Genomic DNA, 50,878 nt, shown 5'->3' with positions numbered 1-50,878 from the left:
TTGCCGACGCCTACAGAGCATTCACCCCTGCCGAATGCGCCAACTACTTCACGGCAGCAGGATACAGTTCAACTTGATCGGAATCTGCTCTAGCCATTGCCAAACTACGCGCTCGCTGACGATCGCCCGATCGATACTAGTCTTGCACCTCGAGCACCAGCTCCATGGTCATCAGCACGGGATTGTCGCCACGGACCAGGCGGCCCTCCGCAATGCCTCCGGTGTAGTCGATCAGCGCGACGTCGAGCACCGCTTCCGGCGCGCCGGTCGAACCGGGGGCGATCGTCCCAGCCGTGATCGCCAGCTCGGTGGCAAACGGCTCGGTGACGCCGCCATGGGTGAAACGCGCGCCGATGGTCGAGCCGACGCCGCCGTGAATTTTCGCGCTGCCAATGCCGTGCACGCGACAGAACTCTTCGAGACAGAAAGCAAAATCTTGGTTGGGCCGCAGCCGCAGCGCGAAGGCGCCGCTCGTCGTGCGCGCGCCGGTGCGCGCGGCCGCCGCCGGTCCGAACAGCTTGAAATTGGTCTCCGGATCGGGTTCGGCGGTGAACATCGCGCCGTCGATGCCGAACGCCTCGACCTCGAAGGGCTCGGCCACGACGGTCTCGTCCGGCAGCATGTGGCCACCGCCTGCCTTGCCGTCGGCCTCGGTCCAGAGCCCATGGCAATGAAAGAACGGCGCACCGTCCCGCACGCCCAGCGTCATGCTGCCAAGCTTCGTGCGCGTCACGCCTTCGGGCCGATATGTCTCGCTGTAGAACGCCGCGTTCTCGCCGGTCTTCGACAGCGCCGGCATGACATAGGCGAACGGTTCGAGCGCACCGCGGCCGAAATTCAGTACGCCGCCGGCAAAGCCCTCCGCGGCAAAGCCGCGCCGCGCAGCCTCCAGCAGCGGCACACCCGCCTGAAGCGTGAACGTGAAAGCACGCCCCCTCGCCTCCACCCATTGAATGCGTTCGGCGGCGGGCGGGCCCGGCTGCTTGATACTCCGCATCACCTGCGCTCAGCCCGCCTTGGTCTTGTCGAGATCGAGCAGCCCGCGCGCCTCGAGTTCGTCACGCACCATCCGCTTCGGCACCTTGCCGTAGCCGGATTTCGGCAAGGCCTCCCAGAAGAAGAACCGCTTCGGCATCTTGTAGCGCGGCACTTTTGGCGAGAGGAACGCCGCCATCTCCGCTTCGCTCACCGGCTTCGCGCCTTCGCGCGCAACGCAGACAGCTATTCCGACCTCGCCCCAGGTCGCATCGGGCACGCCGAGCACGGCGACCTCGCCGACCGCGGGATGCGTCAGGATCTTCTCCTCGATCTCGCGCGGATAGATGTTGGAGCCGCCGGAGATGTACATGTCGGAGGCACGTCCCGTGATGTAGACGAATCCCTCCTCGTCCATGTGGCCGAGATCGCCGGTACGGAACCAGCCGTTACGAAACGCCTTCGCATTGGCTTCGGGGTTGTCGTAATAGCCGGCGAACACGGCAGGCCCGATCACGCAGATCTCGCCGCTCTGGTTGGCTTTGAGCTCCCGTCCCTCGTCGTCCTGGATCGAGACCTGCATGCCGGTGCGCTCGAAGCCGCAAGTGCCGATCTTCGCGTGCGGGCCGTCCTCGGGATCGTGCAGCGCGGCCGGCAGCACGGTGATGTTGCCGGTGACCTCGCCAAGGCCGAAATACTGCACGATGACCTTGCCGAGCTTCTTCAGCGCGGCCTTCTGGTCCTCGCGATACATTGGCGCGCCGGCATAGATCACCTGACGCAGCGAGGAATGATCGTATTTGTCGGCCGCGGGATGCTCGACCATCATCTTGAGGATCGTCGGCACCGTGAAGAGATTGCTGACGCGATGCGCCTCGATCAGGCGGAACGCCTCGTTGATGTCGAATTTTTCGGTCGGCAGCAGCACCGTGCATGCGCCGCGCGCGGTCTGCATCAGCTGATGCACGCCGGCGCCGTGCGACAGCGGTGCCACCACCAGCGAGGCATCCTGCTCCGTCACACCTGGCGTCAGATCGGCGAGATGATTGGTGACGACGAACCCCATCTGACCGTGGGTCAGCACCGCCGCCTTGGATCGGCCGGTGGTGCCGGAGGTGAAGAAAAACCAGCAGGGATCGTCGTGTTCGACGGCGACGTTCTCGACTGCCGTTCCTGCCCGCGAGGCCATGGCCTCGGCAACCGACATATCCGCGAATGGCGCCTTGCCGTCGACGCTCCAGGTGAATTCGAGAGCGCCGCCCTTCACCGCCGCAGCGTGCTCGGGGAAATCGACATGGCACAGGAACGCCTTGGCGCCGGAGGCCTGCGCGAGATAGCTGACCTCGTCCGGCATCAGGCGGAAATTGGTGGGCACCCAGACCGCGCCGAGCCGGAACGCGGCGAACATCGAGACGAACATCTCATCGCCATTCTTGGAATGGACGAGAATGCGATCACCCCTGGCAATGCCGCGCGCGGCGAGCGCGGCCGCCAGCGCCGAGACCTGCGCATCGATCTCGCGCCAGGTCCAGGACTTGTCACCCCAGACGAAGCCGGGGCGCGATCCATGCCGCCGCGCATTCTGGGTCAGCATGTAGGCGAGATTCATGACGCGGCGGGACATGCGCAGGGGCTGCATCGGGCTTCCTCTTCGACGACGGGCGGCGCACAAGCTGCCCGCTCATTGCCGCCCATTTATCGCCATCGCCAGCGCCCCTGCAAGGCCGGCGGCCGCGAACCAGCTCTACGGCTGCTTGAACACAAACGGCGTTGCCGTGATTGCCTTCTGCTTGATGCAGGTCTGCGGACCGAAGCCGCCGCAGAAGCTGCCATGCAGATCGAAGCGGACGGTGCGAGAGGCGCCGCGCTTCGACGGCGGCACCATGATCCTGTAGCGGAGGACATGGCCGCCGAACACCTCGCGCACGCTGCCGTCCGGCAGCGTCACCAGGATCTTCATGACGCAGCCGCCGGTTCCGCAATAGGTCGTCTCGCGGTCGCCGCATTTGGTGTCCTGGAAATCGACGATGTAGTCCTCGCGGCCATCGCCGGTGAGGTCGATCTTGCGCACGGTGTTTGGCGCGAAGGTCACCTCGCCGCCCTCCTGGGCGTCGCATTCCTCATTGGCGTAGCGCAGCGCCGTCTGCACGCCCGGTGGATAGTCGGCCGGATTGAACGGCTTTGCGTCGTCGGCGCGCGCGCTGGTCGCGAGCAGAACGAGCAAGAGGATCAGATATCGCATTGGCGTTGGTCGCAGCCACAATCGCAATTGTTCAGTGAATTTTAAACATGATCGGCGCACCCTTCATCCGTCTCCGCGTACAGAGTGCATTCCATGATCAAAGCGCCCGCCGTCCTCCTGCTCACGCTGGCGCTCGCCGGATGTGCCGTTGCGCCACAGGCGCATCTGGCTTCCGATCCCGCCTTCAAGCCTGCGCGTTATGCCTGGGATGGCGCCGGCGAGGATCCCAACCGGCCGCGCGCTGCTTCACAACCAACGCGCACCGCTGCCCACTCCGAGCGCAACAGGTCGCAAGCCGGCGTTCAGCCCTATTCGAAGGAATGGTGGCAGGCGCATGACGGCATTGAGGCCGAGCAGGACGCCAGGGTCAACCGCTCCCTGGTCATCTGCCAGGGGTGCCTTCGCCAGCCGCCACAGCCCGAAGATGCCAGGCTGGCCAAAGCGACCGATTGAACCGAACGACCGCAACATCGGAAACCTGCCGACCCGACCCCGCGTTACGGCCTCGTGCGCGAGGCGGGCAGCTGGAGGGGCCACGACATGAGCGACGTCATCAACAACAAGGCCCAACACCGCTACGAGCTCACGGTGGAAGGCCATCTTGCGACCGAGCATTACAAGCTCGATGGCAACGTGATCACGTTCGAGCACACGGACGTGCCGAAGGAACTTGGTGGCAAGGGCATCGGCTCGAAGCTGGTAAAAGGCGCACTCGACCAGGTCCGCGCCGCCGGATTGAAGCTGATCCCACAATGCCCGTTCGTGAAGGCGTGGATCGACAAGCACCCGGACTATGCAGATCTCGTAACAAGATGAGTGCACGGGCCCGCCGCCCATGGCCGGCGGGCCTGCCGGCATCTACGGCCTATTGCCCATGCTTGAGCAGGTCCTGGTCAGTCTGATCCCAGTCCTGCCACAGCTGGAGTATGCCGAGCAGCACCACCACCGCACCGAGGGTCGTGTGATAGATGCGGAGGAAGCCTTCGGCGGAATAGCCGATCAGGTAAGGCGAGGCGATGAGCCACAGCCCGACCAGGATCGTGGTCACCTCTTGCCACCGCTGCAAGGCGACGTATTCGAGCTGGCTGAGACCAAACACGATCAGACCGATCGCGACGGTGTTGAGGATGGCCGTCTGGTGCCCGGCGATCGCCGGATCCTGGACGGGAAACCACGGCGAGGCCACGATCGCCGCGCCGAGCAGCATCCCGCACCAGTCTTCCCATGTTCGATGAGTCTTCAAGAAACCAGAGTCCGACATCGTACCCTCCTGCAAAAGAGGCATACGTCTGCGGCTGGCGATCACGACACTCCGAATGTCTGGCGACCTGCCGGCCGCATTCGGGCGTATGTCCTTTCCAGGACGTGGGAACAGAACTTCGGCGTGCAAGAGCTGTATCGAGGATTATTTGCCGTCGCCGCGCCGCTCGCAGAGCGCGATTTCCATACTGCACCGCGTTACAGCGGCGCATTTGCGGATATCTCCTCTGCGCCAATCTGCCTTGGTCTCACCTTGGCAAGGGCGGAATTAGCCTCCTAGATCAGGAGGCAATCTGCATTTCGGAAGGATCCTTCATGGCGGCACCGGTACGCGACAACAAGGACAGGAGCCGCTTCGAGCTCGATGTCGGCAACGACGTCGCCTTCGCCAACTACCGGCTGACGCCGTCGGCCGTCATCATCACCCATACCGAGACGCCGCGCGCGCTGCGCGGCCGCGGCATTGGCTCCGAGCTGGTCAAGGGCGCCCTGGACCTGATCCGGCGCGACGGCAGGAAGGTGATCGCCGGCTGCAGCTTCGTCGTCGACTATCTCGACAGGCATCCGGAGGATGCGGATCTGGTCGCCTGAAAGCAAAAGGGCCCGCGAGATCGCGGGCCCCTACGGAACGACCCGGCGCGGGTCAGTGCTTGATTTCCGGCGGCAGCTTGCCGCCGTTGGCGGCGAGCTTGGACATCACCTGCTTGTGCAGCCAGACGTTCATGCTGGCCGAGTCGTTCATGTCGCCGCTGTAGCCGAGTTCCTTGGCAAGATCCTTGCGTGCAGCGAGGCTGGAATCGATGTCGAGCGCCTTCATGAGGTCGACGATCGAGGTGCGCCATTCCAGCTTCTCGCCCTTGTGCGCGGCCGCCGCCTTGTCGACGATCGCCGCCACGTCGACGGCAGCCATGGGCGCTGCGGCCGGCGACGAAGCGCCTGGCGCGCTTGCGGGCGCGCCGGGCGAAGCTGTGCCACCGGCGGGCGCGGCGGAGGCCGGCTGGCTGCCGAAGATCGCGCTCATGATTTTCCCGAAAATGCTCATGTCTGCTCCCCGAAAAGGAATCCGTTGGAAGGGCCTTGAGTGGCACTTATAGACGAAGTTGCCGCGCTGCGCCCGCAAAGTTCCGCGGGCTAACAGCAGCATCAGCTTATCTGCGGCGAAATGACGACAGAATGACGTCGTTGTGGTTGCGGTTGCGGCGCGGCATCGAATTTCACCCAAGCATGAGGGACAGGACTTGGACTTGGGAGTATGGTTGGCGTTCAGCTCGCGATGCCAGCCGGAATTCGCGTGTGGTCGGGATCGCGAGATTTCAGAGAATGGCGGCCGCTTGCGCCGTTTGCCGGCGCCGGTCTTGGCTGCCTGGCAAGGGAGCTAGCGACCATGGCCACACTCTACCAGGGCAATGTCCCCACGATGGCCCAGCCCGCGGATGCGGCTGGACCGGTGATCCGAACCATCCGACTGTCCGATCTGCGGGACGCACTCAGGCGCGGGTGGGAAGACTTCAAGGCCGTTCCGAGCCACGCCATCATCCTGTGCGTGATCTACCCGGTGCTCGGCCTCGTGCTCGCCCGCGTGGTGATGGGCTATTCGGTGCTGCCGCTGTTGTTTCCACTGGCTGCCGGTTTCGCCCTGATCGGGCCCTTCGCGGCGCTCGGACTTTACGAGCTCTCCAGCCGGCGCGAGCGCTATGAACCGGCCAGTGCCTGGGATGCCATGGAGGTGCTGCGCTCGCCCTCGTTCGGTGCGATGCTGGGCCTCGGCACGTTGCTGCTCGCCCTGCTCGTCACCTGGGTCGCGACCGCGCAGGCGATCTACATCGCAGCGTTCGGCTACGAGGGCGTGACCGGCCTCTCGGACTTCGTGACGCGCGTGCTGACGACTCAGCAAGGCTGGTGGCTGATCGCGGTTGGCTGCGGCACCGGCTTCCTGTTCGCGCTCGCCGCGCTCTGCATCAGCGTCGTGTCGTTCCCCTTGATGCTCGATCGTCATGCCGGTGCATTCGAGTCGATGGTGACGTCGCTGCGCGTCGTCGCAAGAAATCCCGTGCCGATGGCGGCGTGGGGCTTCATTGTGGCGGTGCTGCTCGCGCTCGGCACGATACCGGCCTTCCTCGGCCTTGCCGTGGTGATCCCACTGCTCGGCCATGCCACGTGGCACCTCTACCGCAAGGTGATCGTCTCGGAGCCCGGGGCGCGCCCGGTGCCGCCCCCGCCGCATCGTCCGCGCAAGCCGGCCGCCGACTTCCCGGCCAACCTCTTCCCCTGGCGCAATCGGACCGACGCCTGACGATATCGTGACATGCGATCCTGCCTTGCCCTGGCTCGGGCAGGATCGCGCCCTGTTGTGCGCCTTGCTTTGGCCGCGGTTCCGACCGAGATTGCGCCGACCGGTCAGATCGCTTCACGGAATTCATTTACTCGAATGACCCAGACGATTTCTCGTCTTGCTCTCGCAGCCTTCGCCCTCTCCGCTTCAATTCTGTCAGGCCAGCCAGCGCTCGCTGCTGTTGCCTGCGGCTCGGGCAATTTCGACGCCTGGCTTGCGGATTTCAAAACCGACGCTGCGGCGAAAGGCATCTCGCAGCAGGCCATCACCGCCGGGCTTGCCGGCGTGACGCTCGATCAGGGCGTGCTCAACCGCGATCGCTCGCAAAAAGTCTTCAGCCAGAGCTTCGAGGAGTTCTCCGGCCGCATGGTGCCGCCGCGCCTGGAGCGTGGCTCCAACAGGATGAAGCAATACGGCTCGGTGCTGTCGCGCATCGAGCAGACCTATGGGGTGCCCGGCGAAATCCTGGTTGCGATCTGGGGTTTGGAGACTGATTTCGGCGTCAACACCGGCAAGTTCGCAACGATCCGCTCGCTGGCAACGCTTGCCTATGACTGCCGCCGCTCCGAGCAGTTTCGCGCCGAGCTGATGGATGCGCTGCGTATCGTCCAGCGCGGCGATCTCGCCCCGGCCGACATGAAGGGCGCTTGGGCCGGTGAGCTCGGCCAGACCCAGTTCATGCCGTCATCCTGGATGAAATATGCCGTCGATTTCGACGGCAATGGCAAGCGCGATCTCCTGCACAACGCGCCCGACGTGCTCGCCTCCACCGCCAACTATCTCGCCGGCTATGGCTGGCAACGAGGCAAGGATTGGCAGCCGGGCAGTCCGAATTTTGCGGTGCTTCAGCAATGGAACAAGAGCGAGGTCTATTCCAAGACCATCGCTTATTTCGCCACCCAGCTGGCGCGCGCCCCTTAGCCCCTCGGACAAGCGAGTAAGGGCCGATCGCGCGGCGATCGGCCCTCTCTTTGCCCTGACTTCTCAGTTTTATTTGGTTCTATTTGGCCATGCTGGCCTGCATCGCCTTGTTCAGATGCGCACCGCACACACCCATCTTGCCGTTGAGCAGCGCGTCCTGCGCCGCCGCGATTTCCTTCTGCGCGACGAACTTGCTGTCGCCGTCGGCCATGTTCTCGATCGCGGTCTCCGTCTTCTCCAGATTCGTCCCGCTGCAGCCGCCCGCGGCGTGCTTGGCGGCCTCAGCCGGCGCAACGGCGAACGCAACGGTAGCAATTGCGATAACCCCGAGTAACTTCGACATGACGTTACCTTCCTTCTTGTCCTTGCACAGACCAGCGACATTGCCGGATTCTGCGGCACGACTTTCATCTAGGCGCGTCAACTTGTCGCAATAAATTCTTCGCGAGAATTGCGTGATGCCGCGCATGACGCAGGGGCGGCATGCAGAAATTCTGTTCTTCATGCCCTGTAATGAAGACTGCACGTAAAGCGTGCAGTCCGCGCGCAGGGGCGCTTACCGGTCGGAAGCGACTAGCCATCCAGGCGGATCCAACAGCAGATATGAATGAATATATATTCATATTTTCTGTTCCTAACACATGCGAATCGCGCATGTGTGACTTGGGTTCAGTAGCTAGTCCGGGTCCTTGGCGGGTGAAGAAACGCAACATATTTCCCCTGGCGCATCCAGCTCACGCTGCCGCCATAAGTCCGTGAATTCACGGACATTTATTGCTCATAGGCCGAGACTCTGCCCGTTGCTTGGGCGGAAGCGCCCTCAGGTTAATCGTCCGTTACAGACGCTATGCACCCCGCGCTTAGCTGCATCGCAACATAGGAACTTTCGCACTGCACTACTCCCATCTATATTCACTTCAACGATGAGGCTCGGGCAAGAGCTGAATCGAACTACAGGAGACTACCAATGCTGCTCTCGCTCATCCGCATGATCCAGGCCTTCCGGGACTATCAGCGCAATGTTGCCGAGCTGTCCCAGCTCAGCGATCGCGAACTGGCCGATATCGGCCTCGATCGCTCGGACATCCCGCGCGTTGCCGCCGGTCAGTATCAGGGCTGATAATTTCAGCCCCAACCGGACGACCCGATAGCGCCCGCCTCGTGCGGGCGTTGTCGTCTCTGGTTGCAGGAAAAGTCGATCTCGGCGATTCCACTCTCCGCCGAAAAGCGCTACCTGTCCGCCCCATGACAGGACCCCAATCCAACATCGTCCACGTGATCGGCGCCGGCCTCGCCGGTTCTGAGGCTGCCTGGCAGGTGGCGAAATCCGGCGTGCCGGTGGTGCTGCACGAGATGCGGCCGACCCGCATGACCGAGGCGCACCGCACTGATGGGCTTGCTGAGCTCGTCTGCTCCAATTCGTTCCGCTCGGACGACGCCGCCAACAACGCCGTCGGCCTCCTGCACGCGGAGATGCGCCGGCTCGACTCATTGGTCATGCGTGCGGCCGATGCCAACCAAGTGCCCGCCGGCGGCGCACTCGCGGTCGACCGCGACGGCTTCTCGGCAGCCGTCACCAAGGCGCTGAAAGACCATCCCCTGATCGAGGTCACCCGTGGCGAGGTCGCAGGCCTGCCGCCAGCCGACTGGAGCAACGTCATCGTTGCCACCGGCCCCCTCACTTCCGCGCCGCTGGCCGACGCCATCCGCGAGCTCACCGACGAGAACGCCCTCGCCTTCTTCGACGCCATCGCGCCGATCGTGCACCGCGAATCCATCGACATGTCGGTGGCCTGGTTCCAGTCGCGCTACGACAAGGTCGGCCCCGGCGGCAATGGCGCCGACTACATCAACTGCCCGATGACAAAGGAGCAGTATGACAGCTTCGTCGCCGCGCTGATGACCGGCGAGAAGACCGAATTCAAGGAATGGGAGACCAACACGCCCTATTTCGACGGCTGCCTGCCGATCGAGGTGATGGCGGAGCGCGGCCCCGAGACGCTGCGCCATGGTCCCATGAAGCCCGTCGGCCTCACCAATCCGCACGATCCCGCCACGAAGGCTTACGCGATCGTGCAGCTCCGTCAGGACAACAAGCTCGGCACGCTCTACAACATCGTCGGCTTCCAGACGAAATTGAAGTACGGCGAGCAGCAGCGCATCTTCCGCACCATTCCCGGTCTGGAGAAGGCCGAGTTCGCCCGCCTCGGCGGCCTGCATCGCAACACCTTCCTGAATTCGCCGAAGCTGCTCGACACCCAGTTGCGGCTGCGCACACAGCCGCGGCTGCGCTTTGCCGGCCAGATGACGGGCTGCGAGGGCTATGTGGAATCCGCCAGCGTCGGCTTGATCGCCGGTCTCTATGCGGCAGCGCAGGCACGCGGCGAGACGCTTGTCAGCCCGCCTGGCACGACCGCGCTCGGATCGCTGCTCGGCCACATCACCGGCGGGCATATCGAGACCATCGAGCCGGGCACGCGATCGTTCCAGCCGATGAACGTCAATTTCGGCCTGTTCCCGCCGCTCACGACGGTCCCGACGAAGAAGCCCGATGGCACGCGATTGCGCGGCAACGAGAAGACGGTGGCCAAGAAGCGGGCGCTGAGCGCACGGGCGCTCGCCGATCTCGATCGCTGGATCGCCGATCACCTTCGTATTGCCGCCGCCGCATGAGTCTTCGATGAGCCTCCCCAAAGACGACGCCGCAGAGCTGTCGGCGCGCTGGACCGAAGGCGTGCTGCTCAAGCGCGACGTGTTCTCGACCGTCGAGCGCGGCCGCTTCCGCGCCGAGAGCGGCGAGACCGACGCGGTGCTGCGCCGGCTCGACGAGGTGCCATGGTGGTCGTTTCCGCTGGCACGCCATCTGTTCGCCCGCGAGAAGCATGCGCTGGTGCGAGCCAAAGGTCTCGATGTCGGTCCCGAGCTGCTCTGGGCCGGACGACGCGCGCTTGTGCGCGGCTTCGTCGACGGCGTCGCGCTGCATCTGGCAAAACCGCATGGCGATCTCGCCTATTTCCGCTCGGCCAAAGGCGCGCTGCGCCGGCTGCGCCGCGCCGGCATCTGCCACAACGATCTCGCCAAGGAGCAGAACTGGCTGGTCGGCCGCGACGGCCGCGCCTACGTGACCGATTTTCAGCTCGCCGCCTGCTTCGACCGTCGGGGCCGGCTCTATCGCATCCTGGCCTATGAAGATCTGCGGCATCTGCTGAAGCACAAGCGCTCCTACGCGCCGGAGGCGCTGACGCCGCGGGAGCGGAAGATCCTGGCGAAGAAGTCGTTCGCCGCGCGCCTGTGGCTCGCCACCGGCAAGAAGGTCTATCGCGCCATCACCCGCGGCCTGTTCAACTTCACCGACCGCGAGGGCGGCGGCCGCCGGCTCGTCAACGACGCGCCGGTGCTCGCCGAGCTGATCCGCCGGAATCCGGCCGTGCGCGACACCGCCATCGTCGCCTTTGCCGACCGCCGCTCCGGCGTCGGGCTCTATGCCTTCGTCGAAGCCGATCAGGCCGCGCTCGAAGGCCAGCTCCGCAGCGAGCTTGCCGCCGCCAAGGGACCGAAGCCGCCCGAGCACATCCAGATCGTGCACGCCTTGCCGCGCAACGCGAGCGGCGCGCCGCGCACCGAGGTCCTGCAACTGGTCGCCATGAACCAGCTCGACCTGATCGAGCCGATGATGAAGAACGAGCAGGACCGGGCCTTCCTGAAGGACATCCTGGAGCAGCGCAAGAACCTGCGCGACCGCTTCAATTTCGAGGCGAAGCTGCCGGCGGGTTAGTATTGCGGCGTGCCTTGAAGCGTCCACATTGGCGATGGAGAAACGCTTGGATGGCGAAGGACTGGCAAAGATCATGGGCACTCGGGGGACGATGATGCATCGTGTGATTGGCGGGATGATCGCCGGCTTTCTGCTGCTGGCAGGCGCGCCCGCGATGGCTGACTCGCCGGCCGAACTGATCTCGAGCTTCCGTCTCAAGCATGGTGAGGTCCGCGTCGTTCGCGATGTCACCCTCGACCGCATCGCCATGGATCAGGCCCGCGCGATGGCGGCGAAGGACGACCTCAGTCATGATGCGCTCGGGCCCTTCAACCGCCGCGTCGCGCCGGCAGGCGCGGGCCGCGCCGCCGAGAACATCGCCTACGGCTACGACAATTTCGAGAAGACGCTGGGACAGTGGATCGACTCGTCCGGGCACCGCAAGAACCTGCTGCTGCACAACGCCTCCCGCGTCGGCATCGCCAGCGCCAAGAATGCCAGCGGCAAGCGCACCTATTGGGCCATGGTGATCGCCGGCGATTACGAGCCGAAGGGCAAGGGTAAGGGCAAGAAGGACAAGGAGCCGCTGGTTGCCGTGAAGCGCGAGGCGGCGCCCGCAACCAAACCCAAATCCAGCACCTGCACCATCAAGCTGCTCAGCCTCTGCATCTGAGCCAAGACTGCGCCGTCTTGCTCGCAGTCCTCGACGCGTCTAATTCATGCATGAAGATGGCGAGAAGCGGAGGCGTAAGTGATCGACCTCGACCGGATACGGGCCGACACGCCTGCCGCCTCCCGGCTCGCATACCTGCACAATGCGGGTGCGGCTCTGATGCCGGCACCGGTCGTCGCGGCGGTGAAGGAACATATCGACCTGGAAAGCGAAATTGGCGGCTATGCCGCCGCCGACCGTGAGTCCGATCGGATCGACGCGGTGTATGGCTCGGTGGCGCGCCTGCTCAATGCCGCACCTGACGAGATCGCCCTGGTGGAGAACGCGACGGTTGCCTGGCAGATGGCGTTCTACGCGCTTCCCTTCCGCAAGGGCGACCGCATCCTGACGGCCGAGGCCGAATACGCTGCCAATTATGTCGCCTTTCTTCAGGTCGCGAAGCGAACCGGCGCGACGATCGATGTCGTGCCGAGCGATGCCAGCGGCGAGCTCGACGTGCACGCGCTGGAGCGCATGATCGACCGACGCGTGAAGCTGATCGCCATCACCTGGGTTCCGACCAATGGCGGGCTGGTCAATCCGGCAGAGGCAATCGGCAGGATCGCGCGGGCGCATGGCATTCCCTATCTGCTCGACGCCTGCCAGGCGGTCGGGCAGATGGCGGTCGACGTCGAAGCCATCGGCTGCGACATGCTGTCGGCCACGGGCCGCAAATTCCTGCGCGGCCCGCGCGGCACCGGCCTTCTCTACGTCCGCCGCGCACTGCTGCAGCGGCTTGATCCGCCGATGATCGACCATTTTGCAGCGCCCTGGGTCTCTCGCAATGAATATCGGCTCCGCGACGATGCGCGCCGTTTCGAGACCTGGGAGAATAATTATGCGGCCCGGCTCGGGCTCGGCGCTGCCATCGACTATGCGCTCGATATCGGCATGGGTCACATCGAGCAGCGTTGCCGTATGCTGGCGGACCGCCTTCGGGGCGGCCCTGCGTCCGTTCGCGGCCTCACCATTCGCGACCTCGGCCGAGCGCCGGGCGCCATCGTCAGCTTCACGATGGACGGGCATGAGGCGGACGCCATTGTGAGGAGTGCCGCGGCCGCCGGCATCACGATCGGCGCGTCAGATCCGTCGAGCACCCGCATCGATGCCGAACTCCGCTCGCTGCCGCCGCTCGTGCGGGTCTCCCCGCATTACTACAACACGGAAGCCGAGATCGATCGGCTGATCGGTCACCTCGCAAGTCTGCGGTCGCGATAGCGGCATCGCCGCGCACCGCTCAGGTGCAGCGCGCGCTCAGTCCGGATGCGCTGAGCTTTGCCATCACCTCGTCGAGATGTGCGCTGTCACGGGTCTCGATGACCAGCTGCAGCAGCGTCGCCTTGGCCGGCAGGTCGGAGAAGGTCCGCTGATGCGAGACTTCAATGATGTTCGCACCCGCCTCGGCCAGCAGCGCTGCCACCGCCGCGAGCTGCCCCGGCCTGTCGGGGATGTCGAGCGACAATTGCGTCAGCCGTCCCTCGCGCGCCAACTCCCGGGTGAGGACGGAGGCAATCAGCCGCGTGTCGATATTGCCTCCGCTCAGCACCAGGCCGACCTTCTGGCCGGCAAACCGGGACGGATCGGACATCAGCGCGGCGAGGCCCGCGGCGCCGGCACCCTCGACCACGGTCTTCTCGATCGAGATCAGGGTGGCGACCGCACGCTCGAGCTCGGCTTCATTGACCAGCGCGATGTCGTCGACGAGACGACGGACGATTTCGGTGGTGATCTTCCCCGGCGATTTCACCGCGATGCCCTCGGCCAACGTGTCGCCGCGCGCCGGCAGATTGCCGTCATGGATCGCGTTGTACATCGAGGGATACAGCCAGGCCTCGACGCCCAATATCCGCAGCGACGGCTTGATCGATTTCGCGGCAATGGCGATACCGCTGATCAACCCGCCGCCGCCGATCGGAACGACCAGCGTGTCGAGATCCGGTACCGCCTTGAGCATTTCCAGCCCGATCGTGCCCTGACCCGCTATGACAAGCGGATCGTCGTAAGGGTGCACGAAGATCATGCCGCGCGCTTCGCCGTGGCTGCGCGCGAAGGCGGCCGCCTCTTCCAGCGTCGCGCCCGTGACCACCACCTCGGCGCCGTGGTGCCTGGTGTTCTCGATCTTCACCATGGGCGTGCCGATCGGCATCACGATGGTGGCGGGAATGCCGAGCCGCTTGGCGTGGTAGGCGACGCCTTGCGCGTGGTTGCCCGCGGACATTGCGATCACGCCCCGCACGCGCTCCTCCGGCGTCAGCGCTGTGAGCCGGTTGAGCGCGCCGCGCTCCTTGAACGAGGAGGTGAACTGGAGGTTTTCGAATTTCAGCCAGATGTCGCTGCCGCAGATGCTGCTCAGTGTTCGGCTATGGCTGCAGGGCGTCTCGACGACGGCGCCGCGGATGATCTCGGCGGCCGCAAGAATGTCGCCTGGTGCGACCGGAAAGCCGCTGAGATCGGACGTGCTTCGGGATAAGTCAGCCATAGGACAGCATAGAGCATTTGGCGGGCTCAGGCGATAAGCCAGCCGCTATTTGGTAAATTCACGCGATCGCGAGGCGCGCCACAATGTCCAGAGCGTGCGCAGCCGCGACGATGGCTGCAGCGCAAACGGGTTGCGTCCCGGACGCGACAGGCGCTCGAGATCGGCCTGCGCCTGGCTCAGCGGCAGAAACGCCGGCCGCATGGACGGTGCCACCTGCGCCAGCAGCGACGAAGCCGCCGTCAGATGCTGCCTGGCTTCACCCGCAAGCTGCTCCAGCACCGCATGGAGATTGGGTGTCTCCTTGCCGGCGAAGACATCCTCGATGCTGCAATTGTGCCTCTCCATCAACTGCTGCGGCAGGAACAACTGCCGATGCGCGGCATCGCGCGGCAAGTTGGCGATGACCTGCACGATTCCCTGTGCCAGCCCGGCATGGCGGGCGAGATGATCGACCGCCTCCGACGGCGGTCCCAAAACCTGCGCCGCCAGACCGAACAGCGCTGATGAGGTCGCGGCCAGATAGCCTTCCAGCGCGGCCATGGTCGGCATCGGGTCGTTGTAGAGATCGAACTGGTGCTCGTCGGCAAGCAGCGACAGCGGCTCGACCGGAAGATTGAAATCACGGATCGCGCGGAGCAGCTCGGCCGCCACCGGATTGCCCTCGGCGCTGCCATGGACATGGCCTGACAGCATATCGGTCCACCATTGCAGGCGGATCTCGCCCGGCAAGGGCTGGCTCACCTGGTCGCGGACGCGGACGATCTCGACGTTGAAGGCATACAGGGCCAGCAACGCACGGCGCTCGGCGGCCGGCGCGAACAGGGTCGCAGCGTAACGCGGAAAGTCATGGCTGCGCACCAGATCGGCGCAGAAGGCAACGGAATCGGGCGGCGGCGCAGGGCTGCTCATGGCACGGCGATCAGCGCAGCGGCAACCCGCCGCCGTTCGCCGATCATGATGTTGTAGGTGCGTACGGCGGGTCCGGTCTGCATCGTGTCCAGCACCACCCTCACCGCCTTGAGCGCCTGACGCAGCTCCGTCGGCGGCAGCCACAGCCCGGTTCCGGTGCCGACCAGGAGCGTGTCGATGCTGTTGGCCGCCGTGAAGACCCGATCCAGCGAATAGCGGTCGATCTTCGCGGGGTCCGTCACGTCCCAGGCCCAGATCGCGTCCGGCAGGCAGAGCAGCGAGCCCCGATGCGACATGCCGGCAAAGGCAAAGCCGCCCTTGCCATAGGCATCGATCGGCGCCGAGCGCGGGAAATGCGGAGCATTGGGATCGCCGGCCATGAGCTTCGTCCGAATGGGCTTACTGCCCTCGCAAACTCCTGCGAGGGCACGAGGTTCGGATCATGCCTTGCTTTTCTTCGCCGGCGTAGCCGTATCGGGCGCATCTTCGCGATGCTCGCCGACGCCGAGGTAGATCAGGATCGGGGCCGCGATGAAGATCGAGGTGTAGGTGCCGACCAGCACCACGCCGAACATCATCACTGCGGTAAAGCTGTGGATCGCGTGTCCGCCGAACAACAGCAGCGCGAGCAGCGCCAGCGTCACCGTGAAGTGCGTGATGATCGAGCGCGAGAGCGTCGAGTTGATGGACTCGTTGAGAAGCTGCGGCATCGGCATCTTCTTGTAGCGCCGCAGCATTTCGCGGATACGATCATAGATGACGACGGTGTCATTGAGCGAATAGCCCAGGATCGTCAGCAGTGCGGCGATACTGGTCAGGTCGAAATCGACCTGGCTGATCGACATGAAGCCGATGGTCAGCACGATGTCATGCACGTTCGCGATCATGGCGCCGAGCGCGAACTGCCATTCGAAGCGGAACCAGAGATAAATCAAGATGCCCAGGATCGCGAGCATCAGGCCGAGCATGCCGTAGGCCAGCAATTCGCCCGAGACGCGCGGGCCGACCACCTCGACGCGGCGATATTCGACGGAATCGCCAAGCGCGGCGCGAACCTTCTGCACGGCCTCTTGCTGGGCGGCGTCGCCACCCGGCTGCTCCGCGACGCGGATCAGGACGTTCTCGGGTCCGCCAAACTGCTGCAGCTGGACTTCGCCAAGACGCAAGCCATCCAGCGTCGTACGCATCGCCGCGATGTCGGCGGCGCCGGATTTGGCCCGCACTTCGAGCAGCGTGCCTCCCTTGAAATCGATGCCGAAATTCAGGCCATGAGTGAAGAACAGCGTGATCGCGACGATCGATAGCGCCGCCGAGATCGGGAAGCTGATGCGGCGGAAGCGCGTGAAGTCGAAATGCGTATCGTCAGGGACGATGCGCAGCGACGGCAGCCAGCCGAACACCGAGACCACGGTGAGAATGGCAATGAGGACGCCGAGCCCGATGAGAACGGTGTGAGTCACGATCAGGCTCCTAGATCGGCACGCTCTGCGGCCGCTTCCACCGCACCCACCACGCCACGATCAGCCGGGTCATGGTGAAGGCGGTGAACACCGTGGTGATGATGCCGATTCCGAGCGTCACGGCAAAGCCGCGCACCGGGCCGGTGCCGATGTAGAACAGCACCGCGGCGGCAATGAAGGTGGTGATGTTGGAATCGAGGATGGTCGCGAGCGCCCGCTTGAAGCCGGCGTCGATGGCCGAGATCGCGTTGCGACCGCCGCGCAGCTCCTCGCGGATGCGCTCGTAGATCAGCACGTTGGAGTCGACCGCGATGCCGACGGTGAGCACGATGCCGGCGATGCCGGGCAAGGTCAGCGTGGCATTGAGCAGCGACAGCAGGCCGAAGATCATCGCGACGTTGATCGCCACCGCGATGTTGGCGAACACGCCGAACAGACGGTAGGTCAGCAGCATGAAGACGATGACGAGGATCGAGCCGACATAGGCCGCAAGCTCGCCCTTCTCGATCGAATCCTGGCCGAGGCCCGGACCGACGGTGCGCTCCTCGACCACCGTGAGCGGCGCCGGCAGCGCGCCGGCGCGCAGGAGGATCGCGAGATCGTTGGCCGATTGCACCGTGAAATTGCCGGAGATCTGGCCCTGACCGCCGGTGATCGGCTCGCGGATCACGGGCGCCGAGATCACCTTGTTGTCGAGCACGATCGCGAAGGGCAGTCCGACGTTCTCCGTCGTGGCCTGCGAGAACTTGCGCGCGCCCGAGGTGTTGAACTTGAAGCTGACGACCGGCTCGCCGGTGCGCTGGTCGAAACTCGCCTGGGCGTCGGTCAGGTCGCCGCCGGCGACGAGCACCTGCTTCTTGACCACATAGGGCGTGGGCGGCGGCGATGCGCTCATCAGCAGCTCGGATTCCGGCGGCAACCGCCCCTGCTGCGCCTGGTCCGGCGGCACGGAGGTGTCGACCATGCGGAATTCCATCTTCGCGGTCTTGCCCAGCAGTTCCTTCAAGCGGGTCGGGTCCTGAAGACCCGGGACCTGCACCAGGATGCGGTCGTTGCCCTGGCGCTGGATCACGGGCTCGACGGTGCCGAGCTCGTTGACACGGCGTTCGACGATCTGGATCGACTGCTCGATGGTCTTGCGCATGCGGTCGAGCATCGCGGCCTGCGGGATGCTCAGGCGAATCACACCACCGCCGGCATCAGCCACCTCGAGGTCGCGCTGACCGCTGGATCCCATCAGGCCGCCCAACGGCTGGGACAGCTCCCGCAGCTTGGCGAGTGCTGGCTGGACGTCGGTCTCCTTGGTGATGCGAACCTCGACCGCGTCGTTGCGCACCGTGACGCCGCCGGTGAAGCCGATCTTGGCATCGCGCAGCGTCCGACGAACGTCGTCGCGGACCTGGTCGAGCCGCTCCTTCTTCACGTAGTTGGAATCGACCTCGAGCAGCAGATAGGAGCCGCCCTGGAGGTCGAGGCCGAGCACGAGCCTGCGCTGCGCCCAGGCGGGCCAGGTCTTGACCTCCGCCTCGGGGAAGAAGTTGGGGACCGCGCAGAGGCACACGATCAGCGCCGTCAGGATAATCCCGAGCGCCTTCCACCGCGTGAAATACAACATCGACTGGACCTGTCAGATCAGGAGACTTGAGAGACTCGCGCGAGCGCTCACTTCGCCGCGGTGTCGTCCTTGGCGCTATCCTTCGAGCTTTCTTTCGCCGGCTCGCCCTTGGCTCGCACGCCGGAGATCATCTGGCGCATCTGTCGCACGCGCACGCCGTCGGAAATCTCGAACTCGATCTGGTCGTCGTCGACGACCTTGGTGACCTTGCCGACGAGGCCTCCCGAGGTCACGACGGTGTCGCCGCGGCGGATGTTCTTCACGAGCTCGGCGTGGTCGCGGACCTTCTTCTGCTGCGGACGCAGAATCAGGAAGTACATGATCACGAAGATCAGGGCGAACGGCAGCAGCGACATCAACATGCTGTTGGTGTCGCCGGCGCCCGCGGCCTGGGCATACGCAGGGGTAATCAGCATTCGGACGATCCTCGTGAGAACGGGGGAAAGCCGGTCAGGCCCTCAAGGCGACCGGTTCGGTCAAATTCGCGCGGACTATAGCGGCCATTGCCCCAATTGCAACGCTGCCAGACCGCCCTTTTGAGCCACCTTGCGGCGCGCCGTCAGGCCCGATAAGGCTGCGTTCTCAGGAACTTCGGACATGCCCAAAAACCTTAGCAAAAGCCCGGCCGGCAAAGGCCCCCGCACCCCTGCCAGGAAGTCCGCCCGCGTCGCGGCAAAACGCCCCACGGCAGCCTCCAAAGCCATCGCCAAGGCAGCCCCGGACCTCTCCCAGGAGCGCATCGTGCGCGCGCTGGAGACGATCGCGGCGCACCTCTCCGCCCAGGGCATGCCGGCCGCCGAGGCCGAGTCGTTCGAGCGCGCGGACGCCTATGTCTGGCATCCCGACGGGCGCCTCGCGGCCGTGCCCCGCGTCAGCCGCGTCGAGCTGTTCCTGCTGAAGGGCGTCGACCGGATGCGCGACATCCTGATGGAGAACACCGAACGCTTCGCCAATGGACTGCCGGCCAATAACGCCCTGCTCTGGGGTGCGCGCGGCATGGGCAAGTCGTCGCTGGTGAAGGCAGCGCATGCCAGCATCAACGCGGAGCGCAAACCGGCCGACAAGCTGAAACTGATCGAGATCCACCGCGAGGACATCGAGAGCCTCCCCGCGCTGATGGAGCAGCTGCGGGCCTCGTCCTTCCGCTTCATCGTGTTCTGCGACGACCTCTCCTTCGACGGCAACGATGCCTCCTACAAGTCACTCAAGGCCGTGCTCGAAGGCGGAATCGAGGGTCGGCCCGAGAACGTCATTCTCTATGCCACCTCCAACCGCCGCCATCTGCTGGCGCGCGACATGATCGAGAACGAGCGCTCGACCGCGATCAATCCAGGTGAGGCGGTCGAGGAGAAGGTGTCGCTGTCGGATCGCTTCGGCCTCTGGCTCGGCTTTCACCGCTGCAGCCAGGACGAATATCTCGCCATGGTGCGCGGCTATTGCAGCCATTTCGGCATCAGGATCGATGACGAAGCGCTGGAGCGCGAGGCGCTGGAATGGTCGACGACGCGCGGCTCGCGCTCGGGCCGCGTCGCCTGGCAGTTCGTGCAGGAGCTGGCGGGACGGCTGGGTGTGAAGCTGACGGCGAAGTAGCGGGAGTTGTTACCCCGAATTCAACTGTCATCGCCCGCGAAAGCGGGCGATCCAGTACGCCGCGGCTTATCGGCTCAACAACTGGCGTCTCTGGAATACTGGATCGTCCGCTTTCGCGGACGATGACAGCGTGTTTTTGGCGAGGGTGTGCCCGACCGAAGCGGAGGCCTCAGGCCCCGTTCAGGAATTGAAGCGGGTCAACCGGGCTCGATCCCTTGCGGATCTCGAAGTGGAGCTGCGGCGACGCCACCTCCCCGGATTGACCCGACTTGGCAATGACCTGGCCGCGCTTGATGGTGTCGCCGCGCTTCACCAACAGCTCACTCGCATGGGCATATGCGGTGACGTAGCCGTTGGAGTGCCGAACCAGGACCAGATTGCCGTAACCTTTCAGCTCGTTGCCGGAATAGGCGACGACGCCGTCTTCGGCCGCCTTGACCGGCGTCCCTTCGGGCACCGCGAGATTGATGCCGTCATTGGCCTTGCCATTGGTCTTGGCGCCGTAGCTCGTAACCACCTTGCCGCGGACCGGCCAGCGGAAGGTCGGCAGCGCGCCGGTGGCCTCCGCGGCCTTCGCCGGCGTCTCGGCGGGTTTCTCTTCGACATTGGCCGACGCCTGGGCCAGGCGAGCGCTCTGCACCGGCGCCGCGGCCGCCGCCATCTTGGTGGCAGGCGCGGGAGCGGCCGCTACGGGCTGGAGCGTACCGGCCACCGGAGCAGCCCCGACCGGAGCCGCAGCAACCGGCGCCGCGACGGCCGCGGTCTTCGCGCCGGGCACGGTCAGCTTGGTGCCGAGCTTGAGCTTGGCAGATGGATCGAGGCCGTTTGCACGGGCGAGTTCAGCCGCCGAGATACGATTCTTCCGGGCAATGCTGACGAGCGTGTCGCCGCGATTGACGAAATGGGTGCTCGACGGTGCAACCATGGCCGAGACCGGCTTGGCCGCGGGCGCTGCCGCAACGGGCGCCATCGCCGGCGCGGGCACCGGCGCAGCGGCCGTCGCCGGATGCGGAATGATCAGTTGCTGGCCGGGCGAGAGCGCGCGCGGCCCCTTGTAGCCGTTGGCGGCAAGGATCGCCTGCGGCGTGACGCGATAGCGCTTCGCCAGGACGTCCAGCGTGTCGCTGGTGCCGACGATGATCTTGGTCCCGCCCGCCGGCTGGGCGGCCGCAACCGAGCGCGGCGGCACGGTGGCCGTAGTCTCGAGATGCGGCCGCGCCGGAGGCGCATAGGAGCCGACGCCGCGTCCGCCACCGGACACTCCCCCACCCGACGCGACGGGATAGGATTGCGGCGCGGACACTGCCGGCGCCGGCAAGGGCTGCGACTGATAATAGCCGGGCTGCGTCTGGGGCCGCGCATATTGCGGCAGCTCACGCTGCGGCGGCGCCTGCTGCACCGATCCCGTGGCTTCCGAGGCGAAGGGATTGGAGAAATTCGTCTGGGACAGACGCGACGACATGTCGGCGCTGCACCCTGCAAAGCTGAAGGAGATCAGCGCCAGCGCCGCGACCTGCGGCACGCGGCGCGAGTAAAGCAACTCGGCGACAGCGGACATGGTTACTCACTCGTACGCAACAGAACTGGTGTTTTAAGTAAACACCTGCCGAGTAAATAACGGCTTAACCCTCCCAATAAGGTGTTGGCGGCACAGCCGATCCGGGTTCTACAGTTCCCGCGCCACCCCGGGCAGTGCCGGTACGAAGCGGACCTCGACGAGTTCCCTCCGCTCGATTCCGGTCTCACTGCGGGTCAGGCGGGTCAGCGTCTGCACGCCCTGATGCGGGCCGACCGGGGCGATCAGGATGCCCCCGACCTCCAGCCGCTCGATCAGGTTCTCCGGAATCTGCTCCAGCGCGGCGGTAACGATGATGCGGTCGAACGGACCGATATTGGGAGGCAGATTGAGACCGTCGCCGAGCATCACCTCGACATTGTGACAATCGAGCTTTTCGAGTCGGGCGCGTGCCGTGTCGGCGAGCTTGCGATAGCGCTCGACGGTCAGCACCTGGCCAGCGAGCCGCGACAGCACGGCAGCCTGGTAGCCAGACCCGGTGCCGATTTCGAGCACCCGGTGCTGCTTCTTGAGCTGGAGCTGCTCGGTCATGTAGGCGACGACGAAGGGCTGGCTGATGGTCTGCCCGCAGGCGATCGGCAGCGCGCTGTCACGGTAGGCGCCGTCGCGATCGGCGTCCTCGACGAAAAGCTCGCGCGGCACCTCCTCCATGGTCCTCAGCACGGCCTGATCGCTGATGCCCCGACGCCTCAGCGTCAGCTGAAACATCATCTTTTCCGGCGGGTGCTGATGGGACGTCATAGCTGCTGTTGCTCATCTCGTCTGGCGCATCGCGTTGCACCGCAAGAACCCGAGACGAGAATCTTGTTCCGGCTCAGGAACTCATGATAGCCTTTCGGCGCAACATTTGACCACAACCGGGCTTTCAAAGCGCTAAGCCGTTTGCGGGTTTGCGTTCGCCGAAACGCGCATTGCGTCCCCTATCGTAATCTGCGAACGTTCACGAGAATGGGCAAGGACTCTCCTATGACTGCGACAGGGCTTTCGGGCCGCTCTGTTTTCCTCGTCGAGGACGAGGTCATGATCAGAATGATGGTCGCGGACATGCTGGAGGAGCTCGGCTACAAGGTTGCTGCCGAAGCGGGCGACATCACCGAGGCCATGCGGCTTGCGCAATCCACCGAGTTCGACCTCGCCATTCTGGACGTCAACGTCAACGGCAAGGTCATCTCGCCGGTGGCCGACGTCATCATGGCGAAGGGCTGCCCGTTCATCTTCGCCACCGGTTACGGCTCTTCCGGCCTGCCCGAACAATACCGCGACCGACCGGCGCTCCAGAAGCCGTTTCAGCTCGATGCACTCGGCAAGACCATCGAAGCCGCGCTGCGCGGCGGCTAGAGCGTTTTCGAGCGAAGTGGACACCGGTTCGCGTCAAGAAGCGCGTCGAAACAACAATCGAGAGCCCGTTCTGATTCCATTGGAACGGCAAAGGCGCGAGCCCTATTTCAGCGTCCGGCTCAGCTCTTCCGAAAACGCTTCGTTGGTGCGATCGAGCCGGAGCGGCGTGACGGAAACGTAGCGCTCGCGCAGCGCCGCGAGATCGGTGCCGTCGGCGGGCGTATCCATCATCGCGGTGCGCTCGAAGCCGATCCAGAAATAGGGATTGCCGCGGCCATCGCTGCGCTCGTCGATCTTGAGGAAGCCGAGATTACGCTTACCCTGGCGCGTGACGCGGACGCCCAGCACATCCTCCGGCGCACAGGACGGGAAATTGACGTTGATGACGGTGTCTTTGGGAACGCCGGCAGCGATCACCTTGCGCACGATGTCGGGCCCGAATTCGCGCGCGGTGTCCCACGGCGGCCGTTCACGGGTCTCGACGCTGAACTCCTGCGACAGTGCGAATGACGGCAGCCCCAGGATGGTGCCCTCCAGCGCGCCGGCAATGGTGCCGGAATAGACCACGTCCTCGGCGACGTTGCGGCCCTTGTTGACGCCGGACAGCACGACATCAGGCAGCTTGGCGCCCAGGATATGGCGGGCCCCCATGATGACGCAGTCCGTCGGCGTGCCGCGCACGGCAAAGTGCCGCGGGCCGACCTCGCGCAGGCGCAAGGGATCGTTCAGCGACAGCGAATGCGACACGCCGGACTGGTCAAGCTCGGGCGCCACCACCCAGACGTCGTCCGACAAGGCGCGCGCGATCTCCTCCACGACCTTGAGGCCGGGAGCATGGATGCCGTCGTCATTGGTGCAGAGAATGCGCATGCGCGAAGTCGATTCCGAAAGATCGTTTGATCTGTCATATCCGGCCGCGGCCCATCAGGCAAACCGGCAGATCAGGGCCCGGCAAGCAGGTTCCCGCCGGCATGGTCCCGCTAGCGGCGAATGCGCCATTGCGGCAGGAAACGCGCGAGCCGGCCCTCCGCACGTAGTTGCATCGCCGGCACGACCGGATTCACGTAGGGAGCCTCGATCACCCCGAGCGCCTCCAGCTGCGCGACGAACGGGTCAGGTGTCGGCGCCTGCGGAAACCGTTCGCGTGCCACCGTCAGCGCCTTGTCGAAATCCGCAGCATTCACTCCGGGCTTGGCTCGTCGGCTCTGCACGAGATCGTCGTCCCAGAGCCGCGCGATCTCGATGTCCAGCACGCCGCGCAGGCGCTGATCGATAGCCTGGATCCCGGCACCTGTCACCGCCCATTGTCTGCCGATCCAGAAGATGTCGCGGTGCAAAGGCATGAAGGGTGGGGTCGCGTTGAGGGGTCGGCAGGATAGCCGGCCGTCCGATCTTCGCAACGCGATTCTCGTCATGCCGCGTTTTCGGACGCGAACCGATATCCACTTCGCTCGCAAACGCTTTAGTCGCGCGCGATCACCTTCAGCCCGCCCATATAAGGCTGGAGCACGCTGGGCACCGCGATCGAGCCGTCTTCCTGCTGATAAGTCTCCATCACGGCGATCAGCGCGCGGCCGACCGCGGTGCCCGAGCCGTTCAGCGTGTGCACGAAGCGCGGCTTTCCATCCGGCCCGCGGGAGCGCGCATCCATGCGGCGTGCCTGGAAGTCGCCGCAGACCGAGCAGCTCGAGATCTCGCGGAACATGCCGCCATCGCCCTGCCCGGGCATCCAGACCTCGATGTCATAGGTCTTCTGCGACGAGAAACCCATATCTCCTGCACAGAGCGTCATAACACGATAATGCAGGTCGAGCTTCTGCAGCACCTGCTCGGCGCAGGACAGCATCCGCTCCAGCTCATCCTTGCTGGTTTCCGGCGCGGTGATCGAGACCAGCTCGACCTTGGTGAACTGGTGCTGGCGGATCATGCCGCGCGTGTCGCGCCCAGCCGCGCCCGCCTCGGCACGGAAACACGGCGTCAGCGCGGTGAGCCGCATCGGCAGTTGCTTCTCGTCGAGGATGGATTCGCGCGCGAGATTGGTGAGCGACACCTCCGCGGTGGGGATCAGGCCGAGGCGCTCGGTCTTCAACCGCTCGAGGTCGGGTGAGGCGAGCAATTCGCCCTTGATCGCCCAGAACTGGTCGTCCTCGAATTTTGGCAGTTGCCCGGTGCCGAACATCACCTCGTTGCGCACCAGGAGCGGCGGATTGATCTCGGTGTAGCCGTGCTCGGTCGTGTGAAGATCGAGCATGAACTGGCCGATGGCGCGTTCGAGCCGCGCCAGCCCCCTCTTCAGCACGACGAAGCGAGCGCCGGAGAGTTTGGCCGCCGCCTCGAAATCCATATAGCCGAGCGCGGTGCCGAGATCGTCATGCAGTTTTGGCGCAAAGCTGTAGCTGCGCTTGTTGCCGAACACGTGGTGCTGGACGTTGCCGTGCTCGTCGACGCCGTCAGGCACTTCGTCGAACGGAATGTTCGGGATCGCCGACAGCTCTTTCGTCAACTCCTCGTCGGCAGTCTTGGCGGCGGCTTCGAGTTGCGGCATCGTGGTCTTGAGGTCGGCGACCTCGGCCATCAGCCTGGCGGCGCGGGCCTCGTCCTTGGCCTTCTTGGCGTCGCCGATCTCCTTGGACGCAGCATTGCGCCGCGCCTGCGCCTGCTCGGAGGCGAGGATCGCCGAACGACGCCTCTCGTCGATCGCCAGCAGCGAGGCCGACATCGGCTTCAAACCGCGCCGTGCCAGGCCGGCGTCGAAGGCTTGTGGATTGTCGCGGATCGATTTGATGTCGTGCATGGCTGTGGTCCTGGATCAGCGCGCAAATAGTCAACGTTTATGCTGACAACTTACATTAGCGCGCTTTCCCCTAGCATTCTGTCATCGCCCGCGAAAGCGGGCGATCCAGTATTCCAGAGACGTCAGTGTTTCCCCGAGGGGCCGCGGCGTACTGGATTTCCCGCTTTCGCGGGGAATGACACCGGTGGGCTTGGTCGCCCTACTCCGCCGGATTGGCCGGCGTCGACACGTCGGTGCCGGTGGCAGCCTGCGAAGCCGCCGCCTTCTTCTCCACCATCGCCACCGCGATGATCGAGCCCTCGTACAGCGCCATCAGCGGAATGGCCAGGGAGCACTGGCTCAGCACGTCGGGCGGTGTCAGCACGGCCGCGATGACGAAGGCAATCACGATGAAGTAGCGGCGCTTCTCGCGCAGCATCTTCGAGGTGACGATGCCGATGCGGCCGAGCAGCGTCAGGATCACCGGAAGCTGGAAGGCGATGCCGAAAGCGAAGATCAGCGACATCATCAGCGACAGATATTCGCCGACCTTGGGCAGGAGCTGGATTTGCGCGGTCTCGTCGCTGCCGGCCTGCTGCATGCCGAGCGAGAAGCGGACCAGCATCGGCAGCACGACGAGATAGACCAGCGCCGCACCGAGCACAAAGAAGAACGGGGTGGCGACCAGATACGGCAGGAAGGCCTGCTTCTCGTGCTTATAGAGCCCGGGCGCGACGAACTTGTAGATCTGCGTCGCCACGATCGGGAACGAGATGAAGCCGGCGCCGAACAGCGCGAGCTTCAGCTGTGTGATGAAATATTCCAGCAGCGCCGTGTAGATGAACTTGGAGTTCTCGGGCCCCGCGACCCACACGAACGGCCAGACCAGCACGTTGTAGATCTGCTTGGCGAAGAAGAAGCAGAAGATGAAGGCAATGCCAAAGCCGAGCAGCGCCTTGATCAGCCGCGAGCGCAGCTCGATCAGATGGTCCATCAGCGGGGCTTTGCTGGCCTCGATATCGGCGTCGGTCATGACGCTTTGGCGTCCTTGATCGCCTCGGATGGCGCGGTGTCCTGCGCAACCGGTGCCTGTTCGACGTCACGGGTGATCGCGAGCGGCTCGTTCGCAGCCGCATGCGCTTCGGCTTCCATGAAGGTCGCAGGCGTCGGCGTTTCCGGTGCCGTCGGTGTGACGGGCGGATCGATGGCGGTGGTGGCAGGCGTCTCTGCCGGCTTGTCCAGCGCATCGACGCGGAGCGCGTCGCTGACGTCCTTCTGGAGCGAGGTCAGCGGATTGTTGCTGGTAAAGCCGGTTGCGGCTTCCTTGACCTCGTCAAAGCTCTTCTTGAGGTCGGCCATCTCGGCCTCGCGCATCGCTTCCTGGAACTGGCCCTGGAACTCCGCGGCCATCTTGCGGGCCTTGCCCATCCATTGCCCGACCATGCGCAGCACGCCCGGAAGCTCTTTCGGGCCGATGGCGATCAGGGCCACCACGCCGACGAGGACCAGTTCACTCCACCCGATGTCGAACATGAGGTCTTCCGTTCACGCCAGCCGGAGCCGGCCCAATCCTCGCGCGCAGGATCGGGGCCGCTACCCGTGTCTCGCGTGCTCTCTGGCTCAGACGGCCTTGCTGCCGACGTCGGACCGTGTGGCGGTCGGAGCACCATTGTGCTCGATCGACTTGGCCGGCTCGGGCTTCTCGGCGGGCTTGTCGTCGTCCTGCATGCCCTTCTTGAACGCCTTTATGCCCTGCGCCACGTCGCCCATCAGATCCGAAATCTTGCCGCGGCCGAACAGCAGCAGGACCACTGCGATCACCAAGATCCAGTGCCAAATGCTGAGTGAACCCATCCTGCAACCCTCCAAACGCGCATGGCCGGGACCCGGCCGATCTTCACCGAAACGTAGGCTTGGCAGGTCTCAAAAACAAGGACCAAGGCAGTGCCAATTCGCTGTCGGCACTACGCAATCTTGCTAGTGTTAACCGGTCGCAGGGCCCGTAAACGGACGGGCGTCACTCCTCAGTGCCGCCATCGCCGCCGCCCTCATTGCCGCCTTGCGGCGTCTCGGGCTCGACCACAGGCGCCAGCGCAAGATCGAGGTCCTCGCCCGGTTCCAGCGGATCCTCGTCTTCGCGCAGAGCCGGGTCGTCGGATGGCGTCGGCACGCTAAATCCGGTTGGCAGCCGCGAATCCAGCAGGCCCGTGCCCTTCAGCTCTTCGAGGCCCGGCAGGTCGCCGAGCTGTTCCAGGGTGAACTGCGACAGGAATTCCTCGGTGGTTCCGAAGGTCAGGGGACGGCCGGGCGTCTTGCGGCGACCACGCGGCTTGATCCAACCGGTCTCGAGCAGCACGTCGAGCGTGCCCTTTGAGGTCACGACACCGCGGATCTCCTCGATCTCGGCACGTGTCACCGGCTGGTGATAGGCGATGATCGCCAGCACCTCGATCGCCGCACGCGACAGGCGGCGGGTCTCGGTGGTCTCCCGCGTCATCAGCCAGGCGAGATCGCCGGCCGTGCGGAAGGTCCATTTGTTGGCGACACGCACGAGGTTGACGCCGCGCGAGGCATAATCGGCCTGGAGCTGCTCAAGCGCGACCTTCACGTCCACGCCCTCGGGCATGCGCTTGGCCAGCGTTGCGGTATCCAGCGGTTCACTCGACGCGAACAGCAGCGCTTCCAGCAGCCGCAATTCCTCGGGTCGCGCCTGGGATTCGTTGTCCATCGGCTCGGCCTCTTCCACCCGCACTTCAGCCAGGCTTGCCATGGCAGATTCTCCTTCTTGCACTTAGGCGACCGGCGCGTCGGGCGCAGGAGCTGCGTCCGGGACCGGTTTTGGGCGCCCTTTCCGGAAATAGATCGGCGCAAACGCCTCTTTCTGGTTCAGCTCGAGCTGGCCTTCGCGCACCAGTTCGAGCGCGGCGGCGAAGCTCGAGGCGAACACGGTTGCCCGCTGCGTCGGATCGGCGACGTGCCGGATCAGAAAATCGTCCAGCACGCCCCAGTCGTCCTGTTCGTTGAGGCTGCCGACCAATCGCTCCAGCGTGGCGCGCGCTTCCGCAAGCGACCACACGGTGCGCTTCGCCAGATGCACGCTCGCCAGCACGCGCGACTGGCGCTGCGCGGCGTAGGCGGTGAGCAGGTCGTACAGCGTCGCGGTGTATTTCGGATGCTTGATCTCGGCGATCTGCTCGGGCTCGCCGCGCGGGAAGATGTCGCGCTGCAATTGCGGCCTGTTCATGAGCCGGTTGGCCGCTTCGCGAATGGCTTCCAGCCGGCGCAGGCGGTTGGCCAGTGCCGTCGCCATCTGCTCCGCGCTTGGGCCTTCCGCACTCGGCGGCTCCGGCAGCAGCAGGCGCGACTTCAGGAAGGCAAGCCAAGCCGCCATGACGAGGTAGTCGGCGGCAAGCTCGAGCCGGATCTTGCGCGCGGCCTCGATGAAGTGGAGGTACTGGTCGGCCAGCGCCAGGATCGAAATCTTGGCGAGGTCGACCTTCTGCTGCCGCGCCAATGCGAGCAGGAGGTCGAGCGGGCCCTCATAGCCCTCGACGTCCACCACCAACGCCGGCTCACCCTCGGCGAGCTCTGCGGGCCGCCCGGTTTCGAACGATAGGATTTCTGCGGTCATGCCGATGCCGTGTTTGCCCGTGCGATCAATGCGTCCAGTTCCGCGCGCGCGGCCGCCCGGTCGAGTGGCTGCGGCGGCTTGCGTGCGGCGAGCGCGGCTTTCGCCCGCTCCAATGCCCTGCCCGACAATTCAGGTGTCTGGCGAGCGACGTCGCGCATCTCCTCGATGTTGCCGTTGCAATGCAGGGCTACGTCGCAGCCGGCCGCGAAGATGGCGCGGGTCCGCTCGGCGATATTCCCCGACAGCGCGTTCATCGACACGTCATCACTCATTAACAAACCCTGGAACCCGATTGCGCCGCGAATCACATCAGCAATCATTGTCGCAGATGTCGTCGCCGGATGGGCGGGGTCGACGGCGCTAAACACAACATGTGCAGTCATGGCCATCGGCAGATCCGCGAGTGGCTTGAACGCGGCGAAATCGGTCCGCTCCAGCTCGTCCCGGGGCGTGTCGACCGTCGGCAGCTTGAAATGGGTGTCGGCGGTCGCCCGGCCATGCCCGGGAATATGCTTGAGAACCGGCAGGACGCCACCCTGCTCTAGGCCCTCGGTAACCGCACGGGCAATTGCAGCGACCTTGCCCGGCTCGGTGCCATAGGCCCGGTTCCCGATGACGGCGTCGGCACCCGGCACGGGCACATCGGCCAGCGGCAGGCAATCCACGGTGATGCCGAGATCAGCGAGATCGGCAGCGATCAGGCGGGCGCTCAGGCGCGCCGCGGCGAGCCCGAGTGCCGAATCAGTGTCGTACAAATTCGAGAATACAGCGCCCGGCGGATAGACCGGCCAGTGCGGCGGGCCCAGCCGCTGCACTCGTCCGCCCTCCTGATCGATCAGGACCGGAGCATCGGGAGCATTGGCAATCGCCCGCAATTCCGCAACCAATGCAGCGACTTGGGCTGGTGTCGCGACGTTGCGCTTGAACAGGATGAAGCCCCATGGGCGTTCGGCACGGATAAACTCCCGCTCGGCGGCGGTCAGTTCCGTTCCGGATACGCCGGTAATGAAGGCCCGCGTGCTCATAACGGCCGATTAACCCTGCCCCGCGAGGGGGTCAAGGAAACGGCCGTTAATTCCTCTGGACGAAGCAAGCGGACAGGCCTGCGGACTTCAGGCTGTTGCAAGCATGCGTCGCCTCCTCGGCCGAAGCGTAGGGACCCGCGAAGGCGCGGTAGACGATCCCCTTGCCCTTGTCGGTCAGATCGACCCGCTTGATCACCGGCGAACGGGAGCCGAGCACGCTGCCGTATTTGCTCTGAAGCACTCGGTAGGACGCCGCGGCGCTGTCTTCGCTTTGCTGCGAAGACACCTGCACGATGTAGCCGCCACCGCTGCTGGCGGGGGCGATTTGCGTCGGGTTGGTGGCAGCCATCCGATGCGCAGGCTCGGCCGTCGGTCCCGACTGCGGCGCGAGCGAAAGCGGCTGGTTGAGGCTGGCATTTGCCGAGGTCGGCGAATTGTGCGGCGCCGCCGTCGCAGCGGGCGCGGCAACAGGCTTGGGCGCGGCGATCGTCGGCTTGGCGGCGGCCGATTGCGGCACGGTGCCGTCGGTCTGGTCGCCCTTAACGGCGACGGTCCGGATCGGGCGCGGCGAATTGCTCGGCAACGTCCCATTGCCTGGGACCGGTCCCGTGCTGGGCGACGGAACCGCAGATGGCGAGACGCTTGCCACCGACGGTGGGTTCGCATTCTGGTTCAGCGGCGGGAACACGACGCGAGGACCGCCAGCCTTGGCGTTGACGTCGACGGGCGCCTCCTCTCGCGGCACGATCTTCTCAGTGCCGTCACCGCTGGCCATACGGTCCGGCACTTTGGCCGATGAGTCCGTCGGCGCCGGCACGATCTTGGTCGGCGTGTTGTCAGCCTTGATGATCGGCGGCTCGCCGCTGCGGGGCGAGCCCAGATAGGTCTTGTAGGCGAAGGCCGCACCTGTACCGACCACGGCGAGCGCGAGGATCGCCGCGACCGTCATCATGCCGCCGCGCTGCTTCTTCGGCTCTTCGATTTCTGCGTCGTCGGGATAGTCGCTTTGGAATGCGTAGGGGTCGTCCGGGTAGGCGGGATCGCGCTGATAGTCCTGCTTGCCTGTCTCAAGCCGGCCGTAGAGCGCATCGTCGTAGCGCGACGGATCGGGCTGCGCGTACGACTCCTGCTCGGCCTGATCCTGGTAAGCTTGGCCGTGCTGCTGGTAGGCCTGAGTTTGATATGCCTGTTCCTGATAAGAGTGATCCTGATAGGCCTGAGCCTGATGAACATCGGGCTCGGGCGCGGCAGGCTTGGCCGAATAGCGATGCAGCGGATGAACCGGGCTGACCGAGACGGGATAGTCAGGCTCCGGCGCGGGTGCAGGCTGCACGTTGGCGCGTCGCATCCATGAGGGCGGCCCGGGCGGCGGCGGGGCCTGCTCGGCATAATCCTGTTGATCATCGTCCTGGCGAAAATCGTCCTGGCGATAATCGTCCGGATGATAGCTCCGGGTCGGCGTTGCCGGCGCGCGCGCGGTCGGCCGGCCCTGCGCTGCAAACGGATCGGTTTGTCCGATCAGGCGGGCGAGCTCGGCCAAGGGATCATTTTCCGCCTTCCCATGCTGATCGCCACCGCGACCATAGTCATCGGAAGGAAACGGTCTGTCCTGATATCGTTCGGCCATCGTAATGATGCGTCCCTTCGGGAAAGCCGCGCACCCCTCGACCAAGGCGCGGCCTTCGACCCACAAGGCTTTCAACCAAGTCTAAGCGATCCGGCTTCTGCCGGTTACCCCCGATTTCCCCTTAAGTAGTTCGCCCCAAACTACCGCATCTCGTCCGGGGCATGGACGCCGAGGATGGCGAGGCCCGATGCCAGGACCGAGACGACGCCCTGGACCATGGCCAGTCGCGCCATTGTAAGATCTGCATCATTATTGATAATGAAGCGTAAATAGGGCAAATCGCGCCCCTTCGTCCAAAGTGCGTGAAATTCGCTCGCTAACTCATAGAGATAAAAGGCAATTCGGTGCGGCTCGTGGGCCGCGGCGGCGGCCTCGAGCATGCGAGGAAAAATTGCGAGGCGCTTGAGAAGATCGAGTTCGACCGGGTCCGACAGCCGCTCCACGGCCGACTCACTGAGCCAGGCGATCCGTTTGCCGGTATCCTCGGGCAGTTCCGGGAACACCTCGGCGCGCGCGTTGCGGAAGATCGAGTGGCCGCGGGCGTGACCGTACTGGACGTAGAACACCGGATTGTCGCGCGACTGTTCCATGACCTTGGCGAGGTCGAAATCGAGCACCGCGTCGTTCTTCCGGTAGAGCATCATGAAGCGGACCGCGTCCTGACCGACCTCATCCACCACCTCACGCAAGGTGACGAAGTCCCCGCTCCGCTTCGACATTTTGACCGGCTCGCCGTTGCGCAAGAGCTTCACAAGCTGAACGATCTTGACGTCGAGCGCACCCTTTCCGGAGGTAGTCGCTTTTACCGCCGCCTGCATGCGCTTGATGTAGCCGCCATGGTCGGCGCCCCAGACGTCGATCATTTCGGCGAAGCCGCGATCAAACTTGTTCTTGTGGTAGGCGATGTCGGAGGCAAAGTAAGTGTAGGAATTGTCCGATTTGATCAGGGGACGATCGACGTCGTCGCCGTAGGCGGTCGCCTTGAACAGCAACTGCTCGCGATCCTCCCAATCCTCGACGGGGGCGCCCTTCGGCGGCGGCAGGCGACCTTCGTAGATGTCGCCCTTGGCACGCAGGAAATCGATGGTCTCGGCAACCTTGTTGTTGCCCGTCTCGATCAGCGAGCGCTCGGAGAAGAACACGTCGTGGCGGATGTTGAGGGCGGCGAGATCGTCCTTGATCTCGTCCATCATCATCGCGATGGCCTTGGCACGCACCGGGGGCAGCCATTCCGCCTCGCTCATCGCGAGAAGCTTGTCGCCGTGCTCCTTCGCCAGCGCCTGACCGACCGGCTTGAGGTAGTCGCCGGGATAGAGCCCTTCGGGAATGGCACCGATGTCCTCGCCGAGCGCTTCGCGATACCTCAGGAACGCGGAGCGTGCGAGCACGTCGACCTGGGCGCCGGCATCGTTGATGTAGTACTCGCGCGTGACGTCGTGGCCGGCGAACTGGAGCAGGCTTGCCAGCGCGTCGCCGAACACGGCGCCGCGGCAATGGCCGACATGCATCGGCCCGGTGGGATTGGCCGAGACGTATTCGACATTGACCTTGGAGCCACCGCGGACGCGGCCGTAATCGGCGCCTTCGCGCAGCACGGTCCGGAGCGCCTCGGCCCAGGCGGCCGGCTTGAGCGTCAGGTTGATGAAGCCGGGACCGGCGACGTCGACCTTGGCGATCAACGCGTCGGCACGGAGCCGCTCGGCGATCTGCTCGGCGAGGTCGCGCGGCTTTGCCTTCGCCTCTTTCGCCAGCACCATGGCAGCGTTGGTCGCCATGTCGCCATGGGAGGCATCGCGCGGCGGTTCGACCACCACGCGTGAAAAATCGATGCCCTCCGGCCAATTGGCGTCCGCCGCAAGCGCGCGGCAGGCGGCGTGCACGCGCGCGAGCACGTCGGCGAACAGATGCAGGGATGAGGGTGTCTGGGGCATGGCCGCCGCCTAACGCAAATCCGGGGTCGAGTCAAAGAGCCGCTGGTGCTCGGTGAGTGCGAAACGATCCGTCATTCCGGCTATGAAATTGCCGATCCGCCGGGCGCGGTCGCCCTCGTCGTCCGCGTCCGCCCCCAGCAGCCATTCCGGCGGCAGCTCGCCGGGGGATTTCAGGTATTTTGCGAACAGGTCGAACAGGATCTGCTCCGCCTCCCCCATCACCCGCATCACCCGCTTGTGGCGGTACATGTGCTGGTACAAGAAGGCCTTGATGGCGGCCTCTTCCTCCGCGACCTCGGCGGGGAACGCGATCAGCGCCCGGCTCTGCTGGCGCACCTCCTGAGCCGATTGCGGCTTGGTGGCGGCGAGGTTCTTCCGTGCCTCCGCAAACACCGCCCCGATCAGGTGCGAGATCAGCTCGCGCACCAGCTCGGCGCCGCGCCGGACGTCTTCAAGGTCGGGATAATGCGCGGCGATCCCGGCGATGATCTCCGCGGTCAGCGGCATCACCTTGAGTTCGTCGAGGTGGAACAGGCCGGCGCGCAGGCCGTCGTCGATGTCGTGGGCGTCATAGGCGATGTCGTCCGCGATGGCGGCGACCTGCGCCTCCAGCGAAGCGAAGCTCCACAATTCGAGGTCGTAGGTCTTGACGTAGTCGGCGATGCCGACGGGAATGCCGTGCTCGCGATAGCGCCCGACCGGGGCGCCGCTACGGTCGGTCAGCGGACCGTTGTGCTTGACGATGCCCTCCAGCGATTCCCAGGTGAGGTTGAGCCCGTCGAACTCGGGATAGCGGTGCTCGAGCGAGGCGACGACGCGGAGCGTCTGGGCGTTATGGTCGAAGCCGCCGAATTCCTTCAGGCAGGCATCCAGCGCCCGCTCGCCGGCATGCCCGAACGGCGGATGGCCGAGATCGTGCGCGAGCGCGAGGGTTTCGGTGAGGTCCTCGTCCAGCCCGAGCTGCCGGGCCAGCGCCCGGGCGATCTGCGCCACCTCCAGCGAATGGGTCAGCCGGGTGCGGTAATGGTCGCCCTCGTGGAACACGAACACCTGGGTCTTGTACTTCAACCGGCGGAAGGCGGTGGAATGGATCACCCGGTCGCAATCCCGCCGGAACGGGCTGCGGGTCCGGCTCGGGGGCTCGGGGACCAGCCGGCCGCGGCTGCGATCGGGATCGCAGGCATAGGGCGCGCGGGGGGCTGCCATTCCGACGGACACGGCGAATTTAGTCCCTATCCATTTGATTCTGCGTATGGTGGCACTTAACTATGTCGGACGCGGGATACCAAATGAATTGGGCAAGACCCCTGTGTGACTGCGGGACTATCGGAGACGAACGATGACGACTGCCGTGACCATCAGCGACCGGGCCGCACGCCGGATTGGGGAGATCCTCAAGGGCGAAGGTTCCGGCGCGATGCTGCGCATCTCCGTCGAGGGCGGCGGCTGCTCCGGCTTCCAGTACAAGTTCGACATCGACCGTGCCCGGACCGACGACGATCTCGTGATCGAGCAGGACAATGCGGTGGTGCTGGTCGATTCCGCCTCGCAGCCATTCCTGGCGGGATCGCAGGTCGATTTCGTCGACGATCTGATCGGCGCCTCGTTCCGCGTCAACAATCCCAATGCCACGGCGTCCTGCGGCTGCGGGACCAGCTTCTCGGTCTGACCGGCTACGCGCCCGTCATCTGCCTTTCCTCCTCCGTCCACTCCACCTCATCAGGCATCAGCTCCGGCTGGAGCGGTGCATCCTCCGACATGACGTGGCCGTCCAGCGCGCGCAGGAGTGCCGCGATCAGCGCCGGCTTGCGCAGCGGCTTGGCGAGCAAGTCCGACATGCCCGCCTCACGGCAAATCTTGATGTCCTCGGGGAAGGCGTTGGCGGTAAGCGCGACGATCGGCAAGGCTTCGAAGCGCCCGCCTTGCGCGCGGATCGCGCGGGTGGCGGCAAGCCCGTCCATATCGGGCATGCGCACGTCCATCAGCACGATATCATAATTGCCCTCGGATGCCGCCGCGACGGCCTCGGCGCCGTCGGCGACGACGCGAAGCTCGACGTCGAAGGATCCCAGCATCTTGCTCACGACCATGCGGTTGACGGCATCGTCCTCCGCGACCAGCACCTTCAGCGGCCGGTCGAGGCCGGCAATGCGGGCTTTGAGATCGTCGGCCTCGTCGCGGCCGTCTACCTGATCGAGCGTCTGCGCCTGGCTCCAGGGCAACACCAGCGTGAAACGGAAGGTCGAGCCTTCGCCCGGCGTCGAGGTGACGCCGATGGTGCCGCCCATCTGCTCGATGATGCGCCGTGAGATCGCAAGGCCGAGGCCGGTGCCGCCGAAGCGACGGCTGATCGAGGCATCGGCTTGCGCGAAATCGCTGAAGAGCTGGCCGAGCTTTTCGGGGGCGATGCCGATGCCGCTGTCGGTCACCGTCCATTCGACGGTCGCCAGCAGGTCGCGTCGCGCCTGGCAGGTGACCGAAATCGTCACCTCGCCTTGGTCGGTGAACTTCACCGCATTGGACGCGAGATTGAGCAGCACCTGGCGGATGCGTGCGACGTCGCCGCGCAGGGTCGGCGGCAGGTTCGGATCGAGTTCGACCTTGACCGTCAGCCCCCTGTTCTTGGCGCTCGCGCGAATAACGGTCGCGACAGCCTCGACCAGCGCCTGCGGGGCGAAGTCGATCGCCTCGAAGGTGAAGCGCCCGGCCTCGAGCTTGGACAAGTCGAGAATATCGTTGAGGATGCGCTGGAGATTGTCGCCGGAGTCGCGGATCGTGGTGACGGCTTCGCGCTGCTCCGGATCGAGCTTGGTTTCGAGCAGCATGCTGGCGAGCCCGAGCACGCCGTTCATCGGCGTGCGGATCTCGTGGCTCATCACCGCGAGGAAGTCCGACTTGGCGCGGTTCTCGGCCTCGGCCTTTTCCGCGCGCCAACGCTCGGTCACGTCGCGCCCGAAGCCGCGATAGCCGAGGAAATGTCCCTCGCGGTCATAGGCGGGCTTCGCCGTCAGCGACCACAGCCGCGCCTCGCCGCCGGCAACGACCTTGAGGTTCATCTCGTGCAAGGGCTCGTTCTGCTCCATCAGGCCGACAACGTTGTAGGCTGCGCGCTTGTCGTCCGGGCAGAGCATGTCGAGCACGTCGGCGAAATAGGATCCCTTCAACAGCGGAAGCGGCAGCTGCGCGACGTCCGCGAAGCGTTGGGGCACGTCGATCAGATGCCCGTCGGCGTCGGTCTGCCATAGCCAGTCGCTGGCGTTCTCCTGAAAATCCTTCAGCAGCAGCGAGATGATCTCGGTCTGGCGCTCGAGCTCGAGCTGGGCCTTGAGATTGCCGAGGAACAGATTGCCCTGCGAGACGATGTTGCGCGCCATGAAGAATGCGAACAGCAGCAGGAACACCGAGGTCACGAGATAGGGCCCGGTGCCGCACAGCAGCAGCGCGCCGGCGCAGGCGACGGTCATGGTGGCGAGATAGACGAGGCCCGCGCGCGGGAAGGTCGAGAGCGTGAAGGCGCCGCCCGACATCATGCCGACCATCAGGCAGGCCAGGATGAGCTGACTGGTCGGCTCGATGCGGCTGAACAGCGCGAGCGGCAGCGTGCCCCAGATCGCGGCGAGGAAGAATGCCTGCCGCAGCATCTGCCGTGCGGCGCGGGGCGAAGCCTCTTGCGGCGGGTTCTGGTGCGACCGTTGCCAGGCGCGCACCGCGAGCGAGGCGGTGACGGCGAGCGTCAGGCCCCAGATCGCGAGGAAGTCGTTCCAGCCCCTGCCCCAGAACAGGATCAGCACGATGGCGACGTTCAGCATCGTCACCGCCATCGTCACCGGCATCAGCCGCGTCACGGCGTCGATCTGCTTGGCGCGGATGCGGCGGATTTCGCGCTCGCTGAGATCGGCCGTCAGCCCGTCCTCGATCTCGAAGCCGCCGAGCCAATACAGGAATGCGCCGATCAGGCCATCACGCGGCTCAGTTCGCTTCATCGACTCGTCCGGCCAACCCATCCGCGGAACCTTTCGATCATCAATGGCCCGCCGCATGCTTAGACCGGGTTAATTTTGTGGGAGATTTTGCGGCGTCCTTGACGGGCGCGTTTGCAGTTTGTTCTAACCATGGCCCCGCCCGGAGCCCCTCCCTATGTCCATCAGAGTAGCCACCTGGAACGTGAACTCGGTCCGGCAGCGGATCGATCTCCTGCTGACCTGGCTGAAGGAGTGCCAGCCCGACATCGTCTGCCTCCAGGAGATCAAATGCGTCGACGAGGCCTTTCCGCGGCTGGAGATCGAGGCGCTGGGCTACAACGTCGTCACCCATGGGCAGAAGACGTTCAACGGCGTCGCCCTGCTCTCGAAGCTGCGATTCGACGAGACCAAGTCGGGGCTTGCCGGCGACGACGAGGATGCGCACGCCCGCTTCCTCGAGGGCGTGGTCACGCTCAAGCGCGGGGTGCTGCGCATCGCCTGTCTTTATCTGCCCAATGGCAACCCGGTCGGGAGCGACAAATATCCCTACAAGCTCAAATGGATGTCCCGGCTTCTTGAATATTCGAAGGAGCGCCTCAAGGCTGAGGAACCGCTGATCCTTGCGGGCGACTTCAATGTCATCCCGCATGCCCGCGACGTGCACAATCCAGCCGCCTGGACCGAGGACGCCCTGTTCAAGACGGAGACGCGCGAGAGCTTCCAGTCCCTGCTCGGCCTCGGCCTGACCGACGCCCTGCGCGCCGTCACCGATGAGCCCGGGCTCTACACTTTCTGGGACTACCAGGCCGGGGCCTGGCAGAAGAACCAGGGCCTGCGGATCGACCACCTGCTGCTGTCGCCACAGGCCAGCGACCGGCTCGCCAATGTCGGCATCGACAGCTATGTGCGCAGCTGGGAGAAGCCGTCGGACCACGTTCCGGTGTGGGCGGATCTGGATCTCGACGCGGCGTGAGCGCCGATCAGGTGGCGGGCACGGCGCCAAGGCGCCTTTGCCCAGCCTGCGGGACCTCACCTAGTCCCGGCGGCCCTGCACCCACTGCTCCAGCATTTGCAGGCACATGGCGCGGTCGTCGTCGGAAGCCTTGGCGAAGGCGCGGTTGTAACTTTCCTTGATCCAGGTCTCCTCGGCGCCGGCGCTGTCGCGCGCCAGGGTCAGCCACATCAGGCCGCGCGCGGCCTGTCGCGGCAGGCGGTCGCCGTTGAACAGCATCTGGCCGAGCAGCGCCTGCGCCTGGTGCTGGCCCTTCTGCGCGGCGAGGCCGAGCCAGCGCGCACCATAGCGGAAATCCTCGCGCGAGGCGTCCGGGGTCTTCAGGTACAGCCGCGCGAGATCGTATTGCGCGTCGGCGTTGCCGAAATAGGAGGCCGCATAGGAGAACATCTCCCGCGCCCGCTCCGGGTCCGACTTGATCTTCGAGTTCGGGATGCCGCTGAGATAATAGCGGCCGAGCGCGACGAAGGCGTTGGCCACGATCTGCGCCTGCGGCGCCGACGGGCTGTCCTCGGCATGCGCGTTGGCGATCCGGCTGAAATACTCGAAGGCACGCAAATCGTCCTGGGCGACGCCGTCGCCGTTGGCGTACATGCGGCCGAGCTTCCACTGCGCGATGGGGTGGCCACCCTCGGCGGCATATTGCAGCGCGCTGAGCGAGGCTTCCTGGGTTGCGACTGCCGGCGGAACCTTGGTGCGCACTGCACCGGCGGCGCCCGGCAAGGTGGTCACGACCGGGATGGCCGCGTCCTTGGGGTTGACCGGCGCGCCGTCGAAGGCGAGCGCCGGCGCGGCCAACGCAGCCGCCCCCAACACAAACGCAACTATGGCACGCCTAGATGTCCGCATAGCACTGTTTCTCGTGCGCGCCGCCTGGATGGGTTACCGCCCCACCGACCGCCGGTCCGACCTGCTGAGCATATTTCCAGAGCACACCCGACGTATGGTTAGTCGCGCGCGCGCTCCATTTGGTTTTGCGCTGGGCGAGCTCGGCGTCGCTCAATTTTACGTTAAGGCTACCGGCGACCGCGTCGATCTCGATGATGTCGCCGTCCTCGAGCAGCCCGATCGGGCCGCCGACCGCCGCCTCCGGCCCGACATGGCCGATGCAGAAGCCGCGGGTGGCGCCGGAGAAGCGGCCGTCGGTGATGAGCGCAATCTTGCCGCCCATGCCCTGGCCGGTCAGCGCCGCTGTGGTCTGGAGCATTTCCCGCATGCCGGGACCGCCCTTCGGCCCCTCGTAGCGGATCACGATGACTTCGCCTTCACGGTAGGTACGCTTCTGGACCGCCTCGAAAGCGTCCTCCTCACGGTCGAAGCACCTGGCCGGACCGGTAAACCTGAGGTTGGACATTCCCGCGACTTTCACGATCGCACCTTCTGGCGCCAAATTGCCCTTCAGACCGACCACACCGCCTGTCACGGTGATGGGCTTGTCTGCCGGGTGCACCACGTCCTGGTGCGGATTCCATTTCACGCTCTTGAGGTTTTCGGCGATCGTGCGGCCCGTGACGGTAAGGCAATCACCGTGCAGGAAGCCATTGTCGAGCAGCGTCTTCATCAGAAGCGGTATGCCACCTACTTCAAACATGTCTTTGGCGACATAACGGCCGCCCGGCTTCAAATCCGCGACATAAGGTGTCTTTTTGAAGATTTCGGCGACGTCGAACAGGTCGAACTTGATGCCGACCTCATGCGCGATCGCCGGCAGGTGCAGCGCAGCATTGGTCGAGCCGCCGGAGGCCGCAACCACGGCAGCCGCATTCTCCAGCGCCTTGCGGGTGACGATGTCGCGCGGCCGGATGTTCTGGGCGATCAGGTCCATCACCTTCTCGCCCGCGGTCATGCAGAATGCGTCGCGAATTTCGTAGGGTGCCGGGGCACCGGCAGAGTACGGCAAAGCGAGGCCGATCGCCTCCGAGACGGTCGCCATGGTGTTGGCGGTGAACTGCGCGCCGCAAGCGCCCGCCGACGGACAGGCCACACGCTCGATCTCGTCGAGGTCCTCGTCCGACATGGCGCCGACCGAGTGCTTGCCGACCGCCTCGAACATGTCCTGCACGGTGACCTGCTGCCCGCGGAAATTGCCGGGCAGGATCGAGCCGCCATAGATGAAGATCGAGGGCACGTTGAGGCGGACCATCGCCATCATCATGCCCGGCAGCGACTTGTCGCAGCCGGCAAGGCCGACCAGCGCGTCATAGGCGTGACCGCGCACCGTCAACTCGACCGAATCGGCGATGCATTCCCGCGACGGCAGCGAGGAGCGCATGCCGTCATGGCCCATGGCGATGCCATCGGTGACGGTGATGGTGCAGAATTCGCGCGGCGTGCCGCCGGCCGACGCCACGCCCTTCTTCACCGCCTGGGCCTGGCGCATCAGTGCGATGTTGCAGGGAGCAGCCTCGTTCCAGCAGGAGGCGACGCCGACGAAAGGCTGGTGGATCTGATCGGTGGTCAGCCCCATGGCGTAGAAGTAGGACCGATGGGGCGCACGCGCAGGGCCTTCCGTCACGTGACGGCTCGGCAGCCTCTGCTTGTCAATCTTTGCGACCATCGCAACCAGTTTCCCCGGCCAACCCTTTCAGACCCGAAAAATCAGAGCCAAGATTTGAATCGACCTTGGGACTTTCTCGTCGCCTTCGAAGACCGCCACTGCCTTAAAACATTAGAGTGATTTTATTCATGTTCGGGTGTGGCCAAAAAGCGGCGACGATGCGAACCACGGGTGGTCAGGGTTAAATGCGGGGTGAGTGTTGCGAGGACACAACAATCGTGGCGTGGAGGACACGACTAAAGCTACTTTGATACCTCCGCCAAGGAGCCATCTGTCAACTTCAGATTTTGGGACGGACGCAGGCCGCCCATTTCTGCCGCGAGAACAACGCACCCCGGCGGCTGAGTCGGCTTAGGCATTGCTGCCTCAACGCGCACCTGAAATTGCAGACGCGCCTTCGCATTCTCGCGGCTGAATTCGCCCGAGCTTTGCTTGGTCACTCCACCCTCTCAAGCCAAGAGGGCGCAGGGAAGACCGGGTGCTGACCTCGCACCCGCGGTCCGCTGCGCGAAGATGTAGCGCAAAGAGACCGCACAGCAGCATACAGGTGGTGCCAATCACTCGGCCTTCCCTGCGCGATGGTCGGACGGCTTATGCCGCGCTCTCCCGGGAGCCGAGTTCGTTCTGGCCTCCCTCACCCTCGCGAAATTCACCGACCTCCGCGCCGGTTGACGCGACTGCCCGCATCCGCAAGAACTTGACCGTAGCAACGACGGCCAGGACCACACGGTTTTGCCGTACGCACGGCCCGCCATTTCGCCGCAGTTTTCCCGGGCCCCGTCGACGAAGCCGGAAACTTACAGACGAGACGAAGCCTGACAGCGCCGTTCGTCCGCGCGCGGCCACGAGCTCACCGGGGACTACCCTCCCTGCCCGCACCTTTCGCGCCCGACGCTGCCGCGTCCACCGCAAGCCCGACTCGCGACAATGACGACCTCACGATCGCCCCTCAAGGATGAGCCGGGATGGGCGACACATACGCTATTTCCGAATTTCGGTAAAGCGGAATATTTTCACGCTGACGGATTGACAGAGGGCGACACAGGCGACGCCACCCGGATGGCGCGGAAGCGTAGTCCGGGAGGGGCGCGCTATGGAACGATTTGTCCCGGATTCGCCGCGCTCCATCCAGGCGACGCGAGCACTGCTCAGGCCGACATCACTCCCTTGCGCCCAAACGGATCGAGCAGGCGCACGACCTCGCAGACGGCGACGAGGCCGGCGAGCCAGGCGACATTGGTCAGCCCAATGCGCGTGACGATGGCTGCGGTGAAGGCGGCCTCTCCGCCCAGGAACGGCGTGGCGGCGAGCAGCGCGAGCTCGTAGGCCGCATAGGCGGCAACGAGCGCGAGCGCCAGCATCAGCGTCGTGCGGCCCTGCGGCAGCATGCGGAGCACGGCCGACGCCACTGCGGTCGCCAGCAGCGCAGCCGCGCCAATGACGAAACCCCAGGCGATGGTGCTGCCATCGATGGGATAGTGCAGCGCGCCGAAACCGATGCTCTGGTTCACGAGCCAAGCGCCGGTGACGACGAGCAGCGCCGGACGCAGCGGCAGCATTGCAGCCGCGACCACGGCGAAGGCCGCGAACGGCGTCGCACAGGCGAACGCAAAACTTGCGAGCGCGCACGATACCGTCAGCAGCGCGAAGCCGAACATCGGAGCGAGACGCGGCGCCACCGGATGGAGGCGGAAACCGTCGCCGCCGGACGGCAGGATATTGAGAGCCATAAGTAATCTCCTTCTCTTCGAGTTTTAGTCCATTTGGGGGCCTGTGACAGCCCCATTGAAATCAAAACGTGGCGCCGGCCTTGAGCAGATAGGTCCGACCGGGTAGCGGATAGGCGCTGAAGCGACCGTCCGTGAAGGTGCTTGCGACGGCGTAGTCGTAGTAGAGCGCGTTCAGCACATTGTTGACGCTGAGCGACCAGAAGTAGCGCTCATATTGGCCGCTGAGCTTGAGGTCGATCGTGCCATTGGCGGGAATCGGCTTCTGGGTTCCGGCCTGGTCGTTGTCCATGCGGCGCTCGCTCCAGAAGCGCGCGGTGGCGTCCAGCACCAGAAAGTTCTGCCAGATGTTCCAGGTGAGGCCCGCGCTCGCGGTGTAGCGCGACACCAGCGGCACGTCGTTGCCCGCCCAGACGCCTTCGCGGAAGACGGCCCGTGTGTAGGCCATGCCGAAACGCACCAGCAGGGCGTCGTTGATGCGATAGGAAACACTGGTCTCCGAGCCGTAGCGGCGGGTCGGATCCAGATTGGTGTTGTAGAACAGGATCGGATTGAAATGGATCTCGTTGGCGAGGTCCATCAAATAGAGGCTGCTCTGCATCTGCAGTCCGCCTCCTCTGATGCGCAGCCCACCCTCGACGTCCTGCGAGGTCTGGGTCTTGAGCTGGAACGTCTGTGGGAGCGGATTGAAGAACGGGTCGAACGAAGGGCCCGACGACACCCGCTCGTCGACGTCAGGCGTACGGAAGGCGCGCGCAACCCGGCCGAACAGCGCGACGGTGTCATTGAGGCGATGCTCCGCACCGAGATGCAGCGCATATTGCGTCTCGTCGCTCCCGAGTGGAAGCGCGCCGATGTCGGCGTTGAACGGAGCCGCCGGATCGAAATTGTCACGTGCCGAGAGATTGGTGTTCTGCACCCGGGCGCCGTAGGAGATATCGGTCGCCGGCGCAACGCCTAGCGTGTGCTGGACATAGCCTGCAACCGTCCGCTGCCTGAGATCGTAATTGTGCCAGGGAGCGAGACCCTGGCCGGCGCCGCGGTTCTGCTGAAAGGTCGCATCGTAGTAGTCGACGCCGGTCAGCACTTGCGAGAGCATTCCGAAGAGCAGGCTCTTCACGCTGAGCCGCGGCGTGATCGACCATGTCGTCAGGTCGGCATCGACATAGGTCGACGTGAAGAAAGCCGGAACCGGTGCCGGGCTCGAGAAGAATGCGCTCTGCTGCTTCTTGTCGCGCACGCCGCCGTCGACGATGAGATCGACGCCGTTGACAAGGGTTTTCGTGAAGCCCGCGGTCGCGCCGAGACCCTGCTGATTGGCGTAGTTGAAGGGCGTGCTGGTCCCTCGCCGGCTGGTCGCGAGCTCGTCGACGCCGATGGAGGGATCGACGGTGCGGCCGCCCGGCAGTCGCAGCTCCTGATTGTCACCGGTGACGGTCAGGAAGGCGGTCAGGCCCGGCGTCGTGTAGTTCAGATTGCCGACGCCGTTCTCCTGGGAATAGCGATTGTTGTCGCGGTAGCCGTCCGTCCTGACGGCATTGCCGTAGAACGAGGTCGACCACGGACCGGAATTGATCGCGGCCGAGACGTTGCCGAGCCTGGTATTGAACGAGCCGAAACCGGCCTCGATGCGCGCTGTCACGGGCGGGCCACCGACGCCGTTCTTGGTGACGACGTTGATGACGCCGCCGACCGCATTGTCACCATACAGCACCGCACCGGAATTGCCGCGCGTGATCTCGATGCGCTCGATGGCATTGAGCGGGATGGTGGAGAGGTCCACCTGCGCCATATCGATGTCGTTCAGCCGCCGTCCGTTGACCAGCACCAGCGTATTGGCCGTGGCGAAGGCACCGAAGCCGCGCAGGTCGACACTGGTCTTGGCACCGATCTGGCCGCCATAGAACGTCGTGATCTGGGCGCCCGGCACTTGCGTCGCGATGATCTCGGCCAGCGTCTGCGACGGCGCATGAGCGATGTCCGTGGCCGTAATGACGGTCGTGGCCGCGCCGACGATCCCGCCATTGCCGGCGGCGGCCTCGTTGCCCGAGCCGGACGAGCCGATCCCACTCGGCGCCCCGTCCGGCGCCGCTCGGCGCCGCCCCGCCTCGCCATCGCCAATCGCCCTGGCACGCGTACGGTTCTGATCGTCGGATCTGGTCACTTCGACCGGCGGCAGTTGCTCGGCGACGGACTGCTGGGCGTGGACGATGGAGTGATCGAGCGAATACAGCGAAACGGCCGCAACGATGCCGGCGCAGCGGCGCCCGGCGGCAGTGACAATACGGGACACAATTGTAACCTCGGCATGACGTCAGTGGCACGTCACAGCGAACGAGGCTTTACGGCGGAGGATCGATGGCTCCGGCAAAGCTAATGTCTGTACTCCCCGACCGACATCTTCGCGTGTGACCACGGCTGACGGCAGGTCTCCTGGCTCGCGGGTCGTTACCTCTGCGTCGCCTTCCCAGGACCGAGATTCCCAGTGGCATAGGACGAGAGATTCACCGCTTACAGTTGCGGGGGCAGCCATGGCATTGAGACGATCCCGCCTTGGGACATCTCGCACCACGTTCCCTTTTGATCTCCATGAGGAGAACCGTCAGCGGCCAATCTACGGGGCGTCCAGGCCGGGAGTCAATCGACCGCCGGCATCTTGGCCGCAGGCGCGATCGGCCGGCTCCGCAACGAATCGAGCAATGCCCTGCGCCGCCTACGTTCGCCCCCGCGGGCGCTGGGCCTGGGCCCAGGCGACGGCGACATCCCGCGGCGGAGCGTCGAGGCGCTTGATCGGCGTCAGTTCGCCGGAGGCCGAGACGATCGCGGTCTCTTCGCGCCGGCAGCGCGTGCAGACGAAACGGACCTCATGCGGGGATGCCGACCAGCTTGAACGTTTCACGTTGGCGGCCATCGGCCAGGCATCGCAATGCGAGCACGATACCAGGAACCGGCCGGGATCGAGCATACCCATTCCATTGGACTCCGCGTCCTGCCCGCTGCTTCCAATGACTATCCTATGTGAATCGTTCCGGTGCCTCGGCACCGTCGACGCCACGTCCGCTGGAGGCCTGCGCGCTGTTCGCCGTTCCCACGAGACCTCCGGCGAGGTCGATTTCAAAGCTTGCGAATTTCATCCGATGTCCCCCTGCTCCGATCGACCCTATCAGGTCGAGACGGCGAGGACGATAGGGAGCCGGGGATCGCGCGGTTGCGACGCCTCGCAAGGCAGAAGGCAATCCGCTCAGCGAGCCCCCTTGAGGGTGCAGGATGTCGTGCAGGTGACCGTGGTGCCGCGATCGCACGATCTGCAGGCGTTGACGCACTGGTTCAGGTCGCGTGGATTGTAGCTGTGGTTTCGTATCGGACAGCTCGACGTCGTCGAGCCGGTGATGTCCCGCTCCTGGTCGCAGGCAGCCGTCATGAGCGCGAATATGATCACGGCAACGAGGCGCATGGGACCTGCCCTGTCAGGCACAGCACGATGACACTCGCGAGGTGCGCTGCATTGCAGCGAACCCCGGCCTTCCCACCACGAGCCATCGCAGATTGGCGATGCCCGCGTGCTGCGAGAATGCGCGCTAAATGTTAAGAACGGATTTCAGCCGGCCTCAGGCCGCAGCCGTGGTCGCGATCGCCTGCCGAATATCCACCGCCAGCTGGCGATACTGTTCCCCGAGCCTCAGATAGAACTCGCGCTTGGTGCCGTCGGTTGCGAGCTTGGCGATCAGCTCGCATTCGGCGGTGAGCGTCTCGAACCGTTCCAACCTGTCCTGAAGTTCTGTCATCGGCGTGTCCCCGTCAAACGCCACAAGGACAGCTAACCTAAATCCGGGAAATAGGTCACGGCGAACATCGTTATGGGGTAGCATCAATTATTCCGCGGCCGCCTATTTCTGCTCGAGCCGCCAGGCGCCGTCCCAGGCGGCATCCGGCGGATTCGCCGCGAACTGCGCGATGCGGCCGAGCATCGCGCGCGAGGGACCGTCGCCGGGGACCGCCTCGAGCGCCGCGTTGAAGGCAGCACGTGCGTCGTCGAAGCGCCGGGCACGATACGCGGCGAGACCTTCGACATAGTGCGTGCGCAGGCTGACTTGCGCATCGGTGAGTGCGCCTGGTCGCGCCATCACCTCGAAGATCGCCTGCGGCGCGCTTTGGCCCGCGACCGCAAGACGGTCGATCTCGCGCAATTCGAGGCGAGATCCAATCGCGTCCGCAGTCGCTTGCGAGACCAGGATGCGGGTGCCGTAGACCTTGTTGACGGCCTCAAGCCGCGAGGCGAGATTCACGGCGTCGCCCATCACGGTAAAGCTCATCATCAACTCGGAGCCGATGCTGCCGGTCAGGACCTCGCCGGTGGCGATGCCGATCCGCAGATCGCACGCCGCGGGCATGGCGCGGATACCGAGCAGATCGGGCAGCTGCTTCTGCAGCGCGGGCACCTGGTCGGCCATCTCGACGGCGGCAAGCCCGGCGAGCAGGGCCTGCGCGTCCTCTTCGACGAAGGGCGGTCCCCAATAGGACATGATGGCGTCGCCGATATATTTGTCGATGACGCCGCGATTGCTCCTGATGGGGCCGGACATCATGGTGAAATAGTGGTTCATCACCTTGACGAGGCCGCGCGGGGTCATGCCCTCGCTCATCGAGGTGAAGCCGCTCATGTCGCAGAACATGATGGTCATGACCCGGCGCTCACCGTCGATGGCGACCTCCGGCCGCTCGATCAGTCCCTGCACCACTTTGGGGTCGATGTAGCGGCCAAAGGTCTCCCGGATGCGCTCGTTGTGCCGCAACTGCTCGATCATGCGGTTGAAGGCCGCGGCGAGCTCACCGATCTCGTCCTGCGTCGAGACGGCGATGGGCTTGTCGAACCGGCCCGCCTCGACCTCGCGGGTGCCGGCCAGCAGCAGCCGTACCGGACGCGTGATGCCGCTGGACACCAGCAGCGCAAAGGCAAATCCGACGATCGCCGCGAGCAATGTCACGACACCCGAAATGATGATGGTCTGATGCTGGCGGTTGATCACCTGCGACGTCGAGAAGAAGACCTGCGCCAGCATATCGCCGCGGATCGTATCGACCTTCCGGTTGAACTGGTCGCGCAGCATGTCGATGTGTTCCAGCGTGCCGCGCGCCTCGGACATCTGCCTGGCGTCGATCTGCTTGAGGAGCTTCGCGTGGTCCTCGCTCAGGTCTCGGCGCAGCTCGACGACGGCGGTCTCGATGCGGATATCGATCCGTCCAAGCGCGGCATTGTCGGAAAACGTCCGGGGGTCCTCGATGATCGCGTTGATCAGCTTGCGCGCGGCCTCAGCCTCCTCCTCGATCTTGCGGTCCGATTCCTCGACGTCGCGAAGGCGCGCTGTATAGGCCTCTTCATCCGACGGCGCCTCCATCCGGGTCATGACCATCCGCCGCAGCGCCAGCCCCCGCTCCAGCGAGCGACTGCTGGCGCGCGCCAGATGGCTATAGGCCGGGATGTAACGGTTGGTCAGCTCGTCGAGCAGGACGCCGACCTGGCTTGACATCACCATCGACAAAATCGAGGTGACCAGCATCAGGACGATCAATCCGAGGGCGATGCCGACGATCTTGCGCCGGATCGACTGGTTGAAAATCGGCATGGGTTGCGGAAGGCAAAGGCCAAAAGAACGGAACGAGGGAACTCCATACACCGGACTGGCTGCGGGAACACGCGCAATCTTGGCCTCCTGGCGTCCCGTACCATGCAACCGTCGCGCGAGACCGGCCGTTAACGAAGGTTAACGATCCTGCCCTTTTCTCCTTTGCGGAAGTTCCCACGGCGCATCCGTTTTTCGCCGCATTGTTGCGACAGCGTCAGGAACGCGGGACGATGCCTCGGCATCGTTCGGTATTCGATTCTCAAGCCGCATGTCGTCGCGGACCTTGGTTTGTAGTGGTTTCGCAGGGGGACCATCCAATGAACCAGTGCCTACGCTCGCTCGCGTGTTTCGTTGCCGTGGCCGCGATGGCCCTCCTTCCCACGGAACTGGCCGCGAAAAGCAGCCAGAAATCGGCCGCGCCGAAGAAAACGCATGAAGCCAAAGCCGGCAAGCACCGCCATGCTTCTGCCGGCAAGGCACGGCACGCCAAGCGTGCCGAGGTCAAGCGCAAGTCGAAGAAGACGGTCGAGCCCGCGGACAGGACGGCACCGCCGCCGCTGACCGGCGACCTCGCCGCGCTGAAGGACTCCATCGATCTCGCGCGCAAGGGCAAGACGGATGACGCGAGCGCGGCGCGCGACCGCATCGCCGATCCCGCCGGACAGAAACTCGCCGACTGGTTCATGCTGCGCCATTCCGAGAGCACGGCCAATTTCAAGCGCTATGCCGCCTTCCTCGCCGCCAATCCGGACTGGCCGAGCAGCGCCCTGCTCCGCCGCCGTGCCGAGGCGCGGCTGTGGCAGGAGAAGTCCGACGCCGCCACCGTGCACAAGTTCACGATGGACCGGCCGACCAGCGCCAAGGGCAAGTTTGCGCTCGCCCGCGTATTGCGCGCTGAAGGCGATACCGACAGCGCCGCCCGGCACGTGCGCGAAGCCTGGCGCGCCAACGAATTGTCCGAGCGCAGCGAGGAGGATTCCTACCAAGCGTTTCGCGATCTTCTGTCCGCTGACGACCACCGCGCGCGCATGGACAAGCGCCTCGGCGCCAAGGATTACGCAGGCGCGAGGCGCGCCGCCAAACGACTCGGCGAGGATGAGCTCGCGATCGTCAAGGCTTGTGCCGCGGTCACCGGTAAGGAGAGCAAGGCCAAGGACTATCTCGAGGACGTGTCGGCCGGAGCGCGCCGCGATCTCGGCTATGTGCTGTGCCGCGCCCAGTGGCATCTTCAGAACGACCGCATCGACGACGCGGCCGAGGTGATCCTGGCCGCTGCGCCCGGCATGATGTCCGCCCAGGACACCGATGCCTGGTGGCGCGAGCGCCGCATGCTCGCACGCAAGCTGCTCGATCAGGGCAAGTCCAGGACCGCCTACGACGTGGTGCGCACGGCGGCCGTACCGGAAAAGGAAGTGTACCGCGTCGACTATCACTTCATGTGCGGCTGGATCGCGCTCCGCTTTCTAGACGATCCCACGACGGCGATGATGCACTTTGCTGCCATCGACGAGGGCTCGTCCAATCCGATCGCGCTGTCGCGCGCCCATTACTGGCGCGGCCGCACCGCCGAAGCCATGGGCGCCACGGCCGATGCGCGCATGAGCTATCGGGCGGCGGCACGCTATCAGACCGCCTATTACGGCCAGCTCGCCCGCGCAAAGCTCGGCCTCGACCAGATCGAGCTGCGTCCGCCCTCGCCTGTGCTGGCCTCGGCCGACACGCCCCCCGAGGACGAACGCGTGCGCGCGGCCGACATGCTCTACGCCATCGGCGAGCGCAACATGGTGTTCTATTTCGCCGAGGACTTCGCCAAGGAGAGCAGCGATGTCGCAGCACTCGAAGCCCT

The 50,878-nt window shown here is 65.0% G+C and carries 51 protein-coding genes and 1 riboswitch (1 of these 52 running past the window's edge); of the genes, 15 read left to right on the top strand and 36 right to left on the bottom strand.

Annotation, left to right across the window (positions count from 1 at the left end; translation table 11 throughout):
* Nucleotides 1–136: 136 nt before the first annotated feature.
* The 3 genes from EDE08_RS07540 to EDE08_RS07530 all read right to left on the bottom strand — a co-directional run bounded on the left by EDE08_RS07540 (nucleotide 137) and on the right by EDE08_RS07530 (nucleotide 3,217).
* Entirely contained in the window at nucleotides 137–997 is an 861-nt protein-coding gene (locus EDE08_RS07540; protein ID WP_131868298.1) for a PCC domain-containing protein, read from the bottom strand.
* 9 nt (nucleotides 998–1,006) lie between these two features.
* The gene (locus EDE08_RS07535; RefSeq protein ID WP_131868297.1) at nucleotides 1,007–2,614 is read right to left on the bottom strand and encodes an acyl-CoA synthetase; all 1,608 of its coding nucleotides are present in this window, start codon (nucleotides 2,612–2,614) and stop codon (nucleotides 1,007–1,009) included.
* Nucleotides 2,615–2,719: 105 nt separating this feature from the next.
* Complete coding sequence (locus EDE08_RS07530) at nucleotides 2,720–3,217, bottom strand: hypothetical protein (protein ID WP_131868296.1); 498 nt, start codon at nucleotides 3,215–3,217, stop codon at nucleotides 2,720–2,722.
* Nucleotides 3,218–3,310: 93 nt separating this feature from the next.
* Here EDE08_RS07530 and EDE08_RS07525 point away from each other — a divergent pair, with 93 nt between their 5' ends.
* The gene (locus EDE08_RS07525; RefSeq protein WP_131868295.1) at nucleotides 3,311–3,670 is read left to right on the top strand and encodes a hypothetical protein; all 360 of its coding nucleotides are present in this window, start codon (nucleotides 3,311–3,313) and stop codon (nucleotides 3,668–3,670) included.
* Nucleotides 3,671–3,757: 87 nt separating this feature from the next.
* Nucleotides 3,758–4,033, top strand: a complete 276-nt coding sequence (locus EDE08_RS07520) for a GNAT family N-acetyltransferase (protein ID WP_131868294.1) — start codon at nucleotides 3,758–3,760, stop codon at nucleotides 4,031–4,033.
* A 49-nt stretch (nucleotides 4,034–4,082) separates the two neighbouring features.
* On the opposite strand, the gene EDE08_RS07515 is transcribed toward EDE08_RS07520, so the two are convergent.
* Complete coding sequence (locus EDE08_RS07515; protein WP_131868293.1) at nucleotides 4,083–4,478, bottom strand: SPW repeat protein; 396 nt, start codon at nucleotides 4,476–4,478, stop codon at nucleotides 4,083–4,085.
* A gap of 314 nt (nucleotides 4,479–4,792) precedes the next feature.
* Here EDE08_RS07515 and EDE08_RS07510 point away from each other — a divergent pair, with 314 nt between their 5' ends.
* Nucleotides 4,793–5,068 (top strand): GNAT family N-acetyltransferase, encoded by a 276-nt coding sequence (locus EDE08_RS07510; RefSeq protein ID WP_131868292.1) that lies wholly within the window; start codon nucleotides 4,793–4,795, stop codon nucleotides 5,066–5,068.
* Nucleotides 5,069–5,120: 52 nt separating this feature from the next.
* On the opposite strand, the gene EDE08_RS07505 is transcribed toward EDE08_RS07510, so the two are convergent.
* The gene (locus tag EDE08_RS07505; protein ID WP_131868342.1) at nucleotides 5,121–5,519 is read right to left on the bottom strand and encodes a DUF3597 domain-containing protein; all 399 of its coding nucleotides are present in this window, start codon (nucleotides 5,517–5,519) and stop codon (nucleotides 5,121–5,123) included.
* 342 nt (nucleotides 5,520–5,861) lie between these two features.
* Here EDE08_RS07505 and EDE08_RS07500 point away from each other — a divergent pair, with 342 nt between their 5' ends.
* Nucleotides 5,862–6,770 (top strand): DUF2189 domain-containing protein, encoded by a 909-nt coding sequence (locus tag EDE08_RS07500; RefSeq protein WP_165935726.1) that lies wholly within the window; start codon nucleotides 5,862–5,864, stop codon nucleotides 6,768–6,770.
* A gap of 135 nt (nucleotides 6,771–6,905) precedes the next feature.
* Nucleotides 6,906–7,730 (top strand): lytic murein transglycosylase, encoded by an 825-nt coding sequence (locus tag EDE08_RS07495; protein WP_131868291.1) that lies wholly within the window; start codon nucleotides 6,906–6,908, stop codon nucleotides 7,728–7,730.
* Between the two features lie 79 nt (nucleotides 7,731–7,809).
* Here EDE08_RS07495 and EDE08_RS39585 read toward each other — a convergent pair whose 3' ends face one another.
* On the bottom strand, nucleotides 7,810–8,073 hold the full coding sequence (locus tag EDE08_RS39585; RefSeq protein ID WP_131868340.1) for a hypothetical protein: 264 nt from the start codon (nucleotides 8,071–8,073) through the stop codon (nucleotides 7,810–7,812).
* A gap of 624 nt (nucleotides 8,074–8,697) precedes the next feature.
* Between EDE08_RS39585 and EDE08_RS07485 the strand changes: the two genes are divergently transcribed.
* The 5 genes from EDE08_RS07485 to EDE08_RS07465 all read left to right on the top strand — a co-directional run bounded on the left by EDE08_RS07485 (nucleotide 8,698) and on the right by EDE08_RS07465 (nucleotide 13,414).
* Entirely contained in the window at nucleotides 8,698–8,850 is a 153-nt protein-coding gene (locus tag EDE08_RS07485) for a DUF1127 domain-containing protein (RefSeq protein WP_007590701.1), read from the top strand.
* Between the two features lie 125 nt (nucleotides 8,851–8,975).
* On the top strand, nucleotides 8,976–10,403 hold the full coding sequence (gene trmFO, locus EDE08_RS07480) for a methylenetetrahydrofolate--tRNA-(uracil(54)-C(5))-methyltransferase (FADH(2)-oxidizing) TrmFO (RefSeq protein WP_131868290.1): 1,428 nt from the start codon (nucleotides 8,976–8,978) through the stop codon (nucleotides 10,401–10,403).
* Between the two features lie 7 nt (nucleotides 10,404–10,410).
* Nucleotides 10,411–11,505, top strand: a complete 1,095-nt coding sequence (locus EDE08_RS07475) for an AMP-binding enzyme (RefSeq protein ID WP_165935727.1) — start codon at nucleotides 10,411–10,413, stop codon at nucleotides 11,503–11,505.
* A 94-nt stretch (nucleotides 11,506–11,599) separates the two neighbouring features.
* Nucleotides 11,600–12,157 carry a CAP domain-containing protein gene (locus EDE08_RS07470; protein ID WP_165935778.1) on the top strand — a complete coding sequence of 186 codons (558 nt, stop codon included), beginning with the start codon at nucleotides 11,600–11,602 and terminating at the stop codon, nucleotides 12,155–12,157.
* Between the two features lie 78 nt (nucleotides 12,158–12,235).
* Complete coding sequence (locus tag EDE08_RS07465) at nucleotides 12,236–13,414, top strand: aminotransferase class V-fold PLP-dependent enzyme (protein ID WP_131868288.1); 1,179 nt, start codon at nucleotides 12,236–12,238, stop codon at nucleotides 13,412–13,414.
* Between the two features lie 19 nt (nucleotides 13,415–13,433).
* Here EDE08_RS07465 and EDE08_RS07460 read toward each other — a convergent pair whose 3' ends face one another.
* The 6 genes from EDE08_RS07460 to yajC are packed head-to-tail and all read right to left on the bottom strand — an operon-like array spanning nucleotide 13,434 to nucleotide 19,075.
* Nucleotides 13,434–14,675 carry a threonine ammonia-lyase gene (locus tag EDE08_RS07460; protein ID WP_131868287.1) on the bottom strand — a complete coding sequence of 414 codons (1,242 nt, stop codon included), beginning with the start codon at nucleotides 14,673–14,675 and terminating at the stop codon, nucleotides 13,434–13,436.
* A 45-nt stretch (nucleotides 14,676–14,720) separates the two neighbouring features.
* Nucleotides 14,721–15,584, bottom strand: a complete 864-nt coding sequence (locus tag EDE08_RS07455) for a phytoene/squalene synthase family protein (protein ID WP_131868286.1) — start codon at nucleotides 15,582–15,584, stop codon at nucleotides 14,721–14,723.
* Entirely contained in the window at nucleotides 15,581–15,964 is a 384-nt protein-coding gene (locus EDE08_RS07450; protein ID WP_131868285.1) for an Mth938-like domain-containing protein, read from the bottom strand. The genes EDE08_RS07455 and EDE08_RS07450 overlap by 4 nt, the downstream gene beginning before the upstream one ends.
* 60 nt (nucleotides 15,965–16,024) lie before the next feature.
* Nucleotides 16,025–17,044, bottom strand: a complete 1,020-nt coding sequence (gene secF, locus EDE08_RS07445) for a protein translocase subunit SecF (RefSeq protein ID WP_131868284.1) — start codon at nucleotides 17,042–17,044, stop codon at nucleotides 16,025–16,027.
* Nucleotides 17,045–17,054: 10 nt separating this feature from the next.
* A complete protein-coding gene (gene secD, locus EDE08_RS07440) occupies nucleotides 17,055–18,659 on the bottom strand; it encodes a protein translocase subunit SecD (RefSeq protein WP_131868283.1) in 1,605 nt (534 codons plus the stop codon).
* Between the two features lie 47 nt (nucleotides 18,660–18,706).
* The gene (gene yajC, locus EDE08_RS07435; protein WP_028179502.1) at nucleotides 18,707–19,075 is read right to left on the bottom strand and encodes a preprotein translocase subunit YajC; all 369 of its coding nucleotides are present in this window, start codon (nucleotides 19,073–19,075) and stop codon (nucleotides 18,707–18,709) included.
* A gap of 181 nt (nucleotides 19,076–19,256) precedes the next feature.
* Here yajC and EDE08_RS07430 point away from each other — a divergent pair, with 181 nt between their 5' ends.
* Nucleotides 19,257–20,249 carry an ATP-binding protein gene (locus tag EDE08_RS07430; protein WP_131868282.1) on the top strand — a complete coding sequence of 331 codons (993 nt, stop codon included), beginning with the start codon at nucleotides 19,257–19,259 and terminating at the stop codon, nucleotides 20,247–20,249.
* A 169-nt stretch (nucleotides 20,250–20,418) separates the two neighbouring features.
* Here EDE08_RS07430 and EDE08_RS07425 read toward each other — a convergent pair whose 3' ends face one another.
* Both EDE08_RS07425 and EDE08_RS07420 read right to left on the bottom strand, forming a co-directional pair.
* Entirely contained in the window at nucleotides 20,419–21,807 is a 1,389-nt protein-coding gene (locus EDE08_RS07425) for a LysM peptidoglycan-binding domain-containing M23 family metallopeptidase (RefSeq protein WP_131868281.1), read from the bottom strand.
* 108 nt (nucleotides 21,808–21,915) lie between these two features.
* Nucleotides 21,916–22,566, bottom strand: a complete 651-nt coding sequence (locus EDE08_RS07420; RefSeq protein ID WP_131868280.1) for a protein-L-isoaspartate(D-aspartate) O-methyltransferase — start codon at nucleotides 22,564–22,566, stop codon at nucleotides 21,916–21,918.
* A 225-nt stretch (nucleotides 22,567–22,791) separates the two neighbouring features.
* On the opposite strand from EDE08_RS07420, the gene EDE08_RS07415 reads away from it, so the two are divergent.
* A complete protein-coding gene (locus EDE08_RS07415) occupies nucleotides 22,792–23,163 on the top strand; it encodes a response regulator (protein ID WP_027576223.1) in 372 nt (123 codons plus the stop codon).
* A gap of 102 nt (nucleotides 23,164–23,265) precedes the next feature.
* Here EDE08_RS07415 and surE read toward each other — a convergent pair whose 3' ends face one another.
* The 12 genes from surE to EDE08_RS07350 all read right to left on the bottom strand — a co-directional run bounded on the left by surE (nucleotide 23,266) and on the right by EDE08_RS07350 (nucleotide 35,368).
* Nucleotides 23,266–24,033, bottom strand: coding sequence for a 5'/3'-nucleotidase SurE (gene surE / locus EDE08_RS07410; RefSeq protein ID WP_131868279.1), 768 nt, complete (start codon nucleotides 24,031–24,033; stop codon nucleotides 23,266–23,268).
* 110 nt (nucleotides 24,034–24,143) lie between these two features.
* The gene (locus EDE08_RS07405; RefSeq protein ID WP_131868338.1) at nucleotides 24,144–24,506 is read right to left on the bottom strand and encodes a hypothetical protein; all 363 of its coding nucleotides are present in this window, start codon (nucleotides 24,504–24,506) and stop codon (nucleotides 24,144–24,146) included.
* A 119-nt stretch (nucleotides 24,507–24,625) separates the two neighbouring features.
* Nucleotides 24,626–25,957 carry a serine--tRNA ligase gene (gene serS / locus EDE08_RS07400; protein WP_131868278.1) on the bottom strand — a complete coding sequence of 444 codons (1,332 nt, stop codon included), beginning with the start codon at nucleotides 25,955–25,957 and terminating at the stop codon, nucleotides 24,626–24,628.
* Between the two features lie 199 nt (nucleotides 25,958–26,156).
* Nucleotides 26,157–26,969, bottom strand: coding sequence for a twin-arginine translocase subunit TatC (tatC, locus tag EDE08_RS07395; protein ID WP_131868277.1), 813 nt, complete (start codon nucleotides 26,967–26,969; stop codon nucleotides 26,157–26,159).
* Complete coding sequence (tatB, locus tag EDE08_RS07390) at nucleotides 26,966–27,469, bottom strand: Sec-independent protein translocase protein TatB (RefSeq protein WP_131868276.1); 504 nt, start codon at nucleotides 27,467–27,469, stop codon at nucleotides 26,966–26,968. Before tatB ends, tatC begins: the two co-directional genes overlap by 4 nt.
* Nucleotides 27,470–27,556: 87 nt before the next feature.
* Nucleotides 27,557–27,790, bottom strand: a complete 234-nt coding sequence (locus tag EDE08_RS07385; RefSeq protein ID WP_131868275.1) for a twin-arginine translocase TatA/TatE family subunit — start codon at nucleotides 27,788–27,790, stop codon at nucleotides 27,557–27,559.
* Between the two features lie 163 nt (nucleotides 27,791–27,953).
* Complete coding sequence (gene scpB, locus EDE08_RS07380) at nucleotides 27,954–28,706, bottom strand: SMC-Scp complex subunit ScpB (protein ID WP_165935728.1); 753 nt, start codon at nucleotides 28,704–28,706, stop codon at nucleotides 27,954–27,956.
* A 21-nt stretch (nucleotides 28,707–28,727) separates the two neighbouring features.
* On the bottom strand, nucleotides 28,728–29,567 hold the full coding sequence (locus EDE08_RS07375; RefSeq protein ID WP_028179491.1) for a segregation and condensation protein A: 840 nt from the start codon (nucleotides 29,565–29,567) through the stop codon (nucleotides 28,728–28,730).
* Nucleotides 29,564–30,592: a beta-N-acetylhexosaminidase gene (nagZ, locus tag EDE08_RS07370; RefSeq protein WP_131868273.1), complete on the bottom strand. Its 1,029-nt coding sequence runs from the start codon at nucleotides 30,590–30,592 to the stop codon at nucleotides 29,564–29,566. Before nagZ ends, EDE08_RS07375 begins: the two co-directional genes overlap by 4 nt.
* 46 nt (nucleotides 30,593–30,638) lie before the next feature.
* Nucleotides 30,639–32,219 carry an SPOR domain-containing protein gene (locus tag EDE08_RS07365; RefSeq protein WP_131868272.1) on the bottom strand — a complete coding sequence of 527 codons (1,581 nt, stop codon included), beginning with the start codon at nucleotides 32,217–32,219 and terminating at the stop codon, nucleotides 30,639–30,641.
* Nucleotides 32,220–32,359: 140 nt separating this feature from the next.
* Nucleotides 32,360–34,150, bottom strand: coding sequence for an arginine--tRNA ligase (gene argS, locus EDE08_RS07355; protein ID WP_165935729.1), 1,791 nt, complete (start codon nucleotides 34,148–34,150; stop codon nucleotides 32,360–32,362).
* Between the two features lie 9 nt (nucleotides 34,151–34,159).
* A complete protein-coding gene (locus tag EDE08_RS07350) occupies nucleotides 34,160–35,368 on the bottom strand; it encodes a deoxyguanosinetriphosphate triphosphohydrolase (protein WP_131868270.1) in 1,209 nt (402 codons plus the stop codon).
* Nucleotides 35,369–35,489: 121 nt separating this feature from the next.
* Here EDE08_RS07350 and erpA point away from each other — a divergent pair, with 121 nt between their 5' ends.
* Nucleotides 35,490–35,819, top strand: a complete 330-nt coding sequence (gene erpA, locus EDE08_RS07345) for an iron-sulfur cluster insertion protein ErpA (RefSeq protein ID WP_024342679.1) — start codon at nucleotides 35,490–35,492, stop codon at nucleotides 35,817–35,819.
* A gap of 4 nt (nucleotides 35,820–35,823) precedes the next feature.
* Here erpA and EDE08_RS07340 read toward each other — a convergent pair whose 3' ends face one another.
* On the bottom strand, nucleotides 35,824–38,154 hold the full coding sequence (locus EDE08_RS07340; protein WP_131868269.1) for an ATP-binding protein: 2,331 nt from the start codon (nucleotides 38,152–38,154) through the stop codon (nucleotides 35,824–35,826).
* A 133-nt stretch (nucleotides 38,155–38,287) separates the two neighbouring features.
* On the opposite strand from EDE08_RS07340, the gene xth reads away from it, so the two are divergent.
* Nucleotides 38,288–39,085: an exodeoxyribonuclease III gene (xth, locus tag EDE08_RS07335; RefSeq protein ID WP_131868268.1), complete on the top strand. Its 798-nt coding sequence runs from the start codon at nucleotides 38,288–38,290 to the stop codon at nucleotides 39,083–39,085.
* A 60-nt stretch (nucleotides 39,086–39,145) separates the two neighbouring features.
* Here the strand turns inward: xth and EDE08_RS07330 are convergent, their stop codons facing one another.
* The 9 genes from EDE08_RS07330 to EDE08_RS07290 form a co-directional block, all read right to left on the bottom strand.
* A complete protein-coding gene (locus EDE08_RS07330) occupies nucleotides 39,146–39,973 on the bottom strand; it encodes a tetratricopeptide repeat protein (protein WP_131868267.1) in 828 nt (275 codons plus the stop codon).
* Complete coding sequence (gene ilvD / locus EDE08_RS07325; protein WP_131868266.1) at nucleotides 39,960–41,681, bottom strand: dihydroxy-acid dehydratase; 1,722 nt, start codon at nucleotides 41,679–41,681, stop codon at nucleotides 39,960–39,962. Before ilvD ends, EDE08_RS07330 begins: the two co-directional genes overlap by 14 nt.
* A gap of 242 nt (nucleotides 41,682–41,923) precedes the next feature.
* Nucleotides 41,924–42,121, bottom strand: a complete 198-nt coding sequence (locus EDE08_RS07320; RefSeq protein ID WP_131868265.1) for a hypothetical protein — start codon at nucleotides 42,119–42,121, stop codon at nucleotides 41,924–41,926.
* A 708-nt stretch (nucleotides 42,122–42,829) separates the two neighbouring features.
* On the bottom strand, nucleotides 42,830–43,411 hold the full coding sequence (locus EDE08_RS07310) for a hypothetical protein (RefSeq protein ID WP_131868264.1): 582 nt from the start codon (nucleotides 43,409–43,411) through the stop codon (nucleotides 42,830–42,832).
* 61 nt (nucleotides 43,412–43,472) lie between these two features.
* Complete coding sequence (locus tag EDE08_RS07305) at nucleotides 43,473–45,701, bottom strand: TonB-dependent receptor (protein ID WP_131868263.1); 2,229 nt, start codon at nucleotides 45,699–45,701, stop codon at nucleotides 43,473–43,475.
* Between the two features lie 113 nt (nucleotides 45,702–45,814).
* A riboswitch (cobalamin riboswitch) is annotated at nucleotides 45,815–46,027 on the bottom strand.
* 94 nt (nucleotides 46,028–46,121) lie between these two features.
* Complete coding sequence (locus tag EDE08_RS07300) at nucleotides 46,122–46,379, bottom strand: hypothetical protein (RefSeq protein WP_061881804.1); 258 nt, start codon at nucleotides 46,377–46,379, stop codon at nucleotides 46,122–46,124.
* A gap of 270 nt (nucleotides 46,380–46,649) precedes the next feature.
* Nucleotides 46,650–46,862 carry a hypothetical protein gene (locus EDE08_RS07295; protein WP_131868262.1) on the bottom strand — a complete coding sequence of 71 codons (213 nt, stop codon included), beginning with the start codon at nucleotides 46,860–46,862 and terminating at the stop codon, nucleotides 46,650–46,652.
* 154 nt (nucleotides 46,863–47,016) lie between these two features.
* On the bottom strand, nucleotides 47,017–47,193 hold the full coding sequence (locus EDE08_RS38245; RefSeq protein WP_165935731.1) for a hypothetical protein: 177 nt from the start codon (nucleotides 47,191–47,193) through the stop codon (nucleotides 47,017–47,019).
* A gap of 102 nt (nucleotides 47,194–47,295) precedes the next feature.
* The gene (locus EDE08_RS07290) at nucleotides 47,296–49,032 is read right to left on the bottom strand and encodes an adenylate/guanylate cyclase domain-containing protein (RefSeq protein WP_131868261.1); all 1,737 of its coding nucleotides are present in this window, start codon (nucleotides 49,030–49,032) and stop codon (nucleotides 47,296–47,298) included.
* A gap of 317 nt (nucleotides 49,033–49,349) precedes the next feature.
* On the opposite strand from EDE08_RS07290, the gene EDE08_RS07285 reads away from it, so the two are divergent.
* Nucleotides 49,350–50,878, top strand: partial view of a lytic transglycosylase domain-containing protein gene (locus tag EDE08_RS07285; protein ID WP_131868260.1) — the 5' portion only. 658 nt of this gene lie beyond the right edge of the window; 1,529 of the gene's 2,187 nt are visible here — the first part of the coding sequence; it begins with the start codon at nucleotides 49,350–49,352; its stop codon lies off the right edge, out of view.

Source organism: Bradyrhizobium sp. R2.2-H (assembly GCF_004346455.1).
GTDB classification, from domain to species: Bacteria; Pseudomonadota; Alphaproteobacteria; order Rhizobiales; family Xanthobacteraceae; genus Bradyrhizobium; species Bradyrhizobium diversitatis.
Note: the sequence above shows the minus strand (reverse complement) of the source record. Positions and strands in the feature narration are given on the sequence as shown.

Coding starts and splice junctions, on each gene's coding strand:
- EDE08_RS07500 (WP_165935726.1), top strand. CDS start 5,862: ATGGCCACACTCTACCAGGGCAATGTCCCCACGATGGCCCAGCCCGCG.
- trmFO (WP_131868290.1), top strand. CDS start 8,976: ATGACAGGACCCCAATCCAACATCGTCCACGTGATCGGCGCCGGCCTC.
- EDE08_RS07485 (WP_007590701.1), top strand. CDS start 8,698: ATGCTGCTCTCGCTCATCCGCATGATCCAGGCCTTCCGGGACTATCAG.
- secD (WP_131868283.1), bottom strand. CDS start 18,659: ATGTTGTATTTCACGCGGTGGAAGGCGCTCGGGATTATCCTGACGGCG.
- EDE08_RS07385 (WP_131868275.1), bottom strand. CDS start 27,790: ATGGGTTCACTCAGCATTTGGCACTGGATCTTGGTGATCGCAGTGGTC.
- EDE08_RS38245 (WP_165935731.1), bottom strand. CDS start 47,193: ATGACAGAACTTCAGGACAGGTTGGAACGGTTCGAGACGCTCACCGCC.
- xth (WP_131868268.1), top strand. CDS start 38,288: ATGTCCATCAGAGTAGCCACCTGGAACGTGAACTCGGTCCGGCAGCGG.
- EDE08_RS07375 (WP_028179491.1), bottom strand. CDS start 29,567: ATGACCGCAGAAATCCTATCGTTCGAAACCGGGCGGCCCGCAGAGCTC.
- EDE08_RS07470 (WP_165935778.1), top strand. CDS start 11,600: ATGCATCGTGTGATTGGCGGGATGATCGCCGGCTTTCTGCTGCTGGCA.
- surE (WP_131868279.1), bottom strand. CDS start 24,033: ATGCGCATTCTCTGCACCAATGACGACGGCATCCATGCTCCCGGCCTC.
- EDE08_RS07340 (WP_131868269.1), bottom strand. CDS start 38,154: ATGGGTTGGCCGGACGAGTCGATGAAGCGAACTGAGCCGCGTGATGGC.
- EDE08_RS07365 (WP_131868272.1), bottom strand. CDS start 32,219: ATGGCCGAACGATATCAGGACAGACCGTTTCCTTCCGATGACTATGGT.
- EDE08_RS07530 (WP_131868296.1), bottom strand. CDS start 3,217: ATGCGATATCTGATCCTCTTGCTCGTTCTGCTCGCGACCAGCGCGCGC.
- EDE08_RS07510 (WP_131868292.1), top strand. CDS start 4,793: ATGGCGGCACCGGTACGCGACAACAAGGACAGGAGCCGCTTCGAGCTC.
- yajC (WP_028179502.1), bottom strand. CDS start 19,075: ATGCTGATTACCCCTGCGTATGCCCAGGCCGCGGGCGCCGGCGACACC.
- EDE08_RS07430 (WP_131868282.1), top strand. CDS start 19,257: ATGCCCAAAAACCTTAGCAAAAGCCCGGCCGGCAAAGGCCCCCGCACC.
- EDE08_RS07420 (WP_131868280.1), bottom strand. CDS start 22,566: ATGACGTCCCATCAGCACCCGCCGGAAAAGATGATGTTTCAGCTGACG.
- EDE08_RS07415 (WP_027576223.1), top strand. CDS start 22,792: ATGACTGCGACAGGGCTTTCGGGCCGCTCTGTTTTCCTCGTCGAGGAC.
- EDE08_RS07460 (WP_131868287.1), bottom strand. CDS start 14,675: ATGGCTGACTTATCCCGAAGCACGTCCGATCTCAGCGGCTTTCCGGTC.
- tatB (WP_131868276.1), bottom strand. CDS start 27,469: ATGTTCGACATCGGGTGGAGTGAACTGGTCCTCGTCGGCGTGGTGGCC.
- EDE08_RS07535 (WP_131868297.1), bottom strand. CDS start 2,614: ATGCAGCCCCTGCGCATGTCCCGCCGCGTCATGAATCTCGCCTACATG.
- EDE08_RS07515 (WP_131868293.1), bottom strand. CDS start 4,478: ATGTCGGACTCTGGTTTCTTGAAGACTCATCGAACATGGGAAGACTGG.
- EDE08_RS07540 (WP_131868298.1), bottom strand. CDS start 997: ATGCGGAGTATCAAGCAGCCGGGCCCGCCCGCCGCCGAACGCATTCAA.
- scpB (WP_165935728.1), bottom strand. CDS start 28,706: ATGGCAAGCCTGGCTGAAGTGCGGGTGGAAGAGGCCGAGCCGATGGAC.
- EDE08_RS39585 (WP_131868340.1), bottom strand. CDS start 8,073: ATGTCGAAGTTACTCGGGGTTATCGCAATTGCTACCGTTGCGTTCGCC.
- EDE08_RS07425 (WP_131868281.1), bottom strand. CDS start 21,807: ATGTCCGCTGTCGCCGAGTTGCTTTACTCGCGCCGCGTGCCGCAGGTC.
- EDE08_RS07290 (WP_131868261.1), bottom strand. CDS start 49,032: ATGCCGATTTTCAACCAGTCGATCCGGCGCAAGATCGTCGGCATCGCC.
- ilvD (WP_131868266.1), bottom strand. CDS start 41,681: ATGGTCGCAAAGATTGACAAGCAGAGGCTGCCGAGCCGTCACGTGACG.
- EDE08_RS07405 (WP_131868338.1), bottom strand. CDS start 24,506: ATGCCTTTGCACCGCGACATCTTCTGGATCGGCAGACAATGGGCGGTG.
- EDE08_RS07330 (WP_131868267.1), bottom strand. CDS start 39,973: ATGCGGACATCTAGGCGTGCCATAGTTGCGTTTGTGTTGGGGGCGGCT.
- EDE08_RS07455 (WP_131868286.1), bottom strand. CDS start 15,584: ATGAGCAGCCCTGCGCCGCCGCCCGATTCCGTTGCCTTCTGCGCCGAT.
- serS (WP_131868278.1), bottom strand. CDS start 25,957: ATGCACGACATCAAATCGATCCGCGACAATCCACAAGCCTTCGACGCC.
- EDE08_RS07520 (WP_131868294.1), top strand. CDS start 3,758: ATGAGCGACGTCATCAACAACAAGGCCCAACACCGCTACGAGCTCACG.
- nagZ (WP_131868273.1), bottom strand. CDS start 30,592: ATGAGCACGCGGGCCTTCATTACCGGCGTATCCGGAACGGAACTGACC.
- EDE08_RS07475 (WP_165935727.1), top strand. CDS start 10,411: ATGAGCCTCCCCAAAGACGACGCCGCAGAGCTGTCGGCGCGCTGGACC.
- EDE08_RS07525 (WP_131868295.1), top strand. CDS start 3,311: ATGATCAAAGCGCCCGCCGTCCTCCTGCTCACGCTGGCGCTCGCCGGA.
- EDE08_RS07495 (WP_131868291.1), top strand. CDS start 6,906: ATGACCCAGACGATTTCTCGTCTTGCTCTCGCAGCCTTCGCCCTCTCC.
- tatC (WP_131868277.1), bottom strand. CDS start 26,969: ATGACCGACGCCGATATCGAGGCCAGCAAAGCCCCGCTGATGGACCAT.
- EDE08_RS07310 (WP_131868264.1), bottom strand. CDS start 43,411: ATGGCTCTCAATATCCTGCCGTCCGGCGGCGACGGTTTCCGCCTCCAT.
- erpA (WP_024342679.1), top strand. CDS start 35,490: ATGACGACTGCCGTGACCATCAGCGACCGGGCCGCACGCCGGATTGGG.
- EDE08_RS07505 (WP_131868342.1), bottom strand. CDS start 5,519: ATGAGCATTTTCGGGAAAATCATGAGCGCGATCTTCGGCAGCCAGCCG.
- argS (WP_165935729.1), bottom strand. CDS start 34,150: ATGCCCCAGACACCCTCATCCCTGCATCTGTTCGCCGACGTGCTCGCG.
- EDE08_RS07300 (WP_061881804.1), bottom strand. CDS start 46,379: ATGGGTATGCTCGATCCCGGCCGGTTCCTGGTATCGTGCTCGCATTGC.
- EDE08_RS07450 (WP_131868285.1), bottom strand. CDS start 15,964: ATGGCCGGCGATCCCAATGCTCCGCATTTCCCGCGCTCGGCGCCGATC.
- EDE08_RS07295 (WP_131868262.1), bottom strand. CDS start 46,862: ATGCGCCTCGTTGCCGTGATCATATTCGCGCTCATGACGGCTGCCTGC.